Source organism: Acinetobacter sp. PK01 (assembly GCF_022819285.1).
GTDB classification, from domain to species: domain Bacteria; phylum Pseudomonadota; class Gammaproteobacteria; order Pseudomonadales; family Moraxellaceae; genus Acinetobacter; species Acinetobacter tandoii.
The window spans coordinates 2,364,530-2,422,200 of record NZ_CP094643.1 but is presented as its reverse complement, the minus strand read 5'-3'; the positions used below and the strand labels follow the sequence as shown (position 1 = coordinate 2,422,200).

The window sequence follows — 57,671 nt, the reverse complement described above, 5'->3', positions numbered from 1 at the left end:
ATTTCTTATCGCCCGATTATCGTCGATGATAAAGTGGTTGGCTATTTAGGTTTAAAACCCGTCCTAGATCAAGATGATGCTTTAAGTATCAACTTCTTTAGTAATCAAAAGCGCTATTTATTTTTGGTTTATGGCTTGACCATTTTAGCCAGTCTAATTGCTGCATTATTGCTGGCAACCTATTTTAAGAAACCGATTCAACGCTTGTTGAACGGTACACGTGAATTGACTCAGGGCAACTACCAACATCAAGTCAAAATTAACCGTAATGATGAATTGGGTGATTTATCCAATGAATTGAATCAATTGGCAGAAATTCTGGATCAACATGAAACTTCGCGTCGTCAATGGGTAGCCGATACTTCGCATGAATTAAAAACACCATTGGCTGTGTTACAAGCACAAATTGAAGCCATGCAAGATGGTATCCGTAAGGCAACTCCTGAGCATTTGGATGCCATGATGCGTCAAGTGAGTAGTTTGAAAAAACTGACTCAAGATTTAGCAGATTTAGCTCAAGCCGATGCTCAGCAATTGAAATGTTATTTTACGGCCGTAAATCCGTGGGACATGATTGTTCAAGAGGTAGAGAACTTCAAACCGAAGTTTGAACAAGCCAATCTAAAAGTCAGCGTGCAAGGTGATGCTCCTGTCTTACAATTAGATACAGACCGATTCAAACAAATTGTGGTCAACTTACTCAGTAATAGTATTCGTTATACCGAGTCGGGCGGACAGATTCAGATTCACACCGAGCAAAGTGCAACAGAGTGGAGTCTGTATGTGGATGATAGCCCGTATGGATTGACGGATGAACAATTGCAGCACTTGGGTGAACGATTCTATCGTGTGGATGATTCGAGAACCCGAAGTACCGGTGGAACAGGGCTAGGTTTGGCACTTTCATGTAAGATTGCTCAGGCACTCGGTGGATGCTTGCGTTTTGAGCATTCACCATTAGGTGGTTTGCGTTGCAAACTCACTTTTCCCAAACAAATGAAATCATAAAGGAAATATTCATGAAGCATATTATGCTGGTTGAAGATGAAGTTGAACTGGCTCAATTGGTCCGTGATTATCTAGAAGCAGCAGGTTTTGAGGTTAGTCTGTTTCATGATGGGCAGGAAGCCTATGACAGTTTTATGCAACGCAAACCAAGCTTGATGATTTTAGACTTGATGGTCCCTCGAATGGATGGTCTGACCATTTGTCGTAAGGTTAGAGAGCAATCTGACTTGCCAATTATTATGGTGACGGCACGAACAGAAGAGATTGATCGTGTGTTGGGGCTGAATATGGGTGCCGATGATTACATTTGTAAACCATTTAGTCCGAAAGAGTTGGTGGCACGTGTGCAGGCAGTTTTACGCCGCTTAGACCGTAAAGCTGAGCCTGAAGAAAATGGCTTGTTTCGCGTTGATAAAGCTCAACAACGCATCTGGTATCAACAAAAGACTCTCAACTTAACGCCAACCGAATTCCGCTTACTAGAATTGTTCCTTGAACATGTGGGACAAGTTTATTCGCGTGTACAATTATTAGATCATATTAATCCAGATAGCTTTGATGTGGCAGACCGTGTAATTGATAGTCATATTAAAAACTTACGTCGAAAAATTTCGGATGCAGCCGAAACAGGCAACCGTCATGAATGGATTCAAGCGGTGTATGGTGTCGGTTATCGTTTTGAGTATCCAGAAGATTAACTTATAATTTTCTGAGCGATAGAAGAAGCGGATAAGCCTTGGGTTATCCGCTTTTTTTATGGGATGAAGGCAAGGTAGCAATCAAAATCAGCCGTGCTTTTAAATCGTCATGTGGCGAAATGAGACAGAGCAATCGGAGATTTTAAAGTACAAGACTGGTTGATCGCTTGTGCAAGCGATACAATTCATTTTTTGTCAGATGAGCATGTGTTTTGAGCAGCGAGACGCCTAAACTTCAGCGCCGTTTAAAGAACCGCCATATCCAATTGATCGCTATGGGTGGTGCAATTGGTACGGGATTGTTCTTAGGTTCAGCACATATTATTGAGTCTGCTGGCCCATCTATTATTTTGGGTTATATGATTGGCGGTTTGATTGCATTCTTAATTATGCGTCAGCTCGGTGAAATGATTGTGCATGAACCTGTGACGGGGTCATTCAGCTACTTTGCTTTTAAATATTGGGGACGGTTTTCAGGCTTTTTAACGGGCTGGAACTACTGGGTGCTGTATATCTTGGTGGTAATGACTGAGTTGACCGCGATTGGTAAGTATGTGAATTATTGGTGGCCACATATTCCTGCTTGGGTCTCAGTGTTGGTATTTTTTGTGGTGATCACATTGGCCAATCTCGCCAATGTCAAACTGTACGCAGAGTCTGAGTTTTGGCTGTCGATGATTAAAGTTGTGGCGATTATCGCAATGATCATCTTTGGGGCTTACCTCTTGCTGACGGCTGATGTGGGTTCCACTGCTTCCATCACTAATTTATGGGTACATGGCGGGTTTTTCCCACATGGCTTTGAAGGCTTGTTTTATATGCTGGCCTTTATGATGTTTGCTTTTGGTGGCATTGAGCTGATCAGTATGGCGGCTGCGGAAACCGAAGATCCTGAAAAGAATATTCCAAAAGCAGTCAATCAAACGGTGATTCGGGTTTTTCTGTTCTATATTTGCTCGTTGGCGATTCTTTTGTCTTTGGTGCCTTGGAATCAATTGGATTTGGGCGGGTTAGATAAAAGTCCATTCGTACTTATTTTTAAGCAAATGGGCATTGAGTGGGCAGCCCATTTACTGAATTTTATTATTTTGACTGCATCAGTTTCTGTTTGTAATAGTGGTATGTATGCCAATAGTCGCATGCTGTTAGGTCTAGCAGAACAGGGCAATGCCCCACAAATTTTTAAGCAGGTTAACCAGCAAGGGACACCGATTGCGGCTGTATTATTTTCAGCATTACTGATTTTTGGTTGTGTGCTGTTAAATTACTTCTTGCCTGAAAAAGCACTGAGTTATCTGATTTATATTGTGGTCAGTGCTGCGGTGTTGAATTGGATGATGATCAGTTTGATTCATCTTAAATTTAGACAGAGTATGAAAAAACAGGGTATTCAGACCAAGTTCCCAGCGTTGTTTGCACCGTTTAGTAATTATTTTGTTTTAGTATTTATGTTGATGATTTTGTATATCATGTGGAATCAAGGTTTTATGCTTTCCGTGTTGATGCTTCCTGTCTGGATCTTCATGCTCTTTGTTTTATTTAAAACATTAAAGCCGACGAAAAGTTAAAGCGCAGGTGATGATGTGGAAAAGGACTCAATATGAGTCCTTTTTTATTGGGCTTTTACTTAGATAAGTCTGGATTTAAATCTGTGAAGCTTTCCGCTGGCGATGTGCCTATGTCACCTAGGGGAGGATTGTGAAATAGAATCCAAACTTTTCAACAATGGAATCAAATAAGCAACTGATCAGGAGACTGACCAAGATTTTACTGACTCTCAATGGGCCTTTGTCTGAGGTTTGCCATGAACTGTTGATTAACTTGGGTGGAGAGTGAGCGACTCTCACACTGAATCTTTTCGGATTGATATGTATAGGTAATTAAATAGACAAAATTGAGAAAGGAAAGATTGTATTTCTAACAAATTGAAGCAGTGAGCTATCAAGTTGCTGTTAAAGTACTCAAAAATTAACTTTAATGTCGTACGGCTTGGCTGCAACCATCCTGAAAACTATCCACAATTTCTGCGGATAATTTTGGGGGTAAGTCTGATTAAGCTAGTTTTTCTATGTACGTTTTGGCTTACACTATCTCAAGCGGATTGCGTCTAGGTCAGCCCTAAAATTTTTTATAAGATGCGGTTATGGAGAACAGGATGTTCCAAAACATAAAACAAAAATGATAAGTTCAACACTAGGATGTGAGGTACGACAGGAGTTATACCTAACAAATCAATACGAAAAAGCCCGACAGGATGTCGGGCTTTTTTATGATCTTTCAATTGCTCACTTCGCTTTTAGTTTCGAATTTTTTGTTCCAAGTGGGCAATACTGGAAAATGTTGAAAAGCTGTACAGCAGCGACCAGATTTATCCAAACTTATGATCAGTTTGATGACGTGATAAGGCTCAGCTTTAAAAAAGCAAAAGAAATAATTAAAATCTTCTTCATTCAATATTTAACTGATGGCTTTAAGTGCAGCGATCCGCTGTCTTTGTTGTTTATTCAGCTTGGATACCACGAGTTCATAAGAACTTTGCACCAGATCAATGACTAAATCAGGCTCTAGGTTTTCATCCTCATAGATTGAAATCCAATGTTTTTTATTCATATGCCAACCAGCATGAATATACGGGTAAATATCACGTAGCATCGCGCCGTGGTCAGGCGTAACTTTTACGTTACTTAAAGTTGCACCACTTAAAGATGAATTGAGCAAAAACATTTTATCCATGACTTTATACACATCACAGCCCTCGCCAAAGGGTTGACTACAGGTGACTTCTGGTAGGGCAAGTGCAGCTTTTGCAGCAATAAGGTGTAAGGACATGGTGATTATCACTCTAGTGGGTGAAGTCCTGTGGATAATGTTTAATTTATCCACAGTTTAAGCCAAACTTTTAAGATGAACAACTCACCATCACTTCAGGCACATCGTTCGGTAATGGAGCCAAATCTTCAGTTTTCTCTAGTGCCACATTTCGTTCAAACGGTTGGCTGAGTAGGTTAAATAAACGTTCGACTTCTGAAAAATCATTGCGCTCAGCCAGTTCAATCGCTTTTTGTGCCATGTGATTGCGTAGGATATAAACTGGATTGGCTTGTTGCATTGTTGCATCGAGTTCTGCTGTGTCTTGATTGGCACGAATCTGTTTGTACTGCTGAAGGAAACTTTCAAACTGACGGCGGTCAAGACAATCATCCAAAAGCAGTTGGTAGTCTTGATTTTGTAGACGAATAAAGCTTTGGGTGTAATCCAGTTGTTCAGATTGCAAAATTCTTAAAAAAAGCATGCCACAATCAAAGCTATCTTTATGAAAATCAGGTAAGCCCATTTTTTGACATAAACCTAAGCGATAATGTTCCAAAAAGGTCGGTTCATAATGGCTCAAGCAAGCTGTTAGATCTTCTTTCCATTGTTCTTTGTCATAGTTTTCTGGTCGTAGCGGGATTAAATTATTTAGCCACATCCATAAGTTCCAATGTCCAATACTGGGTTGTTGCTGATAGGTATAGCGGCCTTGGTAATCGGAGTGATTGTTAATCCAATTGGGACGGAAACGTTCCATAAAACCGTAAGGACCAAAATCTAAGGTTGAACCTGTGATATTCAAATTATCGGTATTCATAACGCCATGTGCAAAACCAACCAATTGCCATTTGGCAATCATGACGGCAGTTCGTTGTATCACTTGGGTGGCGAAAGCCAAGATTGGTTGTTCGGCGAGCAGGCATTCAGGATAGTGCCATTCAATACATTTTTGCGTAAAGTCAGCCAATAAGTCCGATTGATATTGATTAATCCACTCAAAATGTCCGAAACGAATATGGCAGTCAGAGGTTCTGAGCAGCATCGCACCCAGCTCTAATTTTTCACGTTGTACACCTTGAGTAGACGAAGTAAAACCGACCGCATTACTAGAAGGAATACCCAGCGCATTGAGGGCATGACCTGCCAGATATTCACGAATGACTGAGCGTAAAACCGCACGGCCATCTCCCATCCGCGAATAAGGTGTTTGCCCTGCACCTTTTAAGTGTAAATCAATGGTTTGTTGTTTTTGATCAAGGATTTGGGCAATCAGTAAACCGCGACCATCACCGAGTTGACCCGCCCATTGTCCAAATTGATGCCCTGCATAAACCATCGCAAGTGGGGGAAATTGAGCAAAGGTTTTTTGTCCGCTACAAATTTCAACCCAATTTGCTTGTTCTTCGGCAGTCCATTGCAGTTCTTCTGCCAAGGCTTGGTTGAAATGACCTGCTTTTGCTCCGACCAAAGGTAAGGGCATTTGTTGATGGTACAGTTTTGGATTTAGGGTTAAATAGCGGGAATTAAAAAGCATAAGATTGGATCAGACGGATGAACTCTACCCACTATAACAAAACCATCACTCAAAAATGAATAAAGCTTCCATTGAGGAAGCTTTATTCAGAATTCAGAGGCTTTCAGTATTATTCAGAAACCGTATTTTTCTTGATATTACGCATTAAAACTTTAAGCGTTTGACGATGATGACCTAAGCGTTGCTCGACCAATTGGAAATCCATTTTTAATTTATGGTCCATTTGGTTGATTTTCTCTGCCACAGATGCTTTCTTGGCTTGAATTTCCTGTTCTTTCAGTTTCGCCCAGTCGTTCAGTGTATGGGTAAATGCTTCGTATTCTTGAGCAATACGAGTTTTTACATTCGCCATATCTTCATTGACATTGTGACCGTAAACCGCCAAATCCTGTTCAGCATATTTAAACTTCATCGCAAGTTCGGCTTTCTTAATATTAAAGCTTGGAATACGACGCAAGTTTTTTGCTAGCCCGAGTTTTGAACACGACCAGATTAACCATTTGGTCGGATCATACTGCCACCATTTCACACCATTACGATAGTCATATTGGAAAATGTGGTGATAGTTATGATAACCCTCGCCCCAAGTGGCAATCGCAAGCAAGAAGTTATCACGCGCAGTATTTTCGTCTGTATATGGGCGCTTACCCCACATATGGCAAAGTGAATTAATGAAGAAAGTCACATGATGGCTCAGGATTAAACGGACTAATCCACCCAAAAGTAACACGCCCCACATATCGCCTACAGCCCAACCGATAGGTAATAAAATACCTGTATGTACTAAAATGACTAAAGGTACATAGTATTTATGTTGGAACATTACCAATTTGTCATTTAGCAGATCAGGTGCATTTTTAAAATTAGGCTCTGCTGCTGGATAGTCATGTAACATCCACCCCATATGGGCAAACCAAAAGCCTTTATTGATTGAGTACGGATCTTTTTCTACATCATCTACATGGCGGTGATGGGTACGGTGACCAGAAGACCAAAATAAAATACTGTTCTGAACGGCAAAAGTACCCATAATCATGAGAATGATTTTTAAAGGTAGTGTCGCCTCATAAGCACGATGTGCCCATAAGCGATGATAGCCCGCAGTAATACCCAAACTACTCATACCTAATAACACAATCATGCTGACCCACGCACTTGTGCTAAAATCATGATTAATGGCATAGAGTGGAACAGCGATAACTGCAACAATAGGTAAAAAAACCAGTGCAAAAATTGCAATCCAGTTAATTGGGGCTTGAGGTAGGGGAGGATTCATCTCCAACAGCACTCCTAGAAACCTGATACAGGTTAAAATTGAGGACTTAAATCACTACAAGTTGTAAGGATTAAGATTCTGGCATATTAGCATGAGCAACAATCGTACTCTAGCATTATTGTACAGTTGTATTGTACTAAACAGTAACAGAATAAGACCATGCTAAGATTGAATTTATCGTAACCAGTCGGCTATTTTTATTGGTTGCTTAATTTATTTCTATTGTACTTTAGGTCAACTGCTGTACTCATCTTAACTTGAGCTGAATTCTGCCGACTAACGAACCAATTTTCACTCCACATGAAGCTGTTGCTGCATTAATTTAGGGAAATCAGTAATCAGGCCATCAATACCACATGTTTGCAAATGTTTGGCACGCTGCACATCATTGACCGTCCAAACACTGACTTTTAATCCCGCAGCGTGGGTAGCTTGAATTAATGCATCGCTTGCCAATTGATTCATCCAGCCAATACGGCTACAGCCTAATGCCAGTGCTTGTTCAATGGCACGTTCTTGGATGTCCTCTTCAATCAGAAGTCCTCTTTTAAATCGCGACTTAGACTGTTGTAAAGCTTGATGAATTTTCAAATCAAAACTGGTGATGACTGCATTATGCTCAAATCCTGTCAAAGCTTGTTCTAAACTTTGAATCAGTTTCTCTGCAGCTGCAAAATCATTCACGGCTTTTACTTCCACTTCTAGATGAGAAAATTCACGTAGAACGTTAAGGCTTTGTTCTAAAGTAGGCGTCACCTGAGGTTGCCAGTCCATCCAGATTGCAGCCTGATTGTAGTGAGCTAAGTCATTCACTGTACAGGTGTAAAGATTTTGATCAATTGAGGTCGTGCGTAAAAAGTTATCATCATGCATGACCACCAATGTGTCATCTTTGAGTTGGCGCACATCAAATTCGACGGCACGAATGCCTAAGTCATTTAAATATTGAAATCCACCTAAGGTGTTTTCAGGTGCTTCACCCCGTGCGCCACGATGTCCGATAATTTGCATGTCTACATCCGCTTAGTGATTACTCTACTTTGATTATTACGGAGTTATGTGAAATTTCACAGTCCATGGGCTTATATTTGACTTATTTTTTAGAAATTTAAACGCTAAAGAATGGTTTGAATAATCATAAAAATAAAGTTTGATTAAGAGAATTTGAACAGTGCAAAAGTTATGATTGAGACTGAAGATTGATGACCTAGCCTCAATCAAGTTGTTTTTTAAATCGTGTCGTTAATATTTTTTTGCCAAAGAACTTCACTTCCTCCTTCTGCGCGTTGCAAGGTACGTGAAGCGACAAACAACCAGTCAGAAAGTCGGTTTAATAATTGTAATGAACTAGATTGAATATTTTGGTCACGATGCTGTACTGCCATCAGGCTGCGCTCAGCACGACGGCAAACGGCACGGGCTTGATGGGCAAAGCTACAAGCCAATGTACCTGACGGTAGAATAAAATCTTTGAGCATGGGTAAAGATTCATTCATGTGATCAATGTCTTGTTCGAGGTATTCTATCGAGATTGGCTGCACCAAGTGATAGTTGGGAATACAGACCTCACCACCCAAGTCGAACAACCAGTGTTGAATTAGACTTAAGCTTTTATCCCATGCTGTTTGTTCTGCAATATTACTTTGGCTGATTTGTGCACGTAGAATGCCAATACATGCATTCAGCTCATCGACATCACCGAGTGCAATAATGCGTAAATCATCTTTGGCTACACGAGAACCATCGCCAAGTCCTGTGGTTCCTGTGTCACCTGTACGGGTATAAATTTTACTTAAACGGTGGCCCATAATATTTCCTAGGTTTAAATGAAAAAAAGGATAATGCCGGTCAAAACATTATCCATAAACTGCGCTGTTTTTAAATTTTTTTGAGTCTTTAAGTTAAATTAATAACGGAAAGTGACTCCTGCGGAAGCTAGGCGACCACCATTCACATAATAGTATCCGCTACCATAAGATGTCGTTTTGTATTCAACATCACCAATATTCTGAATATTCGTGAATAATTTAACGTTAGGATTTACATTCCAGAATGCATTTACATCAACAGTGGCATATCCTGAAATAGTGCTATTTTTAGGTCTAGATTTAGCTGAAAGTGATGCACTAATGCCATACACTTCATTTTGTAGTCCTGATGTCAAAGTTAGACTTTGGCGTGAACGACGAGGCAGGTCTTGATCAGTTTTCTTGTCTTTTGGTTGTACATAAGCATATGAAAGATTTGTAAATAACTCATCTTTTGCCCAATCAAGGTTAAATTCGCCACCAGTGAAAGTTGCTTCCTTTACATTGAAATTTTTACCATTCTGCCAAGTAATTAAGTTATCAACCTCATTTCGGTATGCAGATAATCCCATTGTTAAGTGATTTGTAAGTTGTTGGTCGAGCCCAATTTCATAGGAAACACTTTCTTCTGGTTTTAATTCAGGGTTTCCACCCCAGCTTAATGCATATAAGTCATTATTCGTTGGAGCACGGAAAGCAGTACCAATATTGGTGTAAATACTAGTAGCTGGTAAAATTTGATAACGTGCAGCAGCTTGCCCTACGGTATGAGTACCAAATGTCTCATGATCTTCTACACGGACACCTAATTGGGTGTGTAGTTTTTCAGATTGGTATTGGTGTTGAACAAAATAGCCTGTGCTATCAACTTCTTTGTCATAGTCCACGCCATAATAACCACTACCTGAAAGAACGTCAGACTCGACATTTTTCGTTGCAACCCCGGCCAAGATATTCTGAGTAGGGCTAAATTGCCATTTACTATAAAGTTCAGCTTCTTTTGTTGTATTGTAGATTGCATCATGAGAATCATTTTGCTCAAGATCATCTTTGAATTGAGATAAGCGAGCATGAAGTGCAAAGTTATCGCTTAGGTTTACACGACCTTTAACATTAATGATTTCATTTTTAAAATCTTGAGAGACATTTTTTAGACCAATCAAATTCCAATTCGCATCATTGATACCATCAACATAGGTAGAAGTACCCTGATTCTCTGAGTAATCAACTGATGCAGCATATTGTTCTTTCTCTATGCCGAATTTTGCACTAAAGCCTTTTTGATCATAGGCTCCTGCATTGACTTGAGCATCCTTGAAGTCTGTAACTTGTGTCCCGTCAGATTCTAAGCGTTGACCCCGAATTTGCGCATAAATTCCATTCTCAGCCAAATCTGCGCCAATGACAGACTTATAGGTACTGTGCTCACCGATTTCACCAGTTACAAAAGCCCCAGTTTTTTCTGGTGTTTTAGAAACTAACTGGACTACGCCACCAATTGCATCTGTACCATATAGAACGGATGCAGGACCTTTAAGTACTTCGATTTGCTTAATATCAGTTGTATCAATAAATGCTAGTGAAGCAGAACCAGCAGAACCTGTGTTAAGGCGAACACCATCACGTAATACAAGAGTATGAGTTGAATTTGTTCCACGAGTAAAAATTGATGCTGCTTGACCATAACCACCGTATTGCATCATATCGATAGAAGCATCACTCATGAGCAAATGTGGTAATTCTGCAATAGGAGATTGTTCAACAATTTGTGGTTCAATGATTGAAATACGTGCAGGAACGTCTTTAATTTTTTCTTCAGAACGGGTTGCAGTTACCACCAAAGTGTCTAAAGATGCATTCACAACATTCGTGTTGTCTTGTGCAGATGCAGACGTAGAGAAACCCATCGCAATAGCGATTGCGCCCACTAAAGCAGTAGGCTGAAATAAATTTGGCATGCTGGCTCCATACATTCACCCCCCGTGAATGATTGAGTTAAACGGCGCGATAAGCAGGTCTCCGGACTTAAATATAAATATTGCGAACAATATTGGTATACCCATCTTCCCACACGAGTGCAGTGATGTAAGTGCAAGCACTTATAAAGATATACGTTTCGTTTTACCGTTGCGGGGGCAGTGTTGGATTTACACCAACTTCCCTAAAGCATAATGCTCAGACTTATTGCATTTGGGCGCAGTATACGGTTTGTATGCGAATTAAACAATCGATGTAAAGATTTTTCAGGATGAACTTTACGCAAGGCGAAAAAATTGCATTACAATGATTCGCCCAGATATTTATAGATCAGCTATAAATAGGGCTGAGCTAGAGTCATAAATATGCGAACCCGTGCCAAAATTTGTGGAATTACCCGTAGTCAAGATATTGATGCTGTGGTCAATGCAGGGGCAGATGCAATTGGTTTTGTATTTTTCCCGCCTAGTCCACGTCATGTGAGTGCAGATCAAGCTAAAGAACTCGTTCAACATGTGCCTGCTTATGTTCAAACAGTTGGCTTGTTTGTAAATGCAACTGCGGATGAGATTGCAGATGTGCTAAAACAAGTTGCACTGGATATCATTCAGTTTCATGGTGATGAAACACCCGTAGACTGTCAGATGATTGCGACACAAGTCGGGCGTCGTTGGTATAAAGCCATTCAGGTGAAACCTGAACTGGATGTGGTCGCAGAAGTGAAACGCTACCAACAGGCAGGGGCAAGCGCAGTGCTTTTAGATGCGTGGCATCCAGAATTAAAAGGGGGAACAGGACACAGTTTTGACTGGTCACAATTCCCTAAGCTTGATATTCCTTTAATTTTAGCTGGTGGTTTAACTCCCGCTAATGTTGAAGACGCTATAAAGACGACTGGGGCTTATGCTGTAGATGTCAGCGGAGGCGTAGAATCTGCTAAAGGTATAAAAAGCCAACAACTTATAGAAAACTTCATGCAAGGAGTCCATCGTGGATCAGCAAAGTAATGTGATTGACTATACCCAATACCCAGATGAACGTGGGCATTTTGGTATCCATGGCGGACGTTTTGTGTCAGAAACTCTAATGGCAGCATTAGAGGATTTAGAAAAGCTCTATTTCCGTATGAAAAATGATGAGCAGTTTCTGGCAGAATTCGACCGTGACCTCGCCTACTATGTAGGTCGTCCTAGTCCTTTATATTATGCTGAGCGATGGTCAAAAGAGTTGGGCGGTGCGCAAATTTACTTAAAACGTGAAGACCTGAATCATACAGGCTCGCATAAAGTGAATAACACGATTGGTCAGGCTTTACTGGCTAAACTTTCGGGTAAAAAGCGAATTATTGCGGAAACAGGTGCAGGTCAGCATGGTGTTGCAACAGCGACGATTGCCGCCCGTTTAGGTCTTGAGTGTGTAGTATTCATGGGTGCAGAAGACGTGAAACGTCAAGCCATGAATGTGTACCGTATGCGTTTACTCGGTGCAACCGTTGTGCCTGTGGAAAGTGGCTCTAAAACATTAAAAGATGCCATGAACGAGGCGATGCGTGATTGGGTCACCAATGTGGATTCAACTTATTATGTGATTGGTACAGTGGCAGGGCCACATCCATATCCACAGCTAGTTCGTGATTTCCAATCGATTATTGGTCGCGAAGCACGCCGTCAAATTCAAGAACAAGCAGGGCGCTTACCTGATGCCTTAGTTGCTTGTGTTGGTGGTGGTTCAAATGCTATGGGCTTGTTTTATCCATTCTTAAATGATGCTGAAGTTAAAATGTATGGTGTTGAAGCCGCAGGTTACGGTATTGAAACAGGGAAACACTCTGCACCGTTAAATGCTGGTCATGTTGGTGTTTTACATGGTAACCGTACTTACTTGATGTCGGATGAACAAGGTCAGATTATTGAAACGCATTCGATTTCAGCAGGTTTGGATTATCCAGGTGTAGGTCCTGAACACAGCTTCTTAAAAGACATGCATCGTGTTGAATATGTGCCAATCAATGACCAAGAAGCTCTACAAGGTTTCCGTGATTTGACGAAAATTGAAGGAATTATTCCTGCGCTTGAAAGTGCACATGCCATGGCTTATGTCACTAAACTTGCACCAACGATGTCTAAGGATCAAATTATTATTGCGACGGTTTCTGGTCGTGGTGATAAGGACTTAATGACCGTGGCACGTATTGATGGTGTGGAAATGGTTGAGATGTAAGTACTTCTTTGGAGCCTCCCTATTTGGGAGAGCTTTGAAGGCCATATTTAAAGAATCGTGTGGGGTGAAAGCTCAGCACGATTTTTTTTGAAATTGAAGTTTATCCAAAACATGAATAAGAGAAGGCGACATGGATGTTGCCTATTGAGTCGCCTTACAGGGATGTAATGTCTGCTCGACAAGATGGTTTTGTTACTTTTGCTGAAACAAAAGTAAGATATTTCCTGCCAATGAAAACTTTGGTCAAATCTATCTTATTTGTATTGGTCGTAACGTTATTTAAATTTTGACGGAGTCTTACTGCTTACACCTCAAATGTAAGGAGTTCATAATGTTACTTTGGATAAGCCCAAAGTAACCAAAGGCATCGTCATTCGCAAAACTCGTCTTATACTTTCATGTGATTAATGGAGTCGCAAAAACATCTCTCTAGAAGTGTGGTTTACCTCGAACAATTGCGAATGATGCTTCCGTGAAGCGCCTGTTAGCTATAAAAAATATCTCAAAAAAAGGAAAGAAAATGCCTAGTCTATTTATGGTTATGCTTGGTGGTCGTCATGTACGTGCCAATACCGAAGTCCATGATGTTGTATTTGCTGTGGGTGACAGCCTAGAAGACACGTATACACAATTAAAAAATGCATGGTTTGGTGAACAAAAAGGCTTACATATTGATGCTTGGGCAAGGGTGAATGGTGTCGAAAGTGCAGGAAAAAAATACCAGATTCAGTTTAGTGATGCTCAACCTCAAGTCGCAGATCAAAAGCTATCGCTAATTAATTTAGGCGGCTATGACGCACGTGAGTTTGGTGAGTTACACCGTTATGTGTTAGTCGTTGCTCCGCATGCCGCGGAGGCAAAGCAAAGAGGGAAGCAATATTTCGATGAAAAATGGCAAAAGCAACATACAGATCGTGTTTTAGAAGTAGATGACTGTATTGCCATTGATTGTATACATGGTCGTTATGTACGTCTGGTTGAAGCTGACTTTGATGCAAACACGAGGGAAAATACTTATCTTATCTTATCTTATCTTATCTTATCTTATCTTATCTTATCTTATCTTATCTTATCTTATCTTATGTTAAATGTTTAATTTTAAACATTTTAAGTGCGTTGTGCTGATATAGTATTTTTTATGCTAACATTGGGTGAGTAAGAAATGATCGATACTTGCTGCATAAAAAGAACGCAGAAAATTCTTAATGTGACATGCTGTATAGGTCAAAGCAGATCTAGCGATATGTGAAATGGAATTGGATAAATGGATTTAATTCAGTCGAATGGGCAGCCACATTATGGTCGCTTTAATGCATTACCTCAAAATATTGACGTTCAAAAATACCAATATAAAACTCCTTATGGAGAGGTGTTAGAGGGTTGGCGTAAACGTTTAAAATATAAAAAATTTAAATTCTGCTCAATTCAACATGAGTATTACACCATTGGAATAGCCATTGCCGATATTGCATGGGCAGGGCATGGTTTTTTTTACGTTTATAACCATCTTACGCAGGATGTTATGGAATGGAATGCCATTAATTTCTTGGCCCGTAACACACTTTTAGATGAGCAACCTTTATATAACCAAAGTTTTTTTCATAAATCACCGTTTCAAATTGAAATGCAACATGCCAATGGGGTGCGTTATATTCGCGTGACTAAATATGGCGAAATTAAACTGAATGCCCGTATTTTCTGTGCTGGAACACAACCCTTGAGCATGTGTAGTCCAACAGGAATTAATGGCTGGACCTATACCCAAAAACTCACCACACTGGGTTGTGAAGGCTATTTTGTGAATAAGCAAAATGAAGTGGTGCAATTTCATGACAAAACTTTTGCTTCTTTAGATGATACGTGCGGATTTCTTCGACCTGAAACAGCCTGGTTTTGGTTATCTTGTAATTTCTGGGATACCAATAATCAACGAATTGGACTGAATTTAGCCTCAGGGGTCAATGAAAGTTTTGGTAATGAGAATTGCTTGTGGGTAAATGGTCAGTTGTTTCAATTGACGGATATTTTATTTGAGCATCTTGAAGAAGGGCATTGGAATATCCGTTCTTTGGATCAACGCCTCAACCTAATTGTTACGACCAGTTGGCGTCGTTATGAAAATTTGAACTTAAGATTGGTCGGTAGCCAGTTTAGTCAGTGGCAGGCACGTATCAGTGGTAGCATTATATTGGACAATCAAGAAATTGTACTGGTCGATGAGTATGGCCTTCTAGAACAACATTATGCGAAATGGTAGGGGGCTCTTCAAGCCGCCTCTACATTAGGACTGTTGATTTAGGAGGCAGCTTGATCGAACGTATCTTATTTTTTACTTTGTGCTGCTTGCCAAAAGGCTTCGCCTGCTTGAATAGGGTCGTTGGTTGCAGCAAGGGTATCGACCCACACATTGTATTGACGAATAATCGGTTGTTGGGTTGGGTGAAATCCTTTTTTAAACCAATCAAAATATTGTTTGCGAATACTGGTTAAGGTGCCTTTACGACCAAAGAACCACGGCAATCCTTTCATAATCATAATGAAGCGTTGCCAGCGACTAAAGCCATCATGTCTTAACATGACATTAGCACGATAGAGCGTAAAGCCAATCATCATAAGCGTGGTGAGAATGAGTGCCCATCGACGCATTGACTCTGATACTTCGCCCACTTGTTGCATCACATCAAATGCGACATCCCGATGCTCCATTTCTTCAATTGCATGCCAAGCCAAGAGCGCACGTACATAAGGATGAGCATTGGCTAAAGTTTCTTTTTTACCATAAAAGGTTTCTGCCATTAAGGCCGTCAAATGCTCTGCCGCTGCTGTCATTGCAATATTGTATTGAGGGGAGCGCTCTTCAAGTTCGAACTTGAATACTCGGTTAATTCGTTGAATAAATTGATCTACAGGCATACCTTGTGCACGCATGACTTGGTTCATTTTTTCATGCGCGATACCGTGTTGGGCTTCTTGGCGAATGAAAGCACCGACACGTTGTTCTAACTCGGGATCCGTGATTTTATCGCGAAACAAGCGTACCGATTGAATAAAGTAACGCTCGCCATCTGGAAAAGTGAGGCTTAACGCGTCAAATACACGGGTTAAAAATGGGTCATTGTTCATCCAGAAGCGGGGTACCTGATCTAATTTAAAATCGAATTCGGTACGAACAACAGGATGAACTTGATTTCGGACTATTGTATTCATCGTTTTTTACTAATAGAACCTTCGATAAGAGCAGTATGTCGATGTTTATCGGAGAAGTTTTGACAGTACTTGCCATTTTTTATACATTTTATGCCATATCGAAAATAAAAAAATGTCAAACTGACAGGTAGAGCCATGTATACATTACAAATTCCGAATGGCTTTTTTCATCTATGGCACAGCTATCTTAAATCACGTCATATTGATGGTTTTGCATTTCCTTTCTCAACGGTGCAAAAACAACAGTTGCATTACATTTTATCACAACCAATTGATGCGCAATCATCGTATGCTTTATTTATTGATTTAATACAACAAACAGAAAAGCAACTCAACTGCCCTCATCTTATTTTCGATATTGTGCAGCATATACAACCTGAACATTTTGGTGTATTGGGCTACATCGCATCGAAAAGTACCAGTGTCGCAGAAGCTTTACAGTTTATCTTGCGTTTTAACCGTTTAGTGATTGATGGGCAGGAAACGCTGCCTATGCATATGTCACAAGTAGATCAGAGCATTCATATCCATTGGGGATTTTCTCACAGCGAGCATGTACTGATTAATGAAATGACTGTTGCTGCAATGGTGCAATTGGCTCGACAGATTTTTTCTTTTGATCAATTCGCATTGAAAAATTTATATTTTGCGCATGCGCCACGTTGTGCGGTTTATCATTATCAGCGTTTTTATGGCTGTGATGTATTTTTTCATCAAGTGCGTTATGCCTTAGAGTTGAATCGTGAAAGTTTATTACTGAAGTCTCAGCAACCCGACCCATCGCTTAATCATTTGCTACTTAAACATGCCGAAGAGGTGATTGCAGCAAAATCTGCGCATATCACGCTCATGACCCATTTACATACACTTGTGGCAGAGTATTTAGTATTTCATCAAGATGTGCCAAAGCTGGAATGGGTAGCGCAAGAGCTGCATTTATCGGTACGCACTTTACAGCGGCAGCTCAGTGAATTTGACAGTTCATTTAAAAAAATTATTGAAACGGAACGAATGAAACGTTGCGATATTTTGCTACAGCAAAAAATGAGTTTGAGCGAAGTGGCTTTAGCACTGGGGTATTCAGACCAGTCAGCTTTGGCACGTGCTTATAAGACGGCAACAGGACAGACGCTTTTAGTTCGTCGACAACAACTCAAGCTGCGTGAATGAGATAAAAAAGCGGTTCATTGAACCGCTGGAATTGAGCAAGTTTGATTAGATCGTCTTTTGATTCAATTTCGGGTAGCGTAGTACGATGGCTAAAATGGCAAAAATCGCCAAGACCCAACAATAGTAAATATGACCAATCAGCTCGACAGGGGAGAGTTTGGCGATGGAACATGCCAAAAGCAGTTGAGCACCATAGGGGATCAAACCTTGTATCACGCAAGAGAAAATGTCCATGAGGGCAGCGACACGTTTCGGATCTAACCCATACTCTTGCGCTACTTCACGGGCCATATCACCCGATAAAATAATTGCGACCGTATTATTGGCAACAAACAAGTTCGAGAAGATGACCAAAAAACTGACACCCAGCTCGCTAGCACGTTGTTGTCCAACTTTTAACAGACGAGTCAGGCTATAAATTCGCTGAATCAGCCATTCTAAGCCACCTTCACGTTGCATGATGCTTGATAGGCCACCCAATAGCATTGAGAGCAATGCCACTTCAAACATGCCCACAAAGCCATCATAAATTGAGGTATTCAATTTTAGTAAAGTAAAGCCGCTCTGTTGTATTAAACCAATTACACCAGAAATCATAATGCCAATGGTTAGAACCGCTAAAACGTGTAAGCGACTAAAAGCCAAGAAAAAAACGGCAACATAAGGAAGAATTAACCATAAATCATAGTCTTGATATTGAATGGCTTGAGAATCCTTACTCATCAAAATAAATACTAGAATGGTAATGATAGACGCTGGCCCTGCAATCCAAATATTGACCCGGAACTTATCACGGAGTTGCACTTTTTGACTGCTGGTTGCTGCAATCGTGGTGTCTGAAATCATAGATAGATTGTCACCAAACATCGCACCACTCACCACAGCACCAATCGCCATCACGGTTTCAATATTAGTCACTTGGGCAAAGCCAAAAGCAATTGGTGCACAGGCCGCAATGGTGCCCATAGAAGTCCCCATAGCCGTTGCAATAAAGGCAGAGATGACAAACAGCATGGGGAGAACAAAAGCAGGAGGAATGAGTGATAGCCCAAGTTGGACGGTCGCATCTACACTGCCAATTGCACTGCTGGTGCTCGCGAAGGCCCCAGCCAGCATAAACACCATAAACATTAAGATTAAATTAGGGTGGCTTGCTCCTTTTAGGAAGGTTTCAATGGCTTGGTTCAGGTGACCCTTAAAAATTAGTACTGCAAGGATAACCGCAGGTAGAGCAGCCACAGGCGCTTTAATTTGATAAAAGGCAAATTCGGTGCCAATCAGGGAGTGATAAATTCCGCTACCTAAAAAGATAGCCAAAAAAACAATAAGGGGGAGTAGTGCAAGCGCTCGGGCTTGCACTTTGCCCTGTGGGTCGGAGGTCATAAATGTTAGGAAACAGCGAATAAGTGCGCACAGTATAATGGAGCTTTAATCATTTCTTAAAATTAAAATGTAAAACTCGAGTAGGGCAGTTTGTAGACTTTGCTCAAGAAAATTGCCATTTTCTTGAGTTGGTTCGATCTGTATAAAAGCGAAAATTAGGCATCTTTGATCATTGAGAAAACTCGCCAAATATTAGTAAATGTAGCTTTCGGGTTGTTCTGAATCATGTGATGTCGTATGAAATTCAAGGGAAGTGCATGAACTCTATTCAAGGTGCAAAAAATAGCGTTACAATGCATCGTCTTGTATTTCTACAAAACCAACTCCTCAGTTTTAAATAATTCAAGGAAAGTACAACCCTATGTCACGTTTAGCCACTCGTTTTGGACAACTTAAATCTCAACAGCGTAAAGCGCTAGTTTCCTATGTGATGGCTGGAGATCCTCATCCACAAGTAACAGTACCTCTGTTACATCAAATGGTTGAGGCGGGCGTAGATGTTATTGAACTTGGGCTCCCATTTTCAGACCCTATGGCAGATGGTCCAGTCATTGCTTTAGCCGCTGAGCGTGCTTTGGCTGGTGGAACCAATACCTTAGATGCGCTGAATATGGTGAAAGAGTTCCGTCAAAAAGATCAAGAAACACCTGTTGTTTTAATGGGATATTTAAATCCTGTTGAAGTCATTGGTTATGAAAAATTTGTAGCCTATGCCAATGAATGTGGTGTGGATGGCATCTTACTGGTCGATTTACCGCCAGAAGAAGCTAAAGCTCTGGATGATGTCCTGAAAAAGTACGAAATGGATCAAATTTTCTTACTTGCACCAACTTCTACAGATGAACGTATTCGTCATGTAGTAAAGCAAGCCAGCGGATTTATCTATTATGTATCTTTGAAAGGAGTAACAGGTGCAGCAACTTTAGATGTCTCTGAAGCTGCAGCACGTATCCAAAAAATTAAAGCAGAGACGGATATCCCTGTGGGTGTCGGTTTTGGTATTAGCGATGCTGCTTCTGCGAAAGCAATGGGTGGTGTAGCCGATGCTGTGATTGTCGGCAGTGCATTTGTAAAACAATTTGCGAGCTTGACACCAGAACAAGCCGTTGTTGAAACGGTTAATAAAGTCAAGGAGCTTCGAGCAGCGCTCGATGAGTTAGTATGAATCAAGAAGTGAAATCAGGGAAAATTCTTAGCCCATCGACACCGTGGACTGAACGTGGCGTTCCAGGTATTGAAGTTCCCGATGAGCAACAAGCACTCAAAGCAACATTTACCGAACCAACGGTTGAATGTCCTGAATGTCATGCATTGGTGACACGCACCGCAATGACATTTAATGCTTATGTTTGCCCACAGTGTGACGAACATTTACGCATGAAAGCGCGTGATCGTTTAACATGGTTCTTTGACCAAGTTAAAACGGAACTAGGTCAAGAATTTGTTGCGAAAGATCCACTTAAATTTGTCGATAGCAAGCCTTACCCAGAACGTATGGTTGAAGCGCAAAAGAAAACAGGTGAATCTGAAGCTTTAATCGTGATGCAAGGTACATTGAAAGATGTCGCAATGACCGCATGTGCTTTTGAATTCGACTTTATGGGCGGTTCAATGGGTACAGTCGTTGGTGATCGTTTTGTACAAGCAGCTGAACGCGCAATTGCACTTAAACAACCATTCATCTGTTTTGCAGCATCTGGTGGTGCACGTATGCAAGAAGGTATGTTGTCTTTAATGCAAATGGCACGTACTTCAGCAGCGATTCAACGTGTAAAAGAGGCAGGTTTACCATATATCGTGGTATTAACCCATCCTGTATATGGTGGTGTAACCGCTTCATTGGCAATGTTAGGTGATGTGCATATTGCAGAGCCAAAAGCGATGATTGGTTTTGCGGGTAAACGTGTAATTGAGCAAACAGTACGTGAGAAATTGGAAGAACCGTTCCAACGTGCTGAATACCTGCTTGATCATGGTGTAGTCGATCAAATCGTTCATCGTCATGCATTACGTGATACTGTATATCGTATTGTGACCAAATTGATGAATTTACCTTGAACAACACTGCACCACTTGCACAAGATAATTTAGACACATGGCTCTCGTATTGGGGCCATGTTCACGTTACGGGGATTGATTTAGGTTTAGAACGCGTCGTTCCCGTCGCTGAAATGTTGGGTGTAACGCAACCAGAAGCGAAAGTGATTACGGTTGCTGGCACCAACGGTAAAGGTTCAACCACAGCGACCTTGGCTGCTATTTTAAATGCCCAAGGCTACAAGGTTGGACTTTATCAGTCACCGCATATTTATCGTTTTAATGAACGGGTTAAACTGGCAGGTCAAGAAGTCGATGACCAAAGTCTGATTGATGCTTTTGTTCAGGTCGATCAGGCACGTCGTGCATGCAATTTGAGTTTATCTTTCTTTGAAGCGACCACTTTGGCCGCTTTCTTGATTTTTAAACAGCAAGCCTGTGATGTCTGGGTGCTTGAGGTAGGGCTAGGTGGCCGTCTGGATGTGGTCAATGTGATTGATCCAGATGTTGCAGTCATTACCAATATTGGTTTAGACCATACAGATTGGTTAGGCGATACCATCGAAAAAATTGCCTATGAAAAGGCTGGCATTATTCGATCTAATATTCCTGTTATTTTTGGTGGATTGCAAAGTTTACCAGAAGCGATTGCCAAAAAAGCACAAGAGTGTCATGCACCGCTATTTGCTGCTGAACGCGATTATTTTTATCGACTGAGTGAAGATGGCCAACATTGGTTATTTGCATCTTCTGGAACCACCTTAAAATTACCACTTGGTCGTTTGGCATTAGAAAATATTTCTACCGCTGTTGCCGCTGTTTTGTTGAGTGGGTTGGAGATTCGACAGGAAGCAATTGCGCAGGGTATTCAACAGGCACAACTGTCAGGGCGTTTTGAGATTCGTCAAATTGCAGATAAAACCGTGATTTTTGATGCGGGACATAATCCACATGGCGTTGATTTTTTGTTAAAGCAATTGCGAAATTTCCTAAAATACAATAAACAATACACAGAAGTGGTTGCTGTTTTTTCAATGTTGGCTGATAAAGATATTAAATCTGTAGTTGAGTCATTAAAAAATAGTATTTTAATGTGGAAAATTGCCCCATTAACGGTACCGCGAGCTGCGGAAATTGCCCAACTTGATGATGCATTACAACAGCAGACAGTACAGCATTTCACTAATGTTCAATTAGCTTTCCAATCAGCCCTCGATGAATCTAAAAATAATCAGCTGATTTTAGTATGTGGTTCATTTCATACTTTGGAAGCAGTCTGGGAGTATTTGGAAGAATGTCAATGAATAACAAACAACGCTGGATGGGTGGTGTTGTTTTATTAGGTGGTGGTGTTTTATTGGCAGCCTTGCTTCTGAAAGGTAAAGAAGAAATACATCAAAATAATATCAAACACCCTGAATTGGTCGAGCAAGTTCAGCAAAAAAATGCAAAATCAGACAGTGGGATGGTGCAATTGCAAGGTCTTACTGTTGATGTTGAAACGGAAAAACGATTGCTTGAAGAGCAACGTCGTGCTCGTGAAAAGGCAGTTGCAGAGCAAGAAGCCCGCGCAGCCGAATTTTTAGCCATGCAACAGCAAGCTGAAGCGGATGCTGCACGTAAAGCAGCCGAAGAATATGCAGCATTAAATGCAGCCCGAACGGGTGCACAACAAAGTTCAGATAATATTCCACCTGAATTGGTTGAAGATGAAAAAGCTAAGCAAAAGCGCTTGGCGGAGGAAAAACTTACTGCGCAAAAGAAGCTAGATCAGCAGAAGGCGCAACAACAGTCTGAAGCTGATAAAAAATTGAGTGCAGAAAACCTTAAGGCAGAGGCACTGCGTAAGGCTGATCAGGAACGTAAAGCACGTGAAAAAGCTGCTGAAGAAAAAAAATTACGTGAAGTTGAAGCTCAACGTAAATTAGAGGCACAACGTAAGGCAGATCAAGAGCGTCAAGCAACAGCCAAAGCCGCTGAAGAAAAGAAACTACGTGAAGCGGAAGCGAAACATAAAGAAGACGCGAAAAAGAAAGCTGAAGCCGACAAGGCACGAGATTTACTCGAGAATGGTGATAAGCAGTGGATGGTTCAGGTGGCTCTTGCTGCCAATGCTGCCAATGCAGATAGCGTCATTTCCAAGTTAAAGGCAAAAGGCTATAAAGTGGTACAAAGTCCAACATCGAAAGGTATTCGAATTATGGTTGGACCTGCCAAAAGTCGTGATGTCGCAGATGTGACCCGTAAAAAGATTACTACCGATGCGAGCTTGAATATGAAGTCCGCATGGGTCATTGATTGGGTACCCTTAGACCGTCGTTAGTTCATTGCAGTCATGCTTTAAGATGGATTCGAGAGTTGCTCTTGAATCCATTTTACATTTTCGGGGGTAAATAAATTTTCGATGTTTTGCCAAATAGGGTGGAAACCATAGCCCCCATATTTCATTTCTTGTAAAGCGTCATCAATACTCCATTGTTCAAAAACAATTCGATACATGGCAATGCTGGCACCTGTACGATCTGAGCCGTGGTAACAATGAATAAGTACTTTTTGTTGTTGTGCTTTGGCCAATTGAATTTGGCGCATCACAGCCAATAAATCTTCCCGATCAATAGCCCAAGTATGAATGGGAATATGTACTAACTCAAAGTTTTGCGCATCTAAGTTTTGTGGGTCTTGATGGCGCGATCTTAAATTGATTACAACACCAATATTATGAGCTTTGAGTGCGGATGCCATCTCTGTATTGGGTTGTTCACTACGAAAGACATCGGTACTGATTTGATAAAAATTATCAGCTTGATTGATTAAGGTTCCCCATTGCGTTGGTCGAGCTTCAGGCGGTAGTGCTGGCGTAGTCATACAGCCAGAAAGATTTAGCGTACTGAAACAGAGGCAGCTATAGAGAATACTGATTTGAATTTTCATTGGTATCGGGCTAATTCTACAGGGTCATGCGCACAGATGAGTTGAACTTCTGGATGTTTTTGTGACAGAGTTTGCAGGCGTTTTAAATTTTCTACACGTGCTAGATTATCTTCGGCAAAGAATTGTTCGACCTGATTTAAGGTTCTAAGTTTGTGCTGACCATCCAGTTGTAAATGTGAGTAGTAGGCATCTCCACAGAAAAGCAACCATTGATCTTGGTCGCGAACAGCAATACCACTGTGTCCTGCGGTATGCCCCAAGAGTGGAATCATCAACAGGTCATTTTCAAATAAATCAAAATTACGAATCTGTTTGAGGTTGAACCAGTCATCGTTAGCAATCGGTTCAATAAAGTTCCAGTAACGATGTTGTTGAAACTGTTTTACTTTATAACGCGCTTTGCGTTTGTAATGGTTCAAATTTTGTGTAGCATTATATTCGGAAGACAGCACATGCACCGTCGCTTGAGGGAAATCTGAAATACCCCCAGCATGGTCAAAGTCTAAGTGCGAAACAAAAATATGCTGAACATCTTTGGGGTTAAAGCCAAGTTTTTGTATCTGTGCGATGGCGGTCAGTTCTAAATTGTTTTCAATTTTTCCAAACCGCGCAATCATCTTGCCAAGACGTGCTTTGGTATGAAGAAGATCCTGCATACCTAAACCTGTATCAATCAAGACCAATCCACGGTCCGTTTCTAACAATAAACAATGACAGATCACATGAGCATGGAATCCTTTTTGCCCAAATAAGGGGCCGCAAACAGGGCACATGGTGCCACAATGTAAATGATGAATGTTATGAATCACAGTCTTTATTCTTAAAATGATTTGCTGTATTTATAACTGACTGTTATCAAAATACCAAGTGGAACTTAGCAGTGGTCGAGGAATTTATAAAAATAACCTGTCCGTAGACAGGCTAAAATGCTTGCTGAAAATACCTTCGTTTTATTCTAGGTTGGGTTGTGGCGTTAAGCGTAAATAAGGTTTTACTGCGGTATAACCTTTTGGGAAGCGTTGTTTCAATTCAGCTTCATCTTGTAAAGAAGGTACAATTACCACATCATCGCCATGCGTCCAGTTAGCAGGGGTTGCAACTTTATGATGATCAGTCAGTTGTAAGGAGTCAATCACGCGCAAAATTTCATGGAAGTTACGTCCTGTTGACGCAGGATAAGTAATAATTAACCGCACTTTTTTATTTGGGTCAATAATCACTAAAGAACGTACTGTTAATGTTTCACTGGCATTCGGATGAATAAAGTCATAAAGGGTGGAGACCTTGCGATCTTTATCGGCAATGATTGGGAAGTTCACAGTTGTATTTTGGGTTTCATTAATATCCTGAATCCAGCCATGATGTGATTCGACATCATCGACAGACAGTGCAATTGCTTTGACTCCGCGCTGCGCAAATTCATCTTTTAGCTTCGCAGTGTAGCCCAGTTCGGTCGTACATACAGGCGTATAGTCTGCGGGATGAGAAAACAGAATGCCCCAACTATCACCTAAATAATCATAAAAATTAATCAGACCTTCACTCGAATCTTGTTCAAAATTGGGTGCGATATCGCCTAAACGTAGTGACATTTTTATTTACCTCAATTGTTTTGTGTATTTGATTTAAGTAAGACTATCGCGCAATTCTTTTACTATGAAAAATAGCTTTTTTGCATTTGTTTATGCAAGAAATGAATAAGCAAGATGGATATCGCTGTGAAAATATCTATTGATTCAAGATGAACGCTCTATATCGTCTGATCGAAATTTGCTACATTATTTCGCCTTAGGTCAGGGGCTAGAACCAGTGATCAGAATTTTTTTATTGGTTTTGTGCAAAACCCTTGTACTTCAAATTTCTAGCACCATAATAACGTCTGAGAAAAAATTTATTCATTGACAAGCAAGATTTAGAGAGTCTATTCATGTTGGCAAGTCTGATCGGAGGAATCTTCGGTACTAAAAATGAGCGCGAACTCAAACGCATGCGTAAAATCGTAGACAAGATTAATGCGCTCGAGCCGACGATATCTGCCTTAAACGACGCAGACTTATCTGCAAAAACCGAAGAATTTAAACAACGTTATAACAAAGGTGAAAGCCTCGATAAATTATTGCCAGAAGCGTTTGCAGTTTGTCGTGAAGCAGCAAAGCGTGTCATGGGTATGCGTCATTACGATGTGCAGTTGATTGGTGGTATTACCTTGCATGAAGGTAAAATTGCTGAGATGCGTACGGGTGAGGGTAAAACGCTCATGGGTACACTGGCGTGTTATTTGAATGCGATCAGTGGTCAGGGCGTGCATGTCATCACAGTGAATGACTACTTGGCTCAGCGTGATGCCGAGTTAAACCGTCCCCTCTTTGAATTCTTGGGTTTAAGCATTGGTATTATTTATTCCATGCAAAATCCAATGGAAAAAGCAGATGCCTACCGTGCAGATATCACTTACGGTACTAACAATGAATTTGGTTTTGACTACTTGCGCGACAATATGGTGTTTGCGCTTGCTGAGAAAAAACAACGTGGTTTGATTTATGCCATTATTGACGAAGTGGACTCAATTCTCATTGATGAAGCACGTACGCCGTTAATTATCTCGGGTCAAAGCGATGACTCTTCTCAGCTTTATTCAGCGATCAATACCATTCCACCAAAACTGCATGCGCAAAAAGAAGAAAAAGTTGCAGATGGCGGTCATTTCTGGATTGATGAAAAACAACGTTCGGTAGAAATGACCGAAATTGGTTTTGAAACTGTTGAAAATGAATTGATTGAGATGGGATTGCTGGCTGAAGGTGAGAGCTTATATTCAGCATCTAACCTCAACTTAGTGCATCACGTGACGGCTGCGATTCGTGCGCATTTCTTGTATCAACGTAACGTACATTACATTATCCACGAAGGTGAAGTCATCATTGTGGACGAGAACACTGGTCGTACTATGCCAGGTCGTCGTTGGTCTGAAGGTCTACATCAAGCAGTAGAAGCCAAAGAAGGCTTGGAAATTCAGCCAGAAAACCAAACTTTGGCAACCACGACTTTCCAGAACTATTTCCGCTTATACAAAAAATTGTCAGGCATGACGGGTACCGCAGATACTGAAGCGGCGGAAATGAAAGAAATTTATGGTTTGGATGTGGTGATTATTCCAACACACCGACCAATGATTCGTCAGGATCAAAACGATTTAATCTATTTGAATCGTAATGGCAAATACAATGCAATCATCCAAGAAATTCAGCGTGTACATGAAGCAGGTGTAGCTCCAATTTTGATTGGTACTGCGACCATTGAAGCTTCTGAAATCTTATCGGAAAAGCTTAAAGAAGCAGGTATTCAGCATGAAGTACTGAATGCTAAGCAGCATGAGCGTGAAGCTGATATTATTGCTCAAGCAGGTTCACCACGCGCCGTAACTATTGCTACCAACATGGCAGGTCGTGGTACCGATATTATCTTGGGTGGTAACTGGAAAGCTAAACTGGCCAAAATTGAAAATCATACACCTGAAGATGAAGCTCGCTTAAAAGAAGAGTGGGAACAAAACCACGAAATGGTCTTGGCTTCAGGTGGTTTGCATATTATTGGTTCTGAACGCCATGAATCACGCCGTATTGATAACCAGTTGCGTGGTCGTGCGGGACGTCAAGGTGACCCAGGCGTGTCACGCTTCTATTTGTCACTCGAAGATGACTTGATGCGTATCTTTGCGGGTGACCGTGTGGTTGCCATGATGCGTGCCATGGGCTTGCAAGAAGACGAAGCGATTGAACACAAAATGGTGTCGCGCTCGATTGAAAATGCACAGCGTAAAGTAGAAGCACGTAACTTCGATATTCGTAAGAATCTATTGAAATACGATGATGTGAATAACGAACAACGTAAGATTATTTATTCACAACGTGATGAAGTTCTCGCAGAAAATACGCTGCAAGAGTATGTCGAAGAAATGCATCATGAAGTGATGAAAGCAGTGATTGCCAATTACATTCCACCAGAGTCGATTCACGATCAGTGGGATATTGAAGGTCTTGAGCGCGCATTACGTGAAGAGTTTGCGGTCGATTTACCGATTAATCACTGGTTGGAAAATGAGCGTCGCTTAGATGAAGAGGCGCTGGTTGATCGTATTACCGACGAGATTGTCGCGCGCTATCGTTCGCGTCGCGAACAAATGGGGCCTGAATCGGCAGCGATGCTTGAGCGCCATTTTGTCTTGAGTTCATTGGATCGCCATTGGAAAGACCATTTGGCAGCCATGGATTACTTGCGCCAAGGGATTCATTTACGTGGTTATGCGCAAAAAAATCCTGAGCAAGAATATAAGAAAGAAGCATTCAACTTATTCGTCAATATGTTGGCTGTGATTAAGACAGATGTTGTGACCGATTTGTCTCGTGTACATGTGCCGACTCCAGAAGAGCTAGCAGCAATGGAAGCGCAAAAACAAGCGCAAGCCGAAGCAATGCAATTAAACCTTTCACACGATGAAGTAGACGGCTTAACAGGTGAAGTGACTTCGCAGATTAGTTCTGAACAACATTTAGGTTTCAACCCTACAGATCAAGATGTCGTTGCTCCAGCTAGTCGTAACTCTCCTTGTCCATGTGGTTCAGGTCTAAAATATAAACAATGTCATGGTAAAATTTAATTTTATCAATTGACTAAAGTAAACCCTTGTATCGTTTCTATCTTTTGAAGCACTACAAGGGTTTTTTGTTCTTATGTGAACTGTAGTTAAATATTTTCAAGATGTGAATAAGGTTTGCAGTGTTCATTATTAAGTGTTATTAAGTTGCTGATTGGAACCTGAAAAGCGAAAGATAATGAAAAAATTATTACGCCCCTTAGTTGTTGCTGTTTTGGCAATCCCGACTTTGGCTATGGCGAATACGCCTGAAACAACAACAGTTGCCAAAGTAGAAGCTGCTCAAGGTGCAACAACCGCAGCAGCTACGGTACAAGATACTAATGTTACGGTGATGAGTCCGCGTACTGGGATTAAATATACTTTCCCAAATGCGCAGCAACGTCCAATTATCTTAAAAACAGCAGCAGTGAGTGCTGCAACCACAACAACGGCAAGTCGTATTGTTGCGACTAACCCAGCACTTTCTGCGGAAAGCCAAGAGCAAGCGAAACAAACGCTTGTAGGAAGTCCAACGCAGTTGGCGGCAAACTAAGTCGATATATCAAAAGGCAGCTTACGAGCTGCTTTTTTTGTATAGGTATTGGTTCGAGTCGATTAATTATGCGAAATACCCTTTTAAATTGAGGTGAATATAAGTTTTAGCTGTGTAAAAGGAATACGCAGGAAATTGCCTGAAACACCTCGATTTTTAGTTGCATTTCTACTAAGCTGTGACACTTACTTGAACAACAAAGTGGACATTTAAAAATGGCAGTGGGTGACGTTACTATGCCACAGATGCATGTGGTCAAAGGGGTAAAAATCGGTTCGGCTGAAGCATATATTCGCTATCAGAACCGACGTGATCTGGTCATTTTTGAATTTGCCGAAGGTTCAAATGTTGCGGGTGTTTTCACACAGAATGCATTCTGTGCAGCACCAGTACATGTATCAAAAGCTCATTTAGCTGTGGGAAATCCACGTTATTTAATTATTAATACAGGCAATGCCAATGCTGGAACAGGAACTTTGGGAATGCAAAATGCCCAAGAAACTTGTATGCAATTGGCAAAATTGGCAGGTGTTAATCCAGAACAGGTTCTCCCTTTTTCTACAGGTGTGATTGGTGAACAGTTACCATTACCACGTCTAGTTGCAGGTTTACAGCCAGCATTGGATAGTTTGCAGGAAGATGCATGGACAGATGCCGCATTTGGCATTATGACCACGGATACAACACCTAAAGGTGCATCTGAGCAGTTTGAGCTAGATGGTGTATTGTACACCATGACAGGTATTTCCAAAGGTGCGGGCATGATTCGTCCAAATATGGCGACCATGTTGGGCTATGTTGCGACTGATGCTCCGATTTCCCGTGCTTTAGTGCAACAATTGTTACAAATTGCGGTGAATCAATCTTTTAACCGTATTACCATCGATGGCGATACTTCTACCAACGACTCTTGTATTTTTGTTGCCACGGGTCAAGCAGGTGGTACTGAAATTACATCAACAGAAGATGCTCGTTATACAACTGTGCTTGAAGTTCTTGTTCGTGTCATGAAACGCCTAGCGCAATTGATCGTACGTGATGGTGAGGGTGCAACCAAGTTCATGACAGTCGCAGTTGAAGGTGGTGCAGATACACAAGAATGTTGTGATATTGCGTACAGTATTGCGCATTCTCCATTGGTTAAAACAGCATTCTTTGCGTCCGACCCAAACTGGGGCCGTATTTTAGCGGCCATTGGTTATGCTGGGGTAAAAAATTTAGAGGTTGAAAAAATTCAGGTTTGGTTAGATGATGTACAAATCTGTAAGGATGGTGGCGCCGCAGCGGATTATACGGAAGCAGAAGGCGCACGCGTAATGGCACAAACAGAGATTACCATTCGGGTGGACTTGGGTCGCGGTCAAGCGAAGGATACGGTCTATACCTGTGATTTATCTTATGACTATGTCAAAATTAATGCGGATTACCGTTCTTAATGGCATTTGAGTGAAGAAAAGCCTCCGTTGTGAGGCTTTTTTACCAATTAAAGTTTTGAATGACTGGTCAATTCAGCACAGTGCCAAATTGACCGTGTTATGGATGCACCGCTTGTGAACAAGCAGTTGGGATAGAGAAGACGTTTTTATGAATGATGCGACCAATTTAATTGCCAATGACGCAAAATCGATTGTGCAGGCGCATTTAGACCGTTTAGGCGAGCCAAAAGACAATCATTTGACTGAGCAAGCCAAACAGGAAAAATTTGAACAAATCAAAGCGGAATTGAAAAAACGTGATGCTGTTCTTGTCGCGCATTATTACTGCGACCCTGAAGTTCAGGAATTGGCAGAGTTGACGGGCGGTTGTGTATCAGACTCTTTGGAAATGGCACGCTTTGGTCGCGATCACGCAGCCTCGACGTTGGTAGTAGCAGGTGTGAAATTTATGGGAGAAACTGCAAAAATTCTCTCCCCAGAAAAAACTGTGTTGATGCCGACCTTAGAAGCAACCTGTTCACTCGATTTAGGTTGCCCTGTAGATGAATTTACAGCGTTCTGTGATCATCATCCTGATCATACTGTCGTGGTTTATGCCAATACCTCTGCTGCTGTAAAAGCACGCGCAGATTGGGTGGTGACTTCTAGTTGTGCCGTCGAGATTATTGAGCATTTGGATAGCTTGGGTGAGAAGATCATTTGGGCGCCAGATCAGCACTTGGGACGTTATATTCAAAAGAAAACGGGTGCAGATATGCTGCTTTGGGATGGCGCATGTATCGTACATGAAGAATTCCGTGCCCGCGGCATTGCCAACATGAAAGCACTCTATCCAGATGCTGCAGTTTTGGTTCATCCTGAATCGCCAGAATCTGTGGTTGATATTGCCGATGCCGTTGGTAGTACTTCGCAACTGATTAAAGCTGCACAGACCTTACCGCATGAACGTTTAATCGTGGCGACAGACCGAGGCATCTTCTACAAGATGCAACAAGCGGTACCTAATAAAATTTTAGTTGAAGCACCGACGGCAGGTGAGGGAGCGACATGTCGTTCTTGTGCACATTGTCCTTGGATGGCGATGAATGAATTGGATGGAATTTTGCAGGTATTGCAGCAAGGTGATCAGGAAATTCATGTCGATCCAGCCTTAGCAGAACGTGCCAAATTACCTCTAGATCGCATGCTTAACTTCAGTGCGAGTTTAAAACGGTAAAAATTGTTTAAAAAATATCAGAAATGCTTGATATTTATACGTTTGACGCATTTTTTTAACTTTTTTTAAATATAGGTGTTGACGTTCTTGGGCGTCGCGCCTAGAATGCACACCGTACCGCACGATGTGCGATACGGTAAAAGCTGAGATGAATCGGAGCATAGCACAGCCTGGTAGTGCACCTGGTTTGGGACCAGGGGGTCGTAGGTTCGAATCCTACTGCTCCGACCAATTCTTCAAGGCAAAGTATCATATGATATTAGTATCATCGGTCATGCGCCTGTAGCTCAGTTGGATAGAGCATCCGCCTTCTAAGCGGATGGTCACAGGTTCGAATCCTGTCAGGCGCGCCATTCGGTGGCTTGATATTGTAGAACTATATAGTGGTGGATGTAGCTCAGTTGGTAGAGCCCTGGATTGTGATTCCAGTTGTCGCGGGTTCGAATCCCGTCATTCACCCCAATTTCGGAGCATAGCACAGCCTGGTAGTGCACCTGGTTTGGGACCAGGGGGTCGTAGGTTCGAATCCTACTGCTCCGACCATTTTAATAAATGGTCGAGATAAAGATGCCGTGTTAAGCGGTTTTTTTATGTCTAAAATTTAATAAAACCCTATTATATCTTTCTAAATCTTCATAATCACAATTGGCAATTAAACTCTCCTTCTTTTTGTCTTTGGTTTTTTAAATCAAAAAAAGTTGTCTAGGCAAGCTGCTAGACAACCTGAAATATGTTGAGCGGTATCGGTTGTTCTATGGTTTTGAATGTAGTTTGGTCGTTTAAGCCTTAAGGGATAATAATAATATTCACACGACGGTTGATCGCTCGATTTTCATCAGAGCTATTTTCTACAAGGGGTTGTGAAGAACCTCGTCCAATGGTGTGAAGATTATTAGGTTGAAAGCCTGTTTGAAGAAAAATTGTAGATACACTGGTCGCACGTTTTTCTGACAAAATTTGATTATAAGTACTGTCACCAATATCATCGGTATGACCAACAATCTTAATTTTATTGAGCTTGTATTTTTGCAACTGTGTTGAAAGGCGCGTAAGTTCGTCAGTTTGCTCAGCTTTAATTTCATAGCTGTCAAAACCAAATAATAAGCGCTCGGGTAAGCGTAAACTCCAGCCTTCATCAGTTAATACGAAGCCCTCTTTTTTGAGCATACGAGCTTGCTTATAGTTTAAATGTCCCCAACTGGCACACGCGCTCAAAACGCTACTGAGCAATAGAATGAGTGCGAGTTTAATAGGATGTGAAAGGGTTATCATTGTAAAGTTCCTAACGTAGAGAGAAGTACCAGCCTTGTTGCAATGTTTTTGCTTTATACATTGCGCTATCGGCGGCAGTGATGAGATCCTCAGGACTATGTGCTTGCTCGGTTGAAGCAATCCCGATAGAGAAGCTGAAATAAATCTGATGTTGATCAAAATGAAGCGGTTGTTCGCAGCATTTCAATAAATTTTCACTAATTTTAGTGAGGTGTTCGGTCTTGGTGACGTTGCGAATGAGGATGGCAAACTCATCTCCACCCAGACGTGCAATAAAATCATCTTGTCTTAAGCTGTTTTGCAATCTTTTAGCCATTTCCTGTAATACTGCATCACCCGCTAAATGGCCATATTGGTCGTTGATTTCTTTAAAGTTGTTATTATCAATAAAAAATAATGCAGAGGTGGTCTTGGGAGATTGTTCAAAGCTGGCCAGAAGTGTTTGATAAAAATAATGACGGTTAGGCAATTGTGTAAGCTGATCATGTAATGCTTGATGAGCCAATACATCATTTTCCGCACGTAGTTTTTGGGTTGATGCTTGAATCTTATCTAACAATTCATTAAATACCTCATTCAGTTGTTGTAGTTCTTTGATATTGGAATGTGGCAAGCGCAGTTGATAGGCTTTAAATTCACTAATTTCGCGTGCAGTAGAAACCAGCGGGTGAATAGAACGCATTAAATATTGGTATGTAGAACGGACAGACCAAAGAAGTGCAAATAAAATTAAAATAATAGCCAGACATAAACCAATTAAAATTTTAAAGAAAAAATCTAACAGACTTTGTGAACTACCATAGACGACAATCGAACCGTAATACTGCTGATTATGTCGAATAGCGATTTGAATCGGTTGCTGAAAAAACAAATGATCTAAAATACTTTGAGTATTCTGGAAGGATTTAGCAACTTGTCGACTGTTTGCAATCTCATGCTTTGAAGGATCAAGGACTAGAATGGAACGAATAGAATATTGCGTGGTGTAATTATTTAAGATTTGTTGAATCGTTATGCGGTCATTAAATACCATAGCAGGCTGTATGCGCTCACTCAATGCCTCAGCAAGAATATTTAAGCTCTGTTTTGCGTAAGTATTCATGGTGTAGGTTGAAATGACAATAAAAATAATCGTGCAAATTGAAAAAGTTAAAGCAAACATTGCGAGCTGCGAACGTTTGAATAAGGATTGTAATGAGGTTATGCGAGAATGTTTAGCCATTTTTATTGCTCCGTCGCTTTCGCAAGCAATAACACGCGTGGATCAACACGTACTTTGGATTGACTCAAACTATCTAAGTTCACTTTAAATGAGGTGCTGTTATTACGTGTATAAAGACAGAAGGCACTTCCAATTTCACAGGCTTGGTTGGTCGAGCTAAAAGAGAGGGGGGGATCCTGTCTTTGACTGTGAATAATTTTTTGCTCTTCCTGAGGGGAAAAAGTAGATAAAAAAATGGCATTACACGAAGATTTATCTAATTCATTTAAACGAATCGATGAAATTTTGTAATGATAACCTTGCAAGCGTAAGGCTTGATTAAATTGCACTGCATAGTTTGGATTATCAATCACACACAAAGCTGGAGTGGGGGTATTCCATTTCGCATAACTTAAGATAGATAACGTGATAATAAACATATTATGTGTAGAAACGGCATATACAGGCTTTGACATCAATACAGTGATGAAAATAAATACATAAACCTTTATTTTAGTGTTAACCATTTCAAGTAATTTGTTTAATAAGTGAAATAAGTTAATGATTGTAGCTAAAAGTAGCCAATAAAAATAGTTCTCATATTTTGGGAGAGTAATGCTGGAAATAGCATTTTATGATTAAAAAAAGAACGCTTGATAATTTAATTTTGAAAATGGTATTGCAACGAGTTGAGAATGCTGTAGAATGCACATCCATCGGCGGTGATGCAGATAAAAACTTGTTGATTAACAAGGATTTAGCTTGGTAGTTAAATTTTTAGATTGATTGAATGAGTTTTAAAAATATCGAAATTACCTGTTGACTTTGATTTAGATTAGAGTAACATAGCCGACCTAGCTTGATGATGACGAATCATCGAGAAGATCATTAAGAGATTATGAAGAACAACTTGTGTGGATTTTTACTGATTGATTGATCGAAATTATTTTCATTGATTGATGGTAGAAATTACTCGAAGTTTATTTGAGAAATTAATGTCAGAAAATTGATGAGCCAGATTTGGTGTTTAGAATAAAGCACTATTGATTTTAAACTGAAGAGTTTGATCATGGCTCAGATTGAACGCTGGCGGCAGGCTTAACACATGCAAGTCGAGCGGAGCGAGGGTGCTTGCACCTTAGCTTAGCGGCGGACGGGTGAGTAATGCTTAGGAATCTGCCTATTAGTGGGGGACAACATTCCGAAAGGAATGCTAATACCGCATACGCCCTACGGGGGAAAGCAGGGGATCTTCGGACCTTGCGCTAATAGATGAGCCTAAGTCGGATTAGCTAGTTGGTGGGGTAAAGGCCTACCAAGGCGACGATCTGTAGCGGGTCTGAGAGGATGATCCGCCACACTGGGACTGAGACACGGCCCAGACTCCTACGGGAGGCAGCAGTGGGGAATATTGGACAATGGGCGGAAGCCTGATCCAGCCATGCCGCGTGTGTGAAGAAGGCCTTTTGGTTGTAAAGCACTTTAAGCGAGGAGGAGGCTCTTAAGGTTAATACCCTTGATGAGTGGACGTTACTCGCAGAATAAGCACCGGCTAACTCTGTGCCAGCAGCCGCGGTAATACAGAGGGTGCGAGCGTTAATCGGATTTACTGGGCGTAAAGCGTGCGTAGGCGGCTGATTAAGTCGGATGTGAAATCCCTGAGCTTAACTTAGGAATTGCATTCGATACTGGTCAGCTAGAGTATGGGAGAGGATGGTAGAATTCCAGGTGTAGCGGTGAAATGCGTAGAGATCTGGAGGAATACCGATGGCGAAGGCAGCCATCTGGCCTAATACTGACGCTGAGGTACGAAAGCATGGGGAGCAAACAGGATTAGATACCCTGGTAGTCCATGCCGTAAACGATGTCTACTAGCCGTTGGGGCCTTTGAGGCTTTAGTGGCGCAGCTAACGCGATAAGTAGACCGCCTGGGGAGTACGGTCGCAAGACTAAAACTCAAATGAATTGACGGGGGCCCGCACAAGCGGTGGAGCATGTGGTTTAATTCGATGCAACGCGAAGAACCTTACCTGGTCTTGACATAGTAAGAACTTTCCAGAGATGGATTGGTGCCTTCGGGAACTTACATACAGGTGCTGCATGGCTGTCGTCAGCTCGTGTCGTGAGATGTTGGGTTAAGTCCCGCAACGAGCGCAACCCTTTTCCTTATTTGCCAGCACTTCGGGTGGGAACTTTAAGGATACTGCCAGTGACAAACTGGAGGAAGGCGGGGACGACGTCAAGTCATCATGGCCCTTACGACCAGGGCTACACACGTGCTACAATGGTCGGTACAAAGGGTTGCTACCTAGCGATAGGATGCTAATCTCAAAAAGCCGATCGTAGTCCGGATTGGAGTCTGCAACTCGACTCCATGAAGTCGGAATCGCTAGTAATCGCGGATCAGAATGCCGCGGTGAATACGTTCCCGGGCCTTGTACACACCGCCCGTCACACCATGGGAGTTTGTTGCACCAGAAGTAGCTAGCCTAACTGCAAAGAGGGCGGTTACCACGGTGTGGCCGATGACTGGGGTGAAGTCGTAACAAGGTAGCCGTAGGGGAACCTGCGGCTGGATCACCTCCTTAACGAAAGATTGACGATTGGTAAGAATCCACAACAAGTTGTTCTTCATGACGATGTATCTGAGGGTCTGTAGCTCAGTTGGTTAGAGCACACGCTTGATAAGCGTGGGGTCACAAGTTCAAGTCTTGTCAGACCCACCACTACTGACGAAGTACGGAAGATCAGAAACATTGACTTATTGATAAGCTGGGGACTTAGCTTAGTTGGTAGAGCGCCTGCTTTGCACGCAGGAGGTCAGGAGTTCGACTCTCCTAGTCTCCACCATCACATTGCATTGCAATGAGCTAAGAAACAAGCAAACGAAGTATTAGATTATAGAAATTAATAAGAAGTTAGCGTAATATGCGCGTCTTGTTAACTTCTGTGATTTATCACAGTTTACTGCAAGCTGACGAGGCTGTAGTTAATCATTAACAGATTAGAAAATTGAGTCTGAAATAAATTGTTCACTCAATGACGAAGAAAGAAGAAGTAATTCTTTGATCTAAGTTGATTGAGAACTAGCAAAAACACTGAATCAAGCGTTTTGGTATATGAATTTAGATTGAAGCTGTACAGTGCTTAAGTGCACAGACAACAAATCAGTAGCAATTAAGTTTGCAACGATAACACTCACTTGTATGTGTTAGCGACTGTTTGGGGTTGTATAGTCAAGTAATTAAGTGCATGTGGTGGATGCCTTGGCAGTCAGAGGCGATGAAAGACGTAATAGCCTGCGATAAGCTCCGGGGAGGCGGCAAATATCCTTTGATCCGGAGATTTCTGAATGGGGGAACCCACCTACTATAAGGTAGGTATTGCAACATGAATACATAGTGTTGCAAGGCGAACGAGGGGAAGTGAAACATCTCAGTACCCTTAGGAAAAGAAATCAATTGAGATTCCCTCAGTAGCGGCGAGCGAACGGGGAAAAGCCCATTAAGTCATGTAAGTTTTAGTGGAATGCTCTGGGAAGTGCAACCATAGTGGGTGATAGTCCTGTACACGAAAGGGCTTACATGATGATGTCGAGTAGGGCGAGGCACGTGAAACCTTGTCTGAATATGGGGGGACCATCCTCCAAGGCTAAATACTCCTGACTGACCGATAGTGAACCAGTACCGTGAGGGAAAGGCGAAAAGAACCCCTGTGAGGGGAGTGAAATAGATCCTGAAACCGCATGCATACAAGCAGTGGGAGCCGACTTGTTCGGTGACTGCGTACCTTTTGTATAATGGGTCAGCGACTTACATTCAGTAGCAAGGTTAACCGTATAGGGGAGCCGTAGAGAAATCGAGTCTTAATAGGGCGTTTAGTTGCTGGGTGTAGACCCGAAACCAGGCGATCTATCCATGAGCAGGTTGAAGGTTGGGTAACACTAACTGGAGGACCGAACCCACTGTCGTTGAAAAGCCAGGGGATGACTTGTGGATAGGGGTGAAAGGCTAATCAAGCCTGGTGATAGCTGGTTCTCCCCGAAAGCTATTTAGGTAGCGCCTCGGACGAATACCATAGGGGGTAGAGCACTGTTTCGGCTAGGGGGTCATCCCGACTTACCAAACCGATGCAAACTCCGAATACCTATGAGTACTATCCGGGAGACAGACTGCGGGTGCTAACGTCCGTAGTCAAGAGGAAAACAATCCAGACCGCCAGCTAAGGCCCCAAAATCATAGTTAAGTGGGAAACGATGTGGGAAGGCATAGACAGCTAGGAGGTTGGCTTAGAAGCAGCCACCCTTTAAAGAAAGCGTAATAGCTCACTAGTCGAGTCGGCCTGCGCGGAAGATGTAACGGGGCTAAAACTATGTGCCGAAGCTGCGGATTTGACATTAGTCAAGTGGTAGGGGAGCGTTCTGTAAGCCGATGAAGGTGTATTGAGAAGTATGCTGGAGGTATCAGAAGTGCGAATGCTGACGTGAGTAACGACAAAACGGGTGAAAAACCCGTTCGCTGAAAGACCAAGGGTTCCAGTCCAACGTTAATCGGGGCTGGGTGAGTCGACCCCTAAGGCGAGGCCGAGAGGCGTAGTCGATGGGAAATTGGTTAATATTCCAATACTTCTGTGTAATGCGATGAGAGGACGGAGAAGGTTAAGTCAGCCTGGCGTTGGTTGTCCAGGTGGAAGGTTGTAGGCATGTATCTTAGGCAAATCCGGGGTACTCTATGCTGAGAACTGATAGCAAGCTGTACTTGTACAGTGAAGTGGCTGATACCATGCTTCCAGGAAAAGTCTCTAAGCTTCAGTTACACAGGAATCGTACCCGAAACCGACACAGGTGGTCAGGTCGAGTAGACCAAAGCGCTTGAGAGAACTCTGCTGAAGGAACTAGGCAAAATGGTACCGTAACTTCGGGAGAAGGTACGCTGCTGACGGTGATGGGACTTGCTCCCTGAGCTATTGGCAGCCACAGAAACCAGGCCGCTGCAACTGTTTATTAAAAACATAGCACTCTGCAAACACGAAAGTGGACGTATAGGGTGTGATGCCTGCCCGGTGCTGGAAGGTTAATTGATGGGGTTAGCGTAAGCGAAGCTCTTGATCGAAGCCCCAGTAAACGGCGGCCGTAACTATAACGGTCCTAAGGTAGCGAAATTCCTTGTCGGGTAAGTTCCGACCTGCACGAATGGCATAATGATGGCGGCGCTGTCTCCAGCAGAGGCTCAGTGAAATCGAAATCGCTGTGAAGATGCAGTGTACCCGCGGCTAGACGGAAAGACCCCGTGAACCTTTACTGCAGCTTGACATTGAACTTTGACCTTACTTGTGTAGGATAGGTGGGAGGCTTTGAAGTTGGAACGCCAGTTCCAATGGAGCCGTCCTTGAAATACCACCCTGGTAATGTTGAGGTTCTAACTCTGTCCCGTTATCCGGGACGAGGACCATGTCTGGTGGGTAGTTTGACTGGGGCGGTCTCCTCCTAAAGAGTAACGGAGGAGTACGAAGGTGCGCTCAGCGTGGTCGGAAATCACGCGTAGAGTATAAAGGCAAAAGCGCGCTTAACTGCGAGACCCACAAGTCGAGCAGGTACGAAAGTAGGTCTTAGTGATCCGGTGGTTCTGTATGGAAGGGCCATCGCTCAACGGATAAAAGGTACTCTGGGGATAACAGGCTGATACCGCCCAAGAGTTCATATCGACGGCGGTGTTTGGCACCTCGATGTCGGCTCATCTCATCCTGGGGCTGAAGCAGGTCCCAAGGGTATGGCTGTTCGCCATTTAAAGAGGTACGCGAGCTGGGTTTAGAACGTCGTGAGACAGTTCGGTCCCTATCTACCGTGGGCGCTGGAAATTTGAGAGGATCTGCTCCTAGTACGAGAGGACCAGAGTGGACGAACCTCTGGTGTACCGGTTGTGACGCCAGTCGCATCGCCGGGTAGCTATGTTCGGAAGGGATAACCGCTGAAAGCATCTAAGCGGGAAGCCTACCTCAAGATAAGATTTCCCTAGGACTTTATGTCCTCTAAAGAGCCGTTGAAGACTACGACGTTGATAGGTTGGATGTGGAAGCATAGTGATATGTGAAGCTGACCAATACTAATTGCTCGTGAGGCTTGACTATACAACACCCAAGCAGTTGTATTTAAAGCTTATAATCGATTCATAAAAGATCAGTTAACCCTGATCTGAAACAAAAAACTTGATTTAGTGAAAGCTAGAACATAAAATTCGACTCAGTTAACTAATCCGTTAATAACTCATTTGGAAAAAACCTTGGCACATACAGAAATGTAAACTTAAGACCAAGCAAGTATCCATAAACAGTTGTGCTGGCGACAATAGCAAGAGTGAACCACCTGATCCCTTCCCGAACTCAGAAGTGAAACCTCTTAGCGCTGATGGTAGTGTGGGGTTACCCATGTGAGAGTAAGTCATCGCCAGCTCATTAATTCAAACACCCCCTTCTAATAAGAAGGGGGTGTTTTTTTATATGGAAAATAATGAATGATAACTAGTTTAAAAAGTACATTCAAAATAGCTCAAGATTAGTATAGATAACCTTAAAGTCGCTGTTTCTAACTCTAAGGCTATTTCTTAATTAAGGATTAAAAGTCTGAAATACGATTACTGGCGGTTTTTAATGTATAAAGGAGCTGTCCTAATAGTACGTCTTTTTCAGTCAAAGTCACAATAATCATTGGATGCTTGGTTGACGGAATAGAAGTAAGAATAGCTTTGCCATTCTCCGCATCTAAAGTAATGGATTGGCAGCCTTCCAAATGAATTTCATTCATAAATGCTGCAACCATAGCAAGTATAGAGCTGCTCACGGCTGCTAGTTTAGTGCTATTGTAACTATCTTTTTTATGGACATGTGCGAGTTCAAAGCCATCAGTACTACAAAGCATCACATAATTGACGCCCCGAACATTCATCATTAAGTCGTAAATTTCATCTTTGGCAAATTGAATCAACTCTTTAGGTGCTGTACGGCTTTGTTCTAGAGTAAACATATCAAACCTCTATTCAAATTAATTGGCGATATTGGAGTTAATTTCAATGGATGTGATTAACGCCTCTAATAATAACAGTACATCGTCTTTCTTACGTGCATCAATAAAATATAGTGGCGAAAACAAGTCATTTTCTAATAGCCAGTCTTTATAAATCCCTGTGGATTTTGAGTTTTCGGTGATGAGATCGGTGTGGGTAATACCAATTGCAATGTTGTCAGTGAAGTGTTGGAAAGTTTCTAGGTAGCTTTCGAGTTCTTGAATAGAATTATCAGAATGATGGTCGATCAAAATCACTGCACCGATTGCCCCTTTGGTTATCGCGGACCAGATAAAGTCAAAACGACTCTGACCTGGTGTCCCATAGAGTCCTATGGTAACGTTATCTTCTAGGGTGATTTCCCCGTAATCAATACCCACCGTAGTTTCCATTTTACTATGTCGTTGAGCATCTGTATTAAAAGCCTCAGTCTGTAACACTGGAATTTCTGATAATGATTTAATCGCTTCAGTTTTGCCAGCTCCCATACCACCTGCAAAAACAATTTTGAACCGTTGTAAGATCATAATATTGTCCTATATCCCCAATTTTTTTCTTAATTTTCCAAAGAAACCTTTAATAAATCCTGTATCTTCGGATACTGGTGGGGCTTCTGGCGGATTAAAATGTTTATCCCAAATGTTGATTCTGGAAAGATTATTTATTGCAATATTGGCAGCTATGAATCTCTGCACTGTTTCTAAGGGAATATTCAATTGATTTGCAATTTTTGAAACTTTCCCTCCTTGAATAAAACAGCTAGAGAGCTGGAATACCACTTTCCGATCTAGATTTTGAGAAGGTTTTGGCCACATATGAATCTTGAAATGACCATCTTCAGGTGCAATTTCTTTTAAAAATAAAGGGGAATCCCAAAAAAATTGCCACAACCAGTCATTTAAAAGATAAGTTTGTTTTCTTGAAACTTTCATAAAGTTACTGGTGCTGGCAATGTCATAGCCAAAACCTGAATCTGTAAAAGCTTGTTCTCTTTCAGTATTGAGCCAAGCAATATTTTTCTGGACATCGATAATTGCAATTGTGCCTAAAGTATCAAAAAGATGGAGTTTTGAGTTACGTTCTTTGTCGAGCATCTTACTGAAATATTCAAGTTTATAAGGAGTTTTCTTAGGATTAACTTCAAAAATATGATCGTGTGGGTTATCGAGTGTTGTTTTGAGTAGATGTTGTAAAATCCAGTCAGAAAAATTCTGTGGATTAACAATGGGTAGAGATAAGGTATTTTCCTGAAGGATATTCTCATTGTTATTATTCTTGGTAATTTTTAACCAAGGAAAATTACGGCTTTGAATTATTTTTTGAATACCGTCAGTTTCATAAAAATTTTCATGTATAAATAAGCAATCGATAGTAGGGTCTGCAGCTGTACTCCATTTAATTTTATATTCTTGTGGAATGAGATTACGTAGCTGGGTTTTTAGTTCTTCTGAATGATGAATACTTAAACCAGTTATCGCAATATTAAGATATTGCTCTGTCATACTATCTCTACACATCTAATAAGTTGAAACGGTAATCCCCCTTTTTGGACAATTAAAAAAGGGGGGATGATGAATCATGAGAAATCTAAACCTTTCTCATAACTTTTAAGTTCATGACGTGCCATTGCAAGGTTTGCTTTGGAACGCTCTAACACAAGGTATAAAAAGAGTTTTTCATTACCTTCTAATGGACGAATCAGGTGATATTGTTTACCGAGGGTGATCAATATATCTTCAATTGAGTCATTCAAATTTAGTGCATTTGCAACACGACGTTTTGAACGTACAACTTCGGTATTTCCTGCTGCTGCTAACTCAAGATCAATGTCACCACCGCCTTGTGTTGCTAAAGCCAAACCGCTTTCCCCATCGACTAAGGCAGCGGCATGGAAACCATCAATTTCTGATAATACTTCTAATGATACTCTAGCCATATTGATTCTCTTATGTTTTTTTGGATTTTTGGGACTGATTTAACTTGGTATCAAATCCATTTGATTATATGAATGGCACTAAAATATTATCAACAGAAATTATTTTTCCCAAAAAGGGCATGTGACAATTTTGGTAAATATCCGATTATTACGCTCGGCTTAAATGTGATTTATTTCTCAGAATCCAAGTGGGAATATGAATAACCATATATATTTGATTGTCATAATATGACTACAATAGAAGTGTAACAATGTGTAAATTTTACCAAGCAATTAAATATACAAACGGAAGCTAATTAGATAAATTGATGAATAATTCAGTCTAAATTATTATTTTTATAAAAAAGAGAGTGCCGTGATGATGTGACCACACTCTCTTGTCATATCTTATGCAAACATTTGAGTTGCAGCAGAATAAAGTATCCATAAAATGGCTAAAGCGACAACGGGTTCTAAAATTTTAGCCCAAGTAGGAACTACAGTTTTTTCAACTTCAGCCACTTGTTCATGATGCTCTGCAATATTGCTCTGATGAACCATTTGATTAAACTCCTTCATAGTATCCTCTAATGATAGCTCTTCTTCGGGTATCGGTTTAGATCCTTTGAGTTCTATTAGCTCACTTGTTGACCAAATCCAGTCGGCTGCTTGCCCAGATAAATGTTCGACTTGTCCTGTAATTAGTTCACGTAAGCCTTTAATGCCATAATGACCAGTATCATCTAATTGTTTTAATTCGGCTAACTGTAAAGACAAAACTTCAGTAATCGTATGTTCAAATTCAGCTTTCTCTAAAGTGGAGTGATTCTGATCCGAAGTGGTGAGATGTCGTGCAACATCGATAATATACAGTTGTTCTTGCGATTGAATTTCTTGATAGAGTTTATTTTCGTCTTTACGCCATAAGGTAATTAGTTTGGCAAGACTGAGCGTATTGATTTCTGCTAGATGTGCTTTACGCTCACTAGGCTGATATTGATTCAGAAGCTCTGGCTTTTGAATGTGAATTTGCTCTGCAAAATATTGTACTAAGTCAAAAGCCATATTACTTCCTCTTGTTTTAATCTAATAACCTCAAGCTTGGCTTTTTCTTGGGTTGTTCTTGGTTTTGTTCAGGTTCTGATTTTAAATCATCTTGCTGAATTTTAACATTTTCATATTCATTTGGATCAAAAAATAAGCCTTGCCCATTTTCACGCGCATAGATACCTAATACTGCATATAGTGGCACATAAATATCACGAGATACACCACCAAAACGTGCAGAGAAAGTAATAGCATCGTTACTCATATGTAGTTGGTGTACTGCATGCGGTACGATGTTGAGGACGATTTGCCCATCTTGAATGAATTGTTCAGGGACCATAGTATTTGGTTGTGTAGCATCGACCAATAAGTATGGTGTTAGATTGTTATCACAAATCCATTCATAAATAGCGCGAGCCAAATACGGACGGGTAGGAGATAAGTTAGTTTCCTGTTCAGACATTATGGTTTACTCGGTGGAGAAGATAAAAACTTGCCATAACGATTTTTTTCCTGCAATGTCAAAGATTTGATGAATGCAGGGCGTTGGAAAATGCGTTGGCAGTATAAAAGAATTGGGCGACACAATTTGTGCGGTAACTCTATTCCCATAGAATCTAAGCGTAAGAAAATGGGTGCTAACATACAATCTAAAATTGTAAAGTTATCCGACATAAAATATGGATAATGTTGGAACAATGGTGTTAGAGAAATCAGCGTATCTCTCAATCGCTTCTGTGCTTTAGCACTATCATTTTTATTGAGGCTGTCCGGATGACGAAGCATAATATCCGCTAACTTCAACCAATCTTGCTCAAAACGCCAAATATATTGACGCTGTTCAGCACGTGGAGCTGGTGCATCAGCGTACAACTTATTTTGACGATAACGGTCATCTAAATATTCGGAAATGATGTTGGTATTAAATAATTTAAGATCATTTTCAATTAACATTGGAAGTTGGTGATAAGGATTTAGACTTGCGAGGTCTTCATCATCGTAATCTAACAAGATGAGATTAAATTTAATTTGTTTTTCGGCAAGCACATAACGAATCCAATGCGAGCGAAAATCATCAGCATGACTGTAAAGTGTAATCCCCTGAATGGGAGTCGCAGGATTTTCTAAAGACATAAGTCCAAAAAATTTTGATTGATCATATAGAATACTAAAATTAGCGTTAGAAAGCACGTCAAGCTGAATAATATGCTGCTAAAGGATAGATTTATTTTCTAATCAACTTGAAGATAGAAAAACACATGAAATACTCTCATCTCACAATTGTGTTTGGGGCATTTAGTAGGGAATGTAGATTCGATTTCTATTTTTAAAAAAGATGCTAACTGAATTCACTAATGAGATAGTCGATTATACAAGGAAAGATGACTACTCTGACTGGTCATTTTGAGTTTGTGGTGTTAGTGGATTAAACCATACTATGTCATCAAAAGATGTGTAGTGACTATTTAAAATGATGGACTGATATAAATGCTGGATTAAAAGGTAAGGGAAGGTGTAATGCCCTCATTCATAAAAATCATCAATTTACTGAAATCATGAAGTTGATAGGTAGCGATGTAGTGAGGGGATTATTCTAAATAGTTGTAACTTTGCTTAAAATAAAAAACCTCGGAAAATCCGAGGTTTTTTGGTCCGATTCGGTAAACGAATTAACGTTTAGAGAATTGAGGACGTTTACGAGCTTTACGTAAACCAAGTTTCTTACGTTCAACTTCACGAGCATCACGAGTAACGAAACCAGCTTGACGAAGAGCAGGTTTTAAAGTTTCGTCAGAAGCGATCAATGCACGAGTAATACCGTGACGGATAGCGCCAGCTTGACCACCGATACCACCACCAGCAACAGTGATGTAAAGGTCATACTTTTCAGTAACTTCAAGAAGTTCTAAAGGTTGACGAACAACCATACGAGCAGTTTCACGACCGAAGTATTGCTCAAGAGTACGGTTGTTAATTACGAGTTTGCCTGTACCAGCTGACAAGAAAACACGTGCAGTTGCGGTCTTACGGCGACCTGTACCATAATTAGTAGCCATGTGCTGTATCCCTTAGATGTCCAAAACTTGTGGCTGTTGAGCAGCATGTGGATGCTCTGTACCTGCATACACTTTCATTTTCTTGATCATTGCGTAACCAAGAGGACCTTTTGGTAACATACCTTTAACAGCTTTTTCTAAAACTGCTTCAGGTTTGTGAGCGATTAACTTTTCAAAGTTAGTCTCACGGATACCACCAGGGAAGCCAGTGTGGCGATAGTATTTTTTATCAAGTGCTTTTTTACCAGTCACTTGAATTTCTTCAGCATTGATTACAACGATATAGTCGCCAGTGTCAACGTGAGGAGTATAAGAAGTCTTGTGTTTACCACGTAGACGACGAGCGATTTCAGTCGCAAGGCGACCTAAAGTTTTGCCAGAAGCATCAACAACGTACCAGTCGTGTTGAACTTCAGCAGGCTTAGCGCTGAGAGTTTTCATTAAACCACTACCTATTATAGTTGGTTTGGACTATGGAATCTGTCCAAACAAAAGGAGACGCGATTCTAAACGAATACGTTAAGAATCACAAATGAAAATATAAAATTTCAAGAGCCGTATTCTAAGGCATTTCCCTATATAAAGGAAGAGATCAAAGTTTATTCTTTTATAAAAAAATAAATAAGCGGATGGAGTGTCTGTAGAGATTCGGATATTTAGAAGAACAAAAAAATAGTGAAATAGTTTTCCATTATTTATTAATGGGTTTTATAGTTCAAACGAATCCTGTAACAAGGTTTTCAGCCAATTACTAAACGGATGATTAGAATTGGAATAGACAAGTTTCAGCGATAGGCTTTGTTATTCCTCTATCTCGAAATAGACGTTGTATAATGAGTGACGTGCATTTTCTTTGAGTTCAGTATGCTTCCTTTGTATATCACTAGTGGTGAACCTGCTGGAATTGGTCCAGATATTTGCTTGAGCCTCGCAGGGCGTATAGATGAGCGTCCGCTTGTGGTCCTTGGTGATCTCAATTTATTGCGTGCACGTGCAGAATGCTTAGGTCTTGCTATTGAGCTGATTGAGTATTCTGGTCAAGAAAATTCATCGCGTCTCGGTCAGCTTTATGTGGAGCATGTCGCTTTAAGCCAACCTGTAGTTTTGGGTGAGCTCAATCCTCAAAATTCAGCTTATGTTTTAGAGCAACTTCGTCGCTCAGCAGAGTATGCAATGTCTGGGAAAAGCGTCGGGGTAGCGACTGCACCTGTTCAAAAATCGGTGATTAATGAGGCAGGAATTCATTTCAGTGGACATACCGAATATTACCAAGAGTTTGCTGGCGTTGATCGTGTGGTGATGATGCTTGCAACCAAAACTTTGCGTGTCGCGCTTGCCACAACCCATTTACCCTTAAGAGCTGTCCCTGATGCGATTACCAAAGAACGATTATATCAAGTCATTGATATCTTAATTCACGATTTAAAAAGCAAATTCAAAAAAGAGCATCCCCACATTTTAGTGTGCGGCTTAAATCCGCATGCAGGGGAGAACGGTTATTTAGGTATGGAAGAAATTGAGGTGATTAATCCTGTGCTGGAAAGCTATCGTGCTCAAGGCATCAATATGAGCCTGAGTTTGCCTGCTGACACTTTATTTACCCCTGAAAATTTAAAAGATGCCGATGCCGTTTTGGCGATGTATCACGATCAGGGCTTACCTGTGTTAAAATCGCAGGGGTTTGGTGAAGCCATTAATATTACTTTGGGCTTACCCTTTATTCGTACCTCAGTCGATCATGGCACAGCTCTCTCCCTCGCAGGCACAGGTCTTGCGAAAAGCTCAAGCTTACAGGTCGCTGTTGATTTAGCATTAGAATTAGCTCGTCACTAATGTTTAGTGATTAACTCACGTTGGAAAAATTTATGTATCAAATTAATGCCTTAAACCCGAAAGATGAAGGGCACCATACGCGTAAGCGTTTTGGGCAAAACTTCTTACATGACCAACGTGTGATTGCCAAGATTGTACGTTCAGTTGCACCCCGCTCTGGTGATAACATTGTAGAAATTGGGCCCGGTTTGGCAGCATTAACCTCTCCGTTGATTGGCGAGTGTGACGCACTCACGGTTGTTGAGTTAGACCGAGATTTGGCGGCAGGTTTACCGGGGCGTGTGCCACATCCTGAACGTTTAACCATTATTGAAACTGATGCATTGAAATACGATTTCACCAACTTATTTCAAGAGGGTCGTCCTTTACGTGTTGTAGGTAATTTGCCGTATAACATTTCGACTCCACTTTTGTTCCACCTCTTAGAATTTGGTGACAAAGTCAAAGACATGCATTTTATGCTACAAAAAGAAGTAGTTGACCGTATCACGGCTGCTCCAAATAGCAAAGAGTATGGCCGTTTGTCGGTGATGATTCAGTACTTCTGCAAACCAACCTTCTTGTTTGAAGTACCACCAGGTTCATTTAACCCGCCACCTAAAGTAACCTCTGCGGTATTTCGTTTAGAACCATATGCAGTAAAGCCGATTATTGCTAAAGATGAAAAGGCACTGGCACGTTTGGTATCGCATGTTTTTACTCAGCGTCGTAAAACTTTACGTAATAGCTTAAAAGGCATGTTACGTGAGGATGGTTTTGAGCAAGCAAGTGTTGATCCAATGGCACGTCCTGAAACATTAAGCTTGGCTCAATTCGTGGCTCTAGCAGATCAAATGGTGTAATTATCATGCCACGTTACAATTATGTCATTGGAGATGTGCAAGGCTGTTTTGAAGCCTTAAAGGCCTTATTGAAGTCAATTCAGTTTGACCCCGATCAAGACTTTATCTGGTTTGCAGGTGATTTGGTTGCGCGTGGAGAAAACTCAATTGGGGCATTACGATTTATTAAAAAACTGGTGGAACGCGGTTCTGCTGCGACAGTGTTGGGTAATCATGACTTGACTCTTTTGGCATGTGCACGCGGCTTAAAGTCAGTAAAAGATAAAGACCGTACCCGAGATGTAATTGATGCCATTGATAGTGATGATTTGATTGATTGGTTACGTAAGCAACCGCTTTGCTTGTTTCCGAATGAACAGACCATTTTGACTCATGCGGGTATTCCATGTATTTGGACAGCTGAACAAACGGCTACTTTGGCGCAAGAGGTCGAAGCAGTCATTGGTCATGAAGACTTTGCTGTGATGGATGCCTTTTTACAAGAGATGTACGGTACGCAACCTGATGTATGGTCGGATGAGTTAAATGGAAATGCACGATTACGTTGTATTACCAATTATCTTACGCGAATGCGTTTGACCAATGCAGAAGGTCGTTTGGAATTTAGTTTTAAAGATGCACTGGACGATCCAATGCCTGAAGAATTTCAGCCGTGGTTTGAATTTGATTCAAAAGCAGCAGAAACCCATCAAGTCATTTTTGGTCATTGGGCAGCCTTACAAGGTCGAACCATTAACCCGCATATCCAAAATGTAGATGGCGGGTGTGTCTGGGGTAATCAATTATTGGCGTATCGTCTGGAAGACCAAGAGCTTTTTGCAGTCGATAATCCAGTGATGAATTGAAAAAAAAAGCCACGATTTCGTGGCTTTTTTTGACTTTGTTGGATGATTCCCAAAGTCTGAATGCGCCCCAAAATAGATGAAGCCATATAGACACATAATGATAAGCGTATACTTGAAGGATTGAGTTTCATCTTGGCATCATAAATTTGACTATTGAATGGATCAATTATAGGACCCTAATTGTAGCTAGATGAGCCTTGAACATTTTTGAGTCCCTTCAGAATAGTCGTTCTTAATATTAGTGAAATGGCATAAGGGGCTGGGGAATTTACATCGCTAAGTGCTGGAGAATAGCCAAGTCATTTAATGAAATGTACCTCAGTACCAGAAGTATTGTCAGATTGTTTAGGCATTTCGATGACGGCTTGGGAATTTCCAGACTGATCAGCATATATTGCTATATTTTTGTATTATGTTTATTAAAAATAGTATCTTATAAAGTATTAAAGCCCAAAGTGATTAAAACGACATTTCTTCTACTTTATATCCATTAGAAATAATTGACGTTGTTTCTCTTCATTAAAATATGGTGGGTAAGTTGGATGTGCACAATAGGGAAACAACGGTTCAAGTGAGAACTTATAGTTTATTTATTGGATATATGATTGATTTTATTTGCTTAGAGTGCGTTGGAAATCATGTTGGATTGAGCTGAAACTGCCCAATCCATTTTTTAATAAGCGCTTATTCAATTCTTAACCAAGTTTGATTGCGTCCTAAAGCTGAAACGCCCAAATAGGCACGCAAAGACAGGCGTTTGCCTGTTGCACTTAGTTTCATTTTCGCATCGTAAAACTTACCAGACAGAGGATCAATCACGCGTCCTTTTTCGTAATTGTTTGTCCCCTCGACTTGTTTAAGTCCCTTTAATATCTCCATCCCCAAGATTGGCTGATTGGTATATGGTGCTGGACAATTGTTGCAGCGCTCACGTGGAGTATAACCTGGACGGGGGGTAATTTTGGTGATCTTTCCTGTAAAGGTATTATTGGATTCCTTCCGAATTTCAATCACTGCCTTGGGTGAACCTGTTTTATCGTCAATTTGCTGCCAAGTGCCTGAGATATCTTGTGCTAGAGCAGCAGTACTCGCGATGACTAAACCTGTGAAGATGCTTAAAGAGATGATTTTTTTCATGTATTCCCTATTAATGTAAAAACCTTATACATTGTTATATCGCTGGGATATGGACGCTCACTTTATCGTGTATCTCGATGAAAATGTTAAGATTTGGTAAACTATGGAGTCAATATGCTTGAAATTTTAAGATAATTGGTTTAGATGTAAAAAAACCGCCTATTTGGCGGTTTGATTTTGTGTGCTTTCTTATTCTTGGCGAATCCAAGTTTGGCTACGACCTAATGCAGAAACACCGACATATCCACGTAAGGTTAAACGTTTACCGTTAGCACTCATTTTGGCTTTGGTACTGTAAATTTTCCCTGAAAGTGGGTCAATAATTTTACCACCAGAATAATTTAAACCTTCTTCATGCTTTAAACCTTTGAGTACATCCATCCCCAAAATTGGCTTGTTGGTATAAGGTGCAGGACAGTCTATACAGGTGTCTTTAGGTGTATAGCCTGGGCGTGGTGTTACCTTTACAACTTTGGCTGTATAGGTACCATTTGATTCCTGACGAATTTCTAAAACGGCTTTAGAAGAGCCAGTTTTGTCATCAATGTTCTTCCATGTTCCTGAAATATCTTCTGCAAAAGCCATGCTACTAAAAGCAGATAGAACAAGTGCGCTGATTAATTTAGCTTTTCCCATCATAAATTCCTTTTTGCTGACTTAATCGACTAAACAAAATCTATCTTAGGGCTGTTTTCTGTACAAAACAACCTTTGGAATGTTTTGTTGATCACATATTTTGCAGGTAAAGTATAAAAGTTGGCAGCCAAATTGCTGTAAAAACGGCATTTACGGCCATGCCAAATGCGGCATAGCGTCCTGCAATACTACCTCGTTGCCAAGCCTGAGCTGTGCCAATCGCATGTGCAGCAAGCCCTAGCGCTAGCCCTGACGCACGTTCATCATTAATATGGCGTAAGATGAGTGGAGAAAATGCTGCGCCAATCACACCCGATAAAATGACAATTAGAATCACTAGCGTGACTGGTGCGTGCAATAAAGTTGCAATATTGATGGCAATCGGGGTGGTTACTGCACGGGTAGCAAACGCCATGATGGTTGAATCAGCCATATGTAACAAATAGGCCAAGCCCATGGGAAGTGCAACTGCGCTGATACTTGCAAAAACCAAAATACTGATAATGGCTTTAGGAGGTAAATCATCATAACGCATGGCAGCTAAAGGAATGGCAAGTGCGACAGTGACATAGCCGAGTAAGTGACTGAAGATGGTATTGGTTTGTTGCATATAGGATTCGTAAGGAATGCCCAATAAAAACAGTAAACCAATAACAAAAAACATGCCGATGACAATCACGGGAATTTGTGGAATTTTTTTATTGATTGGTTTGGCACATAGATAGGCAATAAGTGTAATGAGAAAACCAGAGAGAATTGAGAACATGTGCTTTTCCTATAGCCAGTGCTTTGCCATTTTGGCGTAAACCCAGAGTGGAATAAGCGTACTCACCACCAGAACCACGACAAATAGCGGAATTTCACTGCCCATATGAACCAACATGAGTAAAGAACCTGCACTAATCGGTAAAAAGGCAAAGGCGCTTTCTTTCATGATTTTATTATTGGTATCGACCAGTCGGGCAGGGACTTTGCGGAACTTACGCCAGAGCAAAAGCAGTACTAATAAGCTAATTAATCCAATCAAATTACCCAATTCAGGATGATTGAACTGCGTCATGATCCAGACCGCACATTCACGGAACCCAATAATTAAAAAAAGTGTACCCATCCATGCTGGCCAATCAATACTTTTTACCCAATCCATGATTTGTCATTACACTAAAAAATTTTACTTATCACGTTTTAACCGATTTAGGGTTTGATTTCAAACTCCTCTAGCGTTCTCTGGAACATGCTTGCTTTTTCTCCCAGAATTTGATCGAGTGGTAAATGTGCTTGACGAATCAGTTGTTCCAATTTTGCAGGTGCAATTTTTACATTTAGATGTAGATTACCCTCATCATCATAATGTTCGGATTGAATCACATTGAGGGTATAGAGTTGGGTACGCAGTTTTCCATAAGCGGGTTTCAGTGTCAGATCGAAGTTTTGAATTTGTCCCATCAAACATTCATGTACCGCTTGTTGTAACAACTCGATGCCTTGTCCTGTATGGGCTGAGACATAAACACGTTCAGGGCAGTTAGGCTGGCTGTACACAATTTTTGCATCTTCAGCGCTTTGGTCAATTTTGTTGTAGACCCGAAGTACAGGAACATCGGCTCCAATCTCTTTGAGTACTTTTTCAACTGCTTCAATTTGTTCCAACATTTCTGGGCTGCTTGAATCAATCACATGAAGTAACAAGGTGGCTTCTAGTGTTTCTTCTAAAGTGGCTTTAAATGATTCGACTAAAGAATGAGAAAGATTCCGTACAAAACCAACGGTATCCGCCAACACTACAGTACCAATGCCTTCCCATGAAAGTCGACGTAATGTTGGATCTAAGGTCGCAAACAGTTGGTCAGCCGCATAAACATCGCTATTGGCTAAAACATTGAAGAGGGTGGATTTTCCTGCATTGGTATAGCCAACTAAAGATACGGTTGGAACAGCCGCTTTTTGGCGTGCAACACGACCTTGCAGACGAGTTTGTCGAACTTTATCGAGTTTGGCTTTGAGTTGCCCCATGCGAATTTTTAAAAGACGACGATCTGTTTCGAGTAGGGTTTCACCAGGGCCACGTAAACCGATCCCGCCTTTTTGACTGTCTAGGGTTCCGCGGCTGCGAATTAAACGGGAGGAGAGGTGTTGTAATTGAGCCAATTCAACTTGTAGCTTACCTTCAAAGGTACGCGCGCGCTGAGCGAAAATATCCAGAATTAATTCGTTCCGATCGACTACTCGGCATTTGAGGATGTATTCGAGATTACGGGCTTGTGCAGGCGTTAATGCATGGTCAAAAATGACTAAGTCGGCTTCATATTCTGCAACAAGTTCAGCAATTTCTTCGGCTTTGCCTGAGCCAATGAAAAGTTTGGCATCGGGTTTAACCCGCTGTGCGTGTATATGTGTCAAGATTTCAGCACCAGCCGATTGAGCCAGCAAATTGAATTCTTCGGCATCAAGATTTTCCAGCATTTGCACGGAAACGCTGACCAGAATAATGCGTTCACCACCTTGATGACGTTTTAAATTTGCCACTCAGCCATTTCTCCACTTTAAAATTCTATTCTAGTGGAAAAAGGGCCGAGATGCTTGAGATTCGTTGCTTTATAACGTGGCAGCAAATAATTTTGCAAACAGAATGATGACAGCAAAATACAGAATACTAAAGCCGATGACCACTTGTAATGTATGTAACCAGTGATGAGATGACTTGGATTTTTGAGGTGGTGTATGAGTTCGCATATGTTACACCTATTCATTTTAATGCTTATAAAACCATCATAATGAAGTTGCCATTCGAATTAAAATTGGATTTTGTAATGTTCACATTCGGTTTTTATAATCAATGCATGTGGGGGATGAACCGTATAGAATGAAGCAAAGTTCATCAAATACTCACAAGGTTTTGCTGGTTAGTCAAAATATATGAAAGAAAATTCAGCTGCTCAAACGTCTTCATTGAATCCAATTTCCAAGCTGTTCTTGTATGGTCGAAAGCTCAGTGCAGGCTTAGGTGTGGTTTCGGAAGGATTTTATCTGGTTGCTCGTCATGGTTTATATAAAGACCCGAACAATGCCAATAATACCCGCTACGTTCAGTATTTTTGCCGTCAATTATGTAAGGTGTTCAATCTTGAAGTTGAAGTGCATGGTGCGATTCCGCGTGAACCTGCTTTGTGGGTCAGTAATCATATTTCTTGGCTCGATATTGCCGTATTAGGTTCTGGGGCGCGCGTATTCTTTTTGGCTAAGGCTGAAATTGAAAAATGGCCTGTATTTGGAAAACTGGCTAAAGCGGGTGGAACTTTGTTTATTAAACGAGGTTCGGGAGATTCAATCAAAATTCGTGAACAGATTGCCCACTTTCTTAAACAAGATATTCCTGTGTTGTTTTTTCCTGAAGCAACCACGTCTGATGGTACACGGATTAAAAAAGTACATGGCCGAATTTTGGGGGCAGCGATTGAAGCGCAGCGACCTGTTCAGGTCTGCGTAATTTGTTATGTGAATCAGCAAGGGGAGTTAGATATGGTGGCGCCGTTTATTGGCGAAACCAGCTTTGTTGATCATATTAAAAATGTGTTGGAAATGCCGAAAGTGACTGCACATTTGTTAACTTTACCAATGATTGATACTGAAGGACATACGGTTGAAAGTTTAACCGCAACCGTACAACGTGAAATGAACATGGGTCTAGCGCAGTTACATCAACGAGTGTTACATTCGGTACCCGCAACATCCAACCGTGCTTTGATTTAAGCACAGTTGGAAACAAGGGTCTTACATAAAGCCTTCTACAGGTAACCAAGAAATAAACTTAACTCCTACTTTGTGCCACCACTTCATTTTAGGTTCTGTCGTGTAAGTTTTAACATTTCCATTAGGGTGGGTCAGTTGCCAATTAATTTTATTATTGGCATCTAAAACCAGTTTATAGGCGTATTTCGACAGATTTTGGTCCATGGTTTCATGTACTGCTTTGGCCAAAGGCGGACTATTTAAAATCACCCCAATCTCGGTATTGAGATATGCTGAACGTGGATCAAAATTAAAAGAACCAATAAACACTTGGCTTTCATCAATCGCTAACATTTTCGCATGTAAGCTAGAGTGGCTGAGCCCTCTTAAACTAATTTTGGCTTTTTGTGAAAGCTCTTCAGTATTGCGATACCAGTTTTCTTGTTCAGGGGCCGCCAGAAACTCATACATTTGTACGCCGTTTTCTAAAAGGTCTTGGCGATATTTTCCGTAAAAGGCATGTACCAAAGCCACGTCATTGGCAATGAAGGAATTGGTCAATACTCGAACCTGAACCCCTTTTTGCGAAATTTTTTCGAGAACATCTGCCCCTTTTTTTTCAGGAACAAAATAAGCGGAAACAATGTCTAAACTTGAGTTTGGCGTTTCTAAATACGAAATGAGTTGGTGATTCAAGTAATCTTCTGGTGTCGCTTTATCGCGTGTTTTGTTGGGAGAATCTTTCACGACTTTGGCTTTGACCCAGTCAAACTTAATACTATGATCCAGCCATTGCTCAAAAGCTTGTGAGCGATTGGCTAAATCGAGGTAATTTTGTACCGCAGTATCGGCATAGTGTTCGGTGACTTGTTGTTTTAAACCTTCATAGCGTAAGGTGTATTTTTGTGGGTCAACAATTTGATTGACCGGATAGGCATAAGCATCATTCCAGTATTCATCAAAAGATAATGCAATTTCATCCGTAGCTGTGCCGACCAACATGACATCTACATCAGAAAACTGATAATGATCACTGACATTATAATATTGATTACTCATGTTCCGTCCGCCAATCAGCGCAATCTGATTGTCGGCAATAAAGCTCTTATTGTGCATGCGTCGATTGACACGTTTTAAATCCAGCAAGATATCCATTGCACGGAAGTTGCGGAAACCATAAGGATTGTACAGTTTAACATCGATATTGCGGTGCTGTGCCAGTGCTAAATAAATGCCTTCCATTTTGCCCGCATTATTGTCATCTATGAGCATGCGAACTTTGACGCCACGATCAGCCGCCTGAATAATCGCATGCAAAGCGATGGCACCAATTTTATCGTTGTCCCAAATATAATATTGTAAATCTAAAGTTTTTTCGGCACGTTCAATGAGGTGAATCCGTGCAGCCAAAGCCTCCAAGGGATCATTCAGGACATGAAAACCAGTTAAATTTGGATTTTGTTCACGCAGTGGATTAATAATTTGGGCTAATGATGTATGAGAAGTGTCAATATCAAATGAATTGACTACAGGTTGTGGCGTATATTGGGGGAGAGTCGAGCAAGCAGGCAAACCGAATAATAAACTGCTACAAAGTAAAATTACTGCCTTGGATGAGGTCTTCTTTTTAACGACAGACATTTGACGCTGCACGACGTGATTGTTCGGGTCTATTATACTCATCACACTATTATGATCGCTAGATTTGGTTTGAGTATAATTGTCAGCTATGAAAAGATAAATAAAAATAGAGAATTAGTAATTGGTATAGTGAGTAATGATATTGACAACAGACTCAATGATTTACGTTTTTTATGGAAGTTTCGTGTTGATTGCATTTTGGGCAATTGCACAGGCATGGCATAGCCAGTCGCATACAGAGACGATCCATCCATTTAAAGCATTTGTGCATTTACTTGCGTTTTATTTGTCTTATTTACTCTGGCCTTTGGCTGTATTTAGTCTTTATGCTGGCTGGAGTGGCTATTATTCGTTACATGAAGCAGGGTTTGTATTCTTGCTGAGTATCGTTTTACTTTATGCACGCTTTGTAGAGCCACATTGTGTTCAAGTCAAAACAACACGATATCAATTGGATGCTGGAAGCCGAATTCAAAAGCCTGTGAAAATAGCCTTGGTGGCTGATTTACATATCGGTTTGTTTTCAGGACATGAACGACAACTAAAAATAATCGTGG

Annotated in this window: 51 protein-coding genes, 6 tRNA genes, 3 rRNA genes and 1 riboswitch (2 of these 61 running past the window's edge); of the genes, 30 read left to right on the top strand and 30 right to left on the bottom strand. The window is 41.1% G+C overall.

Annotated features, from left to right (window positions below; all coding sequences use genetic code 11):
* From baeS to MP622_RS11410, 3 genes are all read left to right on the top strand, one after another.
* Window positions 1–1,008, top strand: partial view of a sensor histidine kinase efflux regulator BaeS gene (gene baeS, locus MP622_RS11420; protein ID WP_243791039.1) — the 3' portion only. It extends 654 nt beyond the left edge of the window; 1,008 of the gene's 1,662 nt are visible here — the last part of the coding sequence; its start codon lies off the left edge, out of view; the stop codon is at window positions 1,006–1,008.
* Window positions 1,009–1,019: 11 nt separating this feature from the next.
* Window positions 1,020–1,706: a response regulator gene (locus MP622_RS11415; RefSeq protein ID WP_016168184.1), complete on the top strand. Its 687-nt coding sequence runs from the start codon at window positions 1,020–1,022 to the stop codon at window positions 1,704–1,706.
* Between the two features lie 212 nt (window positions 1,707–1,918).
* Window positions 1,919–3,274 (top strand): amino acid permease, encoded by a 1,356-nt coding sequence (locus tag MP622_RS11410; RefSeq protein ID WP_243791037.1) that lies wholly within the window; start codon window positions 1,919–1,921, stop codon window positions 3,272–3,274.
* An 889-nt stretch (window positions 3,275–4,163) separates the two neighbouring features.
* On the opposite strand, the gene MP622_RS11405 is transcribed toward MP622_RS11410, so the two are convergent.
* The 6 genes from MP622_RS11405 to MP622_RS11380 form a co-directional block, all read right to left on the bottom strand.
* Window positions 4,164–4,535 carry an MmcQ/YjbR family DNA-binding protein gene (locus tag MP622_RS11405; RefSeq protein ID WP_243791035.1) on the bottom strand — a complete coding sequence of 124 codons (372 nt, stop codon included), beginning with the start codon at window positions 4,533–4,535 and terminating at the stop codon, window positions 4,164–4,166.
* Between the two features lie 70 nt (window positions 4,536–4,605).
* Complete coding sequence (locus MP622_RS11400; RefSeq protein ID WP_243791033.1) at window positions 4,606–6,051, bottom strand: protein adenylyltransferase SelO family protein; 1,446 nt, start codon at window positions 6,049–6,051, stop codon at window positions 4,606–4,608.
* 109 nt (window positions 6,052–6,160) lie between these two features.
* Window positions 6,161–7,327: an acyl-CoA desaturase gene (locus MP622_RS11395; RefSeq protein WP_243791031.1), complete on the bottom strand. Its 1,167-nt coding sequence runs from the start codon at window positions 7,325–7,327 to the stop codon at window positions 6,161–6,163.
* A gap of 291 nt (window positions 7,328–7,618) precedes the next feature.
* A complete protein-coding gene (locus tag MP622_RS11390; RefSeq protein ID WP_243791029.1) occupies window positions 7,619–8,338 on the bottom strand; it encodes a glycerophosphodiester phosphodiesterase in 720 nt (239 codons plus the stop codon).
* Between the two features lie 218 nt (window positions 8,339–8,556).
* Window positions 8,557–9,135: a cob(I)yrinic acid a,c-diamide adenosyltransferase gene (locus tag MP622_RS11385; RefSeq protein ID WP_044738732.1), complete on the bottom strand. Its 579-nt coding sequence runs from the start codon at window positions 9,133–9,135 to the stop codon at window positions 8,557–8,559.
* Window positions 9,136–9,233: 98 nt separating this feature from the next.
* Entirely contained in the window at window positions 9,234–11,093 is a 1,860-nt protein-coding gene (locus MP622_RS11380; RefSeq protein ID WP_151504486.1) for a TonB-dependent receptor, read from the bottom strand.
* A gap of 34 nt (window positions 11,094–11,127) precedes the next feature.
* Window positions 11,128–11,335, bottom strand: a riboswitch (cobalamin riboswitch).
* A gap of 142 nt (window positions 11,336–11,477) precedes the next feature.
* Here MP622_RS11380 and MP622_RS11375 point away from each other — a divergent pair.
* From MP622_RS11375 to MP622_RS11360, 4 genes are all read left to right on the top strand, one after another.
* Window positions 11,478–12,119: a phosphoribosylanthranilate isomerase gene (locus MP622_RS11375; protein WP_243791028.1), complete on the top strand. Its 642-nt coding sequence runs from the start codon at window positions 11,478–11,480 to the stop codon at window positions 12,117–12,119.
* Window positions 12,103–13,332, top strand: coding sequence for a tryptophan synthase subunit beta (gene trpB / locus MP622_RS11370; protein WP_243791026.1), 1,230 nt, complete (start codon window positions 12,103–12,105; stop codon window positions 13,330–13,332). Before MP622_RS11375 ends, trpB begins: the two co-directional genes overlap by 17 nt.
* Window positions 13,333–13,852: 520 nt before the next feature.
* On the top strand, window positions 13,853–14,428 hold the full coding sequence (locus MP622_RS11365; protein ID WP_243791024.1) for a DUF1543 domain-containing protein: 576 nt from the start codon (window positions 13,853–13,855) through the stop codon (window positions 14,426–14,428).
* Between the two features lie 168 nt (window positions 14,429–14,596).
* Window positions 14,597–15,589, top strand: a complete 993-nt coding sequence (locus MP622_RS11360) for a DUF2804 domain-containing protein (protein ID WP_243791023.1) — start codon at window positions 14,597–14,599, stop codon at window positions 15,587–15,589.
* A gap of 65 nt (window positions 15,590–15,654) precedes the next feature.
* Here MP622_RS11360 and MP622_RS11355 read toward each other — a convergent pair whose 3' ends face one another.
* Window positions 15,655–16,539 carry a metal-dependent hydrolase gene (locus MP622_RS11355; RefSeq protein ID WP_243791021.1) on the bottom strand — a complete coding sequence of 295 codons (885 nt, stop codon included), beginning with the start codon at window positions 16,537–16,539 and terminating at the stop codon, window positions 15,655–15,657.
* A gap of 135 nt (window positions 16,540–16,674) precedes the next feature.
* Here MP622_RS11355 and MP622_RS11350 point away from each other — a divergent pair, with 135 nt between their 5' ends.
* Window positions 16,675–17,709, top strand: coding sequence for an AraC family transcriptional regulator (locus tag MP622_RS11350; protein ID WP_016168170.1), 1,035 nt, complete (start codon window positions 16,675–16,677; stop codon window positions 17,707–17,709).
* Between the two features lie 45 nt (window positions 17,710–17,754).
* Here MP622_RS11350 and MP622_RS11345 read toward each other — a convergent pair whose 3' ends face one another.
* Entirely contained in the window at window positions 17,755–19,092 is a 1,338-nt protein-coding gene (locus tag MP622_RS11345) for a Na+/H+ antiporter NhaC family protein (RefSeq protein WP_243791019.1), read from the bottom strand.
* A 361-nt stretch (window positions 19,093–19,453) separates the two neighbouring features.
* On the opposite strand from MP622_RS11345, the gene trpA reads away from it, so the two are divergent.
* From trpA to MP622_RS11325, 4 genes are read left to right on the top strand one after another with little or no spacing between them, the layout of a single operon-like run.
* Entirely contained in the window at window positions 19,454–20,257 is an 804-nt protein-coding gene (trpA, locus tag MP622_RS11340; RefSeq protein WP_016168168.1) for a tryptophan synthase subunit alpha, read from the top strand.
* The gene (gene accD / locus MP622_RS11335; protein ID WP_116761552.1) at window positions 20,254–21,150 is read left to right on the top strand and encodes an acetyl-CoA carboxylase, carboxyltransferase subunit beta; all 897 of its coding nucleotides are present in this window, start codon (window positions 20,254–20,256) and stop codon (window positions 21,148–21,150) included. The genes trpA and accD overlap by 4 nt, the downstream gene beginning before the upstream one ends.
* Entirely contained in the window at window positions 21,147–22,433 is a 1,287-nt protein-coding gene (gene folC / locus MP622_RS11330) for a bifunctional tetrahydrofolate synthase/dihydrofolate synthase (protein WP_243791017.1), read from the top strand. The genes accD and folC overlap by 4 nt, the downstream gene beginning before the upstream one ends.
* Entirely contained in the window at window positions 22,424–23,452 is a 1,029-nt protein-coding gene (locus tag MP622_RS11325; RefSeq protein WP_171069603.1) for an SPOR domain-containing protein, read from the top strand. The genes folC and MP622_RS11325 overlap by 10 nt, the downstream gene beginning before the upstream one ends.
* Window positions 23,453–23,469: 17 nt before the next feature.
* Here the strand turns inward: MP622_RS11325 and MP622_RS11320 are convergent, their stop codons facing one another.
* The 3 genes from MP622_RS11320 to MP622_RS11310 all read right to left on the bottom strand — a co-directional run bounded on the left by MP622_RS11320 (window position 23,470) and on the right by MP622_RS11310 (window position 25,652).
* The gene (locus tag MP622_RS11320; RefSeq protein WP_243791016.1) at window positions 23,470–24,060 is read right to left on the bottom strand and encodes a dual specificity protein phosphatase family protein; all 591 of its coding nucleotides are present in this window, start codon (window positions 24,058–24,060) and stop codon (window positions 23,470–23,472) included.
* The gene (locus tag MP622_RS11315) at window positions 24,057–24,869 is read right to left on the bottom strand and encodes an MBL fold metallo-hydrolase (RefSeq protein WP_035301906.1); all 813 of its coding nucleotides are present in this window, start codon (window positions 24,867–24,869) and stop codon (window positions 24,057–24,059) included. The genes MP622_RS11320 and MP622_RS11315 overlap by 4 nt, the downstream gene beginning before the upstream one ends.
* Window positions 24,870–25,010: 141 nt before the next feature.
* A complete protein-coding gene (locus MP622_RS11310; RefSeq protein WP_044738744.1) occupies window positions 25,011–25,652 on the bottom strand; it encodes a peroxiredoxin in 642 nt (213 codons plus the stop codon).
* A gap of 335 nt (window positions 25,653–25,987) precedes the next feature.
* Between MP622_RS11310 and secA the strand changes: the two genes are divergently transcribed.
* The 8 genes from secA (at window position 25,988) to MP622_RS11270 (ending at window position 32,444) form a co-directional block, all read left to right on the top strand.
* Window positions 25,988–28,717, top strand: a complete 2,730-nt coding sequence (gene secA / locus MP622_RS11305; RefSeq protein ID WP_243791014.1) for a preprotein translocase subunit SecA — start codon at window positions 25,988–25,990, stop codon at window positions 28,715–28,717.
* 175 nt (window positions 28,718–28,892) lie between these two features.
* Window positions 28,893–29,249, top strand: coding sequence for a hypothetical protein (locus tag MP622_RS11300; protein ID WP_044738746.1), 357 nt, complete (start codon window positions 28,893–28,895; stop codon window positions 29,247–29,249).
* Between the two features lie 215 nt (window positions 29,250–29,464).
* Entirely contained in the window at window positions 29,465–30,685 is a 1,221-nt protein-coding gene (argJ, locus tag MP622_RS11295) for a bifunctional glutamate N-acetyltransferase/amino-acid acetyltransferase ArgJ (RefSeq protein WP_243791013.1), read from the top strand.
* A gap of 148 nt (window positions 30,686–30,833) precedes the next feature.
* Entirely contained in the window at window positions 30,834–31,901 is a 1,068-nt protein-coding gene (gene nadA / locus MP622_RS11290) for a quinolinate synthase NadA (RefSeq protein WP_243791011.1), read from the top strand.
* 154 nt (window positions 31,902–32,055) lie between these two features.
* Window positions 32,056–32,132, top strand: a tRNA-Pro gene (locus MP622_RS11285).
* A 45-nt stretch (window positions 32,133–32,177) separates the two neighbouring features.
* Window positions 32,178–32,254: transfer RNA gene (locus MP622_RS11280), tRNA-Arg, on the top strand.
* Window positions 32,255–32,287: 33 nt separating this feature from the next.
* Window positions 32,288–32,363: transfer RNA gene (locus MP622_RS11275), tRNA-His, on the top strand.
* Between the two features lie 4 nt (window positions 32,364–32,367).
* A tRNA-Pro gene (locus MP622_RS11270) sits at window positions 32,368–32,444 on the top strand.
* Window positions 32,445–32,687: 243 nt separating this feature from the next.
* On the opposite strand, the gene MP622_RS11265 is transcribed toward MP622_RS11270, so the two are convergent.
* From MP622_RS11265 to MP622_RS11255, 3 genes are read right to left on the bottom strand one after another with little or no spacing between them, the layout of a single operon-like run.
* Window positions 32,688–33,173 (bottom strand): OmpA family protein, encoded by a 486-nt coding sequence (locus tag MP622_RS11265; protein WP_044737852.1) that lies wholly within the window; start codon window positions 33,171–33,173, stop codon window positions 32,688–32,690.
* A 10-nt stretch (window positions 33,174–33,183) separates the two neighbouring features.
* Complete coding sequence (locus tag MP622_RS11260; RefSeq protein WP_243791009.1) at window positions 33,184–34,395, bottom strand: sensor domain-containing diguanylate cyclase; 1,212 nt, start codon at window positions 34,393–34,395, stop codon at window positions 33,184–33,186.
* A 2-nt stretch (window positions 34,396–34,397) separates the two neighbouring features.
* The gene (locus tag MP622_RS11255; RefSeq protein WP_052662019.1) at window positions 34,398–34,850 is read right to left on the bottom strand and encodes a YfiR family protein; all 453 of its coding nucleotides are present in this window, start codon (window positions 34,848–34,850) and stop codon (window positions 34,398–34,400) included.
* Between the two features lie 575 nt (window positions 34,851–35,425).
* Here MP622_RS11255 and MP622_RS11250 point away from each other — a divergent pair.
* The 5 genes from MP622_RS11250 to rrf all read left to right on the top strand — a co-directional run bounded on the left by MP622_RS11250 (window position 35,426) and on the right by rrf (window position 40,822).
* Window positions 35,426–36,962 (top strand): 16S ribosomal RNA (locus MP622_RS11250).
* Between the two features lie 61 nt (window positions 36,963–37,023).
* A tRNA-Ile gene (locus MP622_RS11245) sits at window positions 37,024–37,100 on the top strand.
* 48 nt (window positions 37,101–37,148) lie between these two features.
* Window positions 37,149–37,224: transfer RNA gene (locus tag MP622_RS11240), tRNA-Ala, on the top strand.
* Between the two features lie 384 nt (window positions 37,225–37,608).
* A 23S ribosomal RNA gene (locus tag MP622_RS11235) occupies window positions 37,609–40,500 on the top strand.
* Between the two features lie 207 nt (window positions 40,501–40,707).
* Window positions 40,708–40,822, top strand: a 5S ribosomal RNA gene (gene rrf / locus MP622_RS11230).
* Together the 16S, 23S and 5S rRNA genes with 2 tRNA genes alongside form the textbook arrangement of a ribosomal RNA operon.
* A 162-nt stretch (window positions 40,823–40,984) precedes the next feature.
* On the opposite strand, the gene MP622_RS11225 is transcribed toward rrf, so the two are convergent.
* From MP622_RS11225 to rplM, 9 genes are all read right to left on the bottom strand, one after another.
* On the bottom strand, window positions 40,985–41,392 hold the full coding sequence (locus tag MP622_RS11225; protein WP_044739232.1) for a roadblock/LC7 domain-containing protein: 408 nt from the start codon (window positions 41,390–41,392) through the stop codon (window positions 40,985–40,987).
* An 18-nt stretch (window positions 41,393–41,410) separates the two neighbouring features.
* Window positions 41,411–41,959, bottom strand: a complete 549-nt coding sequence (locus tag MP622_RS11220) for an ATP/GTP-binding protein (protein ID WP_243791008.1) — start codon at window positions 41,957–41,959, stop codon at window positions 41,411–41,413.
* Between the two features lie 9 nt (window positions 41,960–41,968).
* Window positions 41,969–42,934: a hypothetical protein gene (locus MP622_RS11215; RefSeq protein ID WP_243791006.1), complete on the bottom strand. Its 966-nt coding sequence runs from the start codon at window positions 42,932–42,934 to the stop codon at window positions 41,969–41,971.
* A 74-nt stretch (window positions 42,935–43,008) separates the two neighbouring features.
* Window positions 43,009–43,368, bottom strand: a complete 360-nt coding sequence (locus tag MP622_RS11210; protein WP_044739234.1) for a hypothetical protein — start codon at window positions 43,366–43,368, stop codon at window positions 43,009–43,011.
* A 387-nt stretch (window positions 43,369–43,755) separates the two neighbouring features.
* Entirely contained in the window at window positions 43,756–44,412 is a 657-nt protein-coding gene (locus MP622_RS11205; RefSeq protein WP_243791004.1) for a hypothetical protein, read from the bottom strand.
* A gap of 16 nt (window positions 44,413–44,428) precedes the next feature.
* Complete coding sequence (locus MP622_RS11200) at window positions 44,429–44,857, bottom strand: ClpXP protease specificity-enhancing factor (RefSeq protein ID WP_016165408.1); 429 nt, start codon at window positions 44,855–44,857, stop codon at window positions 44,429–44,431.
* A complete protein-coding gene (locus tag MP622_RS11195; RefSeq protein WP_044739236.1) occupies window positions 44,857–45,528 on the bottom strand; it encodes a glutathione S-transferase N-terminal domain-containing protein in 672 nt (223 codons plus the stop codon). The genes MP622_RS11200 and MP622_RS11195 overlap by 1 nt, the downstream gene beginning before the upstream one ends.
* Window positions 45,529–46,064: 536 nt before the next feature.
* Window positions 46,065–46,451, bottom strand: coding sequence for a 30S ribosomal protein S9 (gene rpsI / locus MP622_RS11190; protein ID WP_004695095.1), 387 nt, complete (start codon window positions 46,449–46,451; stop codon window positions 46,065–46,067).
* A gap of 12 nt (window positions 46,452–46,463) precedes the next feature.
* A complete protein-coding gene (gene rplM / locus MP622_RS11185) occupies window positions 46,464–46,892 on the bottom strand; it encodes a 50S ribosomal protein L13 (RefSeq protein WP_004695096.1) in 429 nt (142 codons plus the stop codon).
* Between the two features lie 423 nt (window positions 46,893–47,315).
* Between rplM and pdxA the strand changes: the two genes are divergently transcribed.
* Genes pdxA through MP622_RS11170 form a run of 3 tightly spaced genes read left to right on the top strand, consistent with a single transcriptional unit; the run spans window position 47,316 to window position 49,971 of the window.
* The gene (gene pdxA / locus MP622_RS11180) at window positions 47,316–48,284 is read left to right on the top strand and encodes a 4-hydroxythreonine-4-phosphate dehydrogenase PdxA (protein ID WP_243791002.1); all 969 of its coding nucleotides are present in this window, start codon (window positions 47,316–47,318) and stop codon (window positions 48,282–48,284) included.
* Between the two features lie 32 nt (window positions 48,285–48,316).
* Entirely contained in the window at window positions 48,317–49,126 is an 810-nt protein-coding gene (gene rsmA, locus MP622_RS11175; protein WP_243791001.1) for a 16S rRNA (adenine(1518)-N(6)/adenine(1519)-N(6))-dimethyltransferase RsmA, read from the top strand.
* Window positions 49,127–49,128: 2 nt separating this feature from the next.
* A complete protein-coding gene (locus MP622_RS11170; protein ID WP_243793520.1) occupies window positions 49,129–49,971 on the top strand; it encodes a symmetrical bis(5'-nucleosyl)-tetraphosphatase in 843 nt (280 codons plus the stop codon).
* Window positions 49,972–50,655: 684 nt separating this feature from the next.
* Here the strand turns inward: MP622_RS11170 and MP622_RS11165 are convergent.
* The 6 genes from MP622_RS11165 to MP622_RS11140 form a co-directional block, all read right to left on the bottom strand.
* Window positions 50,656–51,108: a DUF2147 domain-containing protein gene (locus MP622_RS11165; protein WP_044739239.1), complete on the bottom strand. Its 453-nt coding sequence runs from the start codon at window positions 51,106–51,108 to the stop codon at window positions 50,656–50,658.
* Window positions 51,109–51,297: 189 nt separating this feature from the next.
* Window positions 51,298–51,744 carry a DUF2147 domain-containing protein gene (locus tag MP622_RS11160; RefSeq protein WP_044739240.1) on the bottom strand — a complete coding sequence of 149 codons (447 nt, stop codon included), beginning with the start codon at window positions 51,742–51,744 and terminating at the stop codon, window positions 51,298–51,300.
* Window positions 51,745–51,835: 91 nt separating this feature from the next.
* Window positions 51,836–52,510 (bottom strand): LrgB family protein, encoded by a 675-nt coding sequence (locus MP622_RS11155; RefSeq protein WP_044739241.1) that lies wholly within the window; start codon window positions 52,508–52,510, stop codon window positions 51,836–51,838.
* Window positions 52,511–52,519: 9 nt separating this feature from the next.
* Window positions 52,520–52,891, bottom strand: a complete 372-nt coding sequence (locus MP622_RS11150) for a membrane protein (RefSeq protein ID WP_044739242.1) — start codon at window positions 52,889–52,891, stop codon at window positions 52,520–52,522.
* A 47-nt stretch (window positions 52,892–52,938) separates the two neighbouring features.
* Complete coding sequence (gene hflX, locus MP622_RS11145; protein WP_044739243.1) at window positions 52,939–54,270, bottom strand: ribosome rescue GTPase HflX; 1,332 nt, start codon at window positions 54,268–54,270, stop codon at window positions 52,939–52,941.
* Between the two features lie 69 nt (window positions 54,271–54,339).
* Window positions 54,340–54,477, bottom strand: a complete 138-nt coding sequence (locus MP622_RS11140) for a hypothetical protein (RefSeq protein ID WP_158654331.1) — start codon at window positions 54,475–54,477, stop codon at window positions 54,340–54,342.
* 183 nt (window positions 54,478–54,660) lie between these two features.
* Here MP622_RS11140 and MP622_RS11135 point away from each other — a divergent pair, with 183 nt between their 5' ends.
* Window positions 54,661–55,494: a lysophospholipid acyltransferase family protein gene (locus tag MP622_RS11135; protein ID WP_243790999.1), complete on the top strand. Its 834-nt coding sequence runs from the start codon at window positions 54,661–54,663 to the stop codon at window positions 55,492–55,494.
* 21 nt (window positions 55,495–55,515) lie between these two features.
* On the opposite strand, the gene MP622_RS11130 is transcribed toward MP622_RS11135, so the two are convergent.
* A complete protein-coding gene (locus tag MP622_RS11130) occupies window positions 55,516–57,114 on the bottom strand; it encodes a phospholipase D family protein (protein WP_243790997.1) in 1,599 nt (532 codons plus the stop codon).
* 139 nt (window positions 57,115–57,253) lie between these two features.
* Here MP622_RS11130 and MP622_RS11125 point away from each other — a divergent pair, with 139 nt between their 5' ends.
* Window positions 57,254–57,671: the beginning of a metallophosphoesterase gene (locus MP622_RS11125; protein WP_243793518.1), read on the top strand. Its footprint extends 593 nt past the window's final position; the window shows 418 of its 1,011 coding nt (coding positions 1–418); it begins with the start codon at window positions 57,254–57,256; the stop codon falls past the right edge of the window.

Coding starts and splice junctions, on each gene's coding strand:
- rsmA (WP_243791001.1), top strand. CDS start 48,317: ATGTATCAAATTAATGCCTTAAACCCGAAAGATGAAGGGCACCATACG.
- MP622_RS11195 (WP_044739236.1), bottom strand. CDS start 45,528: ATGTCTTTAGAAAATCCTGCGACTCCCATTCAGGGGATTACACTTTAC.
- MP622_RS11150 (WP_044739242.1), bottom strand. CDS start 52,891: ATGGATTGGGTAAAAAGTATTGATTGGCCAGCATGGATGGGTACACTT.
- pdxA (WP_243791002.1), top strand. CDS start 47,316: ATGCTTCCTTTGTATATCACTAGTGGTGAACCTGCTGGAATTGGTCCA.
- MP622_RS11260 (WP_243791009.1), bottom strand. CDS start 34,395: ATGGCTAAACATTCTCGCATAACCTCATTACAATCCTTATTCAAACGT.
- accD (WP_116761552.1), top strand. CDS start 20,254: ATGAATCAAGAAGTGAAATCAGGGAAAATTCTTAGCCCATCGACACCG.
- MP622_RS11215 (WP_243791006.1), bottom strand. CDS start 42,934: ATGACAGAGCAATATCTTAATATTGCGATAACTGGTTTAAGTATTCAT.
- MP622_RS11255 (WP_052662019.1), bottom strand. CDS start 34,850: ATGTCAAAGCCTGTATATGCCGTTTCTACACATAATATGTTTATTATC.
- MP622_RS11210 (WP_044739234.1), bottom strand. CDS start 43,368: ATGGCTAGAGTATCATTAGAAGTATTATCAGAAATTGATGGTTTCCAT.
- MP622_RS11375 (WP_243791028.1), top strand. CDS start 11,478: ATGCGAACCCGTGCCAAAATTTGTGGAATTACCCGTAGTCAAGATATT.
- MP622_RS11135 (WP_243790999.1), top strand. CDS start 54,661: ATGAAAGAAAATTCAGCTGCTCAAACGTCTTCATTGAATCCAATTTCC.
- MP622_RS11350 (WP_016168170.1), top strand. CDS start 16,675: ATGTATACATTACAAATTCCGAATGGCTTTTTTCATCTATGGCACAGC.
- MP622_RS11155 (WP_044739241.1), bottom strand. CDS start 52,510: ATGTTCTCAATTCTCTCTGGTTTTCTCATTACACTTATTGCCTATCTA.
- secA (WP_243791014.1), top strand. CDS start 25,988: ATGTTGGCAAGTCTGATCGGAGGAATCTTCGGTACTAAAAATGAGCGC.
- MP622_RS11200 (WP_016165408.1), bottom strand. CDS start 44,857: ATGTCTGAACAGGAAACTAACTTATCTCCTACCCGTCCGTATTTGGCT.
- MP622_RS11360 (WP_243791023.1), top strand. CDS start 14,597: ATGGATTTAATTCAGTCGAATGGGCAGCCACATTATGGTCGCTTTAAT.
- MP622_RS11415 (WP_016168184.1), top strand. CDS start 1,020: ATGAAGCATATTATGCTGGTTGAAGATGAAGTTGAACTGGCTCAATTG.
- MP622_RS11345 (WP_243791019.1), bottom strand. CDS start 19,092: ATGACCTCCGACCCACAGGGCAAAGTGCAAGCCCGAGCGCTTGCACTA.
- trpA (WP_016168168.1), top strand. CDS start 19,454: ATGTCACGTTTAGCCACTCGTTTTGGACAACTTAAATCTCAACAGCGT.
- MP622_RS11310 (WP_044738744.1), bottom strand. CDS start 25,652: ATGTCACTACGTTTAGGCGATATCGCACCCAATTTTGAACAAGATTCG.
- MP622_RS11225 (WP_044739232.1), bottom strand. CDS start 41,392: ATGTTTACTCTAGAACAAAGCCGTACAGCACCTAAAGAGTTGATTCAA.
- MP622_RS11365 (WP_243791024.1), top strand. CDS start 13,853: ATGCCTAGTCTATTTATGGTTATGCTTGGTGGTCGTCATGTACGTGCC.
- MP622_RS11220 (WP_243791008.1), bottom strand. CDS start 41,959: ATGATCTTACAACGGTTCAAAATTGTTTTTGCAGGTGGTATGGGAGCT.
- MP622_RS11390 (WP_243791029.1), bottom strand. CDS start 8,338: ATGCAAATTATCGGACATCGTGGCGCACGGGGTGAAGCACCTGAAAAC.
- MP622_RS11130 (WP_243790997.1), bottom strand. CDS start 57,114: ATGTCTGTCGTTAAAAAGAAGACCTCATCCAAGGCAGTAATTTTACTT.
- rpsI (WP_004695095.1), bottom strand. CDS start 46,451: ATGGCTACTAATTATGGTACAGGTCGCCGTAAGACCGCAACTGCACGT.
- rplM (WP_004695096.1), bottom strand. CDS start 46,892: ATGAAAACTCTCAGCGCTAAGCCTGCTGAAGTTCAACACGACTGGTAC.
- MP622_RS11205 (WP_243791004.1), bottom strand. CDS start 44,412: ATGGCTTTTGACTTAGTACAATATTTTGCAGAGCAAATTCACATTCAA.
- MP622_RS11160 (WP_044739240.1), bottom strand. CDS start 51,744: ATGGGAAAAGCTAAATTAATCAGCGCACTTGTTCTATCTGCTTTTAGT.
- MP622_RS11405 (WP_243791035.1), bottom strand. CDS start 4,535: ATGTCCTTACACCTTATTGCTGCAAAAGCTGCACTTGCCCTACCAGAA.
- MP622_RS11265 (WP_044737852.1), bottom strand. CDS start 33,173: ATGATAACCCTTTCACATCCTATTAAACTCGCACTCATTCTATTGCTC.
- MP622_RS11320 (WP_243791016.1), bottom strand. CDS start 24,060: ATGAAAATTCAAATCAGTATTCTCTATAGCTGCCTCTGTTTCAGTACG.
- argJ (WP_243791013.1), top strand. CDS start 29,465: ATGGCAGTGGGTGACGTTACTATGCCACAGATGCATGTGGTCAAAGGG.
- MP622_RS11395 (WP_243791031.1), bottom strand. CDS start 7,327: ATGAATCCTCCCCTACCTCAAGCCCCAATTAACTGGATTGCAATTTTT.
- MP622_RS11300 (WP_044738746.1), top strand. CDS start 28,893: ATGAAAAAATTATTACGCCCCTTAGTTGTTGCTGTTTTGGCAATCCCG.
- nadA (WP_243791011.1), top strand. CDS start 30,834: ATGAATGATGCGACCAATTTAATTGCCAATGACGCAAAATCGATTGTG.
- MP622_RS11325 (WP_171069603.1), top strand. CDS start 22,424: ATGTCAATGAATAACAAACAACGCTGGATGGGTGGTGTTGTTTTATTA.
- MP622_RS11400 (WP_243791033.1), bottom strand. CDS start 6,051: ATGCTTTTTAATTCCCGCTATTTAACCCTAAATCCAAAACTGTACCAT.
- MP622_RS11380 (WP_151504486.1), bottom strand. CDS start 11,093: ATGCCAAATTTATTTCAGCCTACTGCTTTAGTGGGCGCAATCGCTATT.
- MP622_RS11140 (WP_158654331.1), bottom strand. CDS start 54,477: ATGCGAACTCATACACCACCTCAAAAATCCAAGTCATCTCATCACTGG.
- MP622_RS11165 (WP_044739239.1), bottom strand. CDS start 51,108: ATGAAAAAAATCATCTCTTTAAGCATCTTCACAGGTTTAGTCATCGCG.
- MP622_RS11355 (WP_243791021.1), bottom strand. CDS start 16,539: ATGAATACAATAGTCCGAAATCAAGTTCATCCTGTTGTTCGTACCGAA.
- MP622_RS11385 (WP_044738732.1), bottom strand. CDS start 9,135: ATGGGCCACCGTTTAAGTAAAATTTATACCCGTACAGGTGACACAGGA.